Annotated in this window: 75 protein-coding genes and 1 pseudogene (2 of these 76 running past the window's edge); 4 read left to right on the top strand and 72 right to left on the bottom strand. The window is 51.1% G+C overall.

Annotated features, from left to right (window positions below):
- The 4 genes in view from ACNA6I_RS01575 to ACNA6I_RS01560 are tightly spaced (at most 19 nt apart) and all read right to left on the bottom strand, a layout consistent with a single transcriptional unit that may run on beyond the window.
- A protein-coding gene (locus tag ACNA6I_RS01575; RefSeq protein WP_416312870.1) for a hypothetical protein crosses the window boundary here: on the bottom strand, positions 1-235 show its 5' portion. 59 nt of this gene lie to the left of the window's left edge; the window shows 235 of its 294 coding nt (coding positions 1-235); its start codon is at positions 233-235; its stop codon lies off the left edge, out of view.
- Complete coding sequence (locus tag ACNA6I_RS01570; protein WP_416312869.1) at positions 235-696, bottom strand: hypothetical protein; 462 nt, start codon at positions 694-696, stop codon at positions 235-237. Before ACNA6I_RS01570 ends, ACNA6I_RS01575 begins: the two co-directional genes overlap by 1 nt.
- 14 nt (positions 697-710) lie before the next feature.
- Positions 711-1,220 (bottom strand): replication-relaxation family protein, encoded by a 510-nt coding sequence (locus tag ACNA6I_RS01565; RefSeq protein WP_416312868.1) that lies wholly within the window; start codon positions 1,218-1,220, stop codon positions 711-713.
- Between the two features lie 19 nt (positions 1,221-1,239).
- Positions 1,240-2,535 carry an FtsK/SpoIIIE domain-containing protein gene (locus ACNA6I_RS01560; RefSeq protein WP_416312867.1) on the bottom strand — a complete coding sequence of 432 codons (1,296 nt, stop codon included), beginning with the start codon at positions 2,533-2,535 and terminating at the stop codon, positions 1,240-1,242.
- 227 nt (positions 2,536-2,762) lie between these two features.
- Here ACNA6I_RS01560 and ACNA6I_RS01555 point away from each other — a divergent pair, with 227 nt between their 5' ends.
- Positions 2,763-2,960, top strand: a complete 198-nt coding sequence (locus tag ACNA6I_RS01555) for a helix-turn-helix transcriptional regulator (protein ID WP_416312866.1) — start codon at positions 2,763-2,765, stop codon at positions 2,958-2,960.
- A 46-nt stretch (positions 2,961-3,006) separates the two neighbouring features.
- Here the strand turns inward: ACNA6I_RS01555 and ACNA6I_RS01550 are convergent, their stop codons facing one another.
- The 34 genes and pseudogenes from ACNA6I_RS01550 to ACNA6I_RS01385 all read right to left on the bottom strand — a co-directional run bounded on the left by ACNA6I_RS01550 (position 3,007) and on the right by ACNA6I_RS01385 (position 28,745).
- On the bottom strand, positions 3,007-3,372 hold the full coding sequence (locus ACNA6I_RS01550; RefSeq protein WP_416312865.1) for a DUF5362 family protein: 366 nt from the start codon (positions 3,370-3,372) through the stop codon (positions 3,007-3,009).
- A 116-nt stretch (positions 3,373-3,488) separates the two neighbouring features.
- Positions 3,489-4,535: an N-acetylmuramoyl-L-alanine amidase family protein gene (locus ACNA6I_RS01545; protein WP_416312864.1), complete on the bottom strand. Its 1,047-nt coding sequence runs from the start codon at positions 4,533-4,535 to the stop codon at positions 3,489-3,491.
- Positions 4,535-4,798, bottom strand: coding sequence for a hypothetical protein (locus tag ACNA6I_RS01540; RefSeq protein ID WP_416312863.1), 264 nt, complete (start codon positions 4,796-4,798; stop codon positions 4,535-4,537). The genes ACNA6I_RS01545 and ACNA6I_RS01540 overlap by 1 nt, the downstream gene beginning before the upstream one ends.
- A gap of 100 nt (positions 4,799-4,898) precedes the next feature.
- Positions 4,899-5,174, bottom strand: coding sequence for a hypothetical protein (locus tag ACNA6I_RS01535; RefSeq protein WP_416312862.1), 276 nt, complete (start codon positions 5,172-5,174; stop codon positions 4,899-4,901).
- Positions 5,171-5,314, bottom strand: coding sequence for a hypothetical protein (locus ACNA6I_RS01530; protein WP_416312861.1), 144 nt, complete (start codon positions 5,312-5,314; stop codon positions 5,171-5,173). Before ACNA6I_RS01530 ends, ACNA6I_RS01535 begins: the two co-directional genes overlap by 4 nt.
- On the bottom strand, positions 5,311-7,788 hold the full coding sequence (locus tag ACNA6I_RS01525) for a phage tail spike protein (protein WP_416312860.1): 2,478 nt from the start codon (positions 7,786-7,788) through the stop codon (positions 5,311-5,313). Before ACNA6I_RS01525 ends, ACNA6I_RS01530 begins: the two co-directional genes overlap by 4 nt.
- Positions 7,789-7,875: 87 nt before the next feature.
- On the bottom strand, positions 7,876-8,631 hold the full coding sequence (locus ACNA6I_RS01520; RefSeq protein ID WP_416312859.1) for an SGNH/GDSL hydrolase family protein: 756 nt from the start codon (positions 8,629-8,631) through the stop codon (positions 7,876-7,878).
- 83 nt (positions 8,632-8,714) lie between these two features.
- A complete protein-coding gene (locus ACNA6I_RS01515; protein ID WP_416312858.1) occupies positions 8,715-11,018 on the bottom strand; it encodes an SGNH/GDSL hydrolase family protein in 2,304 nt (767 codons plus the stop codon).
- A 43-nt stretch (positions 11,019-11,061) separates the two neighbouring features.
- On the bottom strand, positions 11,062-11,808 hold the full coding sequence (locus ACNA6I_RS01510) for a phage tail domain-containing protein (protein WP_416312857.1): 747 nt from the start codon (positions 11,806-11,808) through the stop codon (positions 11,062-11,064).
- Positions 11,805-13,463 (bottom strand): phage tail tape measure protein, encoded by a 1,659-nt coding sequence (locus ACNA6I_RS01505; RefSeq protein WP_416312856.1) that lies wholly within the window; start codon positions 13,461-13,463, stop codon positions 11,805-11,807. The genes ACNA6I_RS01510 and ACNA6I_RS01505 overlap by 4 nt, the downstream gene beginning before the upstream one ends.
- 178 nt (positions 13,464-13,641) lie before the next feature.
- Positions 13,642-13,941: an HNH endonuclease gene (locus tag ACNA6I_RS01500; RefSeq protein ID WP_416313205.1), complete on the bottom strand. Its 300-nt coding sequence runs from the start codon at positions 13,939-13,941 to the stop codon at positions 13,642-13,644.
- A 523-nt stretch (positions 13,942-14,464) separates the two neighbouring features.
- Complete coding sequence (locus ACNA6I_RS01495; RefSeq protein ID WP_416312855.1) at positions 14,465-15,124, bottom strand: phage tail tape measure protein; 660 nt, start codon at positions 15,122-15,124, stop codon at positions 14,465-14,467.
- A complete protein-coding gene (locus tag ACNA6I_RS01490) occupies positions 15,121-15,345 on the bottom strand; it encodes a hypothetical protein (RefSeq protein ID WP_416313230.1) in 225 nt (74 codons plus the stop codon). The genes ACNA6I_RS01495 and ACNA6I_RS01490 overlap by 4 nt, the downstream gene beginning before the upstream one ends.
- A 3-nt stretch (positions 15,346-15,348) precedes the next feature.
- A pseudogene (locus ACNA6I_RS01485) lies at positions 15,349-15,420 on the bottom strand (phage tail assembly chaperone); the annotation flags it as partial.
- Positions 15,421-15,455: 35 nt separating this feature from the next.
- Positions 15,456-15,743, bottom strand: a complete 288-nt coding sequence (locus ACNA6I_RS01480; RefSeq protein ID WP_416312854.1) for a hypothetical protein — start codon at positions 15,741-15,743, stop codon at positions 15,456-15,458.
- 110 nt (positions 15,744-15,853) lie between these two features.
- Positions 15,854-16,261, bottom strand: a complete 408-nt coding sequence (locus ACNA6I_RS01475; protein WP_416312853.1) for a phage major tail protein, TP901-1 family — start codon at positions 16,259-16,261, stop codon at positions 15,854-15,856.
- 11 nt (positions 16,262-16,272) lie between these two features.
- Positions 16,273-16,731: a hypothetical protein gene (locus ACNA6I_RS01470; protein WP_416312852.1), complete on the bottom strand. Its 459-nt coding sequence runs from the start codon at positions 16,729-16,731 to the stop codon at positions 16,273-16,275.
- Positions 16,732-16,742: 11 nt separating this feature from the next.
- On the bottom strand, positions 16,743-17,114 hold the full coding sequence (locus tag ACNA6I_RS01465; RefSeq protein ID WP_416312851.1) for an HK97 gp10 family phage protein: 372 nt from the start codon (positions 17,112-17,114) through the stop codon (positions 16,743-16,745).
- Positions 17,114-17,497, bottom strand: a complete 384-nt coding sequence (locus ACNA6I_RS01460; protein ID WP_416312850.1) for a hypothetical protein — start codon at positions 17,495-17,497, stop codon at positions 17,114-17,116. Before ACNA6I_RS01460 ends, ACNA6I_RS01465 begins: the two co-directional genes overlap by 1 nt.
- Complete coding sequence (locus ACNA6I_RS01455; protein WP_416312849.1) at positions 17,497-18,306, bottom strand: hypothetical protein; 810 nt, start codon at positions 18,304-18,306, stop codon at positions 17,497-17,499. The genes ACNA6I_RS01460 and ACNA6I_RS01455 overlap by 1 nt, the downstream gene beginning before the upstream one ends.
- Complete coding sequence (locus ACNA6I_RS01450; RefSeq protein ID WP_416312848.1) at positions 18,303-18,677, bottom strand: hypothetical protein; 375 nt, start codon at positions 18,675-18,677, stop codon at positions 18,303-18,305. The genes ACNA6I_RS01455 and ACNA6I_RS01450 overlap by 4 nt, the downstream gene beginning before the upstream one ends.
- A 14-nt stretch (positions 18,678-18,691) precedes the next feature.
- Positions 18,692-18,865 carry a hypothetical protein gene (locus tag ACNA6I_RS01445; RefSeq protein WP_416312847.1) on the bottom strand — a complete coding sequence of 58 codons (174 nt, stop codon included), beginning with the start codon at positions 18,863-18,865 and terminating at the stop codon, positions 18,692-18,694.
- Between the two features lie 52 nt (positions 18,866-18,917).
- Positions 18,918-19,934: a major capsid protein gene (locus ACNA6I_RS01440; protein WP_416312846.1), complete on the bottom strand. Its 1,017-nt coding sequence runs from the start codon at positions 19,932-19,934 to the stop codon at positions 18,918-18,920.
- A gap of 70 nt (positions 19,935-20,004) precedes the next feature.
- Positions 20,005-20,364, bottom strand: coding sequence for a hypothetical protein (locus tag ACNA6I_RS01435; RefSeq protein WP_416312845.1), 360 nt, complete (start codon positions 20,362-20,364; stop codon positions 20,005-20,007).
- A 30-nt stretch (positions 20,365-20,394) separates the two neighbouring features.
- Positions 20,395-20,976 carry a hypothetical protein gene (locus ACNA6I_RS01430; protein WP_416312844.1) on the bottom strand — a complete coding sequence of 194 codons (582 nt, stop codon included), beginning with the start codon at positions 20,974-20,976 and terminating at the stop codon, positions 20,395-20,397.
- Positions 20,977-20,997: 21 nt separating this feature from the next.
- On the bottom strand, positions 20,998-22,569 hold the full coding sequence (locus ACNA6I_RS01425) for a phage portal protein (RefSeq protein ID WP_416312843.1): 1,572 nt from the start codon (positions 22,567-22,569) through the stop codon (positions 20,998-21,000).
- A 24-nt stretch (positions 22,570-22,593) separates the two neighbouring features.
- Complete coding sequence (gene terL / locus ACNA6I_RS01420) at positions 22,594-24,093, bottom strand: phage terminase large subunit (protein WP_416312842.1); 1,500 nt, start codon at positions 24,091-24,093, stop codon at positions 22,594-22,596.
- A gap of 227 nt (positions 24,094-24,320) precedes the next feature.
- Positions 24,321-24,752, bottom strand: a complete 432-nt coding sequence (locus ACNA6I_RS01415) for a phBC6A51 family helix-turn-helix protein (protein WP_416312841.1) — start codon at positions 24,750-24,752, stop codon at positions 24,321-24,323.
- A gap of 1,203 nt (positions 24,753-25,955) precedes the next feature.
- Positions 25,956-26,336, bottom strand: a complete 381-nt coding sequence (locus ACNA6I_RS01410; RefSeq protein ID WP_416312840.1) for a hypothetical protein — start codon at positions 26,334-26,336, stop codon at positions 25,956-25,958.
- Between the two features lie 16 nt (positions 26,337-26,352).
- Positions 26,353-26,547, bottom strand: a complete 195-nt coding sequence (locus ACNA6I_RS01405; RefSeq protein WP_416312839.1) for a hypothetical protein — start codon at positions 26,545-26,547, stop codon at positions 26,353-26,355.
- 31 nt (positions 26,548-26,578) lie between these two features.
- Positions 26,579-27,205 (bottom strand): HNH endonuclease, encoded by a 627-nt coding sequence (locus tag ACNA6I_RS01400; protein ID WP_416312838.1) that lies wholly within the window; start codon positions 27,203-27,205, stop codon positions 26,579-26,581.
- A gap of 97 nt (positions 27,206-27,302) precedes the next feature.
- The gene (locus tag ACNA6I_RS01395; RefSeq protein WP_416312837.1) at positions 27,303-27,782 is read right to left on the bottom strand and encodes a hypothetical protein; all 480 of its coding nucleotides are present in this window, start codon (positions 27,780-27,782) and stop codon (positions 27,303-27,305) included.
- Positions 27,772-28,188, bottom strand: coding sequence for a sigma factor-like helix-turn-helix DNA-binding protein (locus tag ACNA6I_RS01390; RefSeq protein ID WP_416312836.1), 417 nt, complete (start codon positions 28,186-28,188; stop codon positions 27,772-27,774). The genes ACNA6I_RS01395 and ACNA6I_RS01390 overlap by 11 nt, the downstream gene beginning before the upstream one ends.
- A complete protein-coding gene (locus ACNA6I_RS01385; protein ID WP_416312835.1) occupies positions 28,188-28,745 on the bottom strand; it encodes an NUMOD4 domain-containing protein in 558 nt (185 codons plus the stop codon). The genes ACNA6I_RS01390 and ACNA6I_RS01385 overlap by 1 nt, the downstream gene beginning before the upstream one ends.
- 89 nt (positions 28,746-28,834) lie before the next feature.
- Between ACNA6I_RS01385 and ACNA6I_RS01380 the strand changes: the two genes are divergently transcribed.
- Positions 28,835-29,233, top strand: a complete 399-nt coding sequence (locus ACNA6I_RS01380; protein WP_416312834.1) for a hypothetical protein — start codon at positions 28,835-28,837, stop codon at positions 29,231-29,233.
- A 102-nt stretch (positions 29,234-29,335) separates the two neighbouring features.
- Here ACNA6I_RS01380 and ACNA6I_RS01375 read toward each other — a convergent pair whose 3' ends face one another.
- From ACNA6I_RS01375 to ACNA6I_RS01240, 28 genes are all read right to left on the bottom strand, one after another.
- Positions 29,336-29,851, bottom strand: a complete 516-nt coding sequence (locus tag ACNA6I_RS01375; RefSeq protein WP_416312833.1) for a DUF3310 domain-containing protein — start codon at positions 29,849-29,851, stop codon at positions 29,336-29,338.
- Positions 29,851-30,651, bottom strand: coding sequence for a hypothetical protein (locus ACNA6I_RS01370; RefSeq protein WP_416312832.1), 801 nt, complete (start codon positions 30,649-30,651; stop codon positions 29,851-29,853). The genes ACNA6I_RS01375 and ACNA6I_RS01370 overlap by 1 nt, the downstream gene beginning before the upstream one ends.
- Positions 30,648-30,845, bottom strand: a complete 198-nt coding sequence (locus ACNA6I_RS01365) for a hypothetical protein (protein ID WP_416312831.1) — start codon at positions 30,843-30,845, stop codon at positions 30,648-30,650. Before ACNA6I_RS01365 ends, ACNA6I_RS01370 begins: the two co-directional genes overlap by 4 nt.
- A complete protein-coding gene (locus tag ACNA6I_RS01360) occupies positions 30,845-31,669 on the bottom strand; it encodes a thymidylate synthase (RefSeq protein ID WP_416312830.1) in 825 nt (274 codons plus the stop codon). Before ACNA6I_RS01360 ends, ACNA6I_RS01365 begins: the two co-directional genes overlap by 1 nt.
- On the bottom strand, positions 31,669-32,178 hold the full coding sequence (dut, locus tag ACNA6I_RS01355) for a dUTP diphosphatase (protein WP_416312829.1): 510 nt from the start codon (positions 32,176-32,178) through the stop codon (positions 31,669-31,671). The genes ACNA6I_RS01360 and dut overlap by 1 nt, the downstream gene beginning before the upstream one ends.
- Positions 32,175-32,417 carry a hypothetical protein gene (locus ACNA6I_RS01350; RefSeq protein WP_416312828.1) on the bottom strand — a complete coding sequence of 81 codons (243 nt, stop codon included), beginning with the start codon at positions 32,415-32,417 and terminating at the stop codon, positions 32,175-32,177. The genes dut and ACNA6I_RS01350 overlap by 4 nt, the downstream gene beginning before the upstream one ends.
- Positions 32,418-32,444: 27 nt before the next feature.
- Positions 32,445-33,041, bottom strand: coding sequence for a DUF4230 domain-containing protein (locus ACNA6I_RS01345; protein WP_416312827.1), 597 nt, complete (start codon positions 33,039-33,041; stop codon positions 32,445-32,447).
- 198 nt (positions 33,042-33,239) lie between these two features.
- Positions 33,240-33,893, bottom strand: coding sequence for a PhoH family protein (locus ACNA6I_RS01340; RefSeq protein ID WP_416312826.1), 654 nt, complete (start codon positions 33,891-33,893; stop codon positions 33,240-33,242).
- Between the two features lie 150 nt (positions 33,894-34,043).
- A complete protein-coding gene (locus tag ACNA6I_RS01335) occupies positions 34,044-35,087 on the bottom strand; it encodes a ribonucleotide-diphosphate reductase subunit beta (RefSeq protein WP_416313204.1) in 1,044 nt (347 codons plus the stop codon).
- Between the two features lie 12 nt (positions 35,088-35,099).
- Positions 35,100-35,558 carry an HNH endonuclease gene (locus tag ACNA6I_RS01330; protein WP_416312825.1) on the bottom strand — a complete coding sequence of 153 codons (459 nt, stop codon included), beginning with the start codon at positions 35,556-35,558 and terminating at the stop codon, positions 35,100-35,102.
- Positions 35,555-37,816 (bottom strand): ribonucleoside-diphosphate reductase subunit alpha, encoded by a 2,262-nt coding sequence (locus tag ACNA6I_RS01325; protein ID WP_416312824.1) that lies wholly within the window; start codon positions 37,814-37,816, stop codon positions 35,555-35,557. Before ACNA6I_RS01325 ends, ACNA6I_RS01330 begins: the two co-directional genes overlap by 4 nt.
- The gene (locus tag ACNA6I_RS01320; protein ID WP_416312823.1) at positions 37,813-38,154 is read right to left on the bottom strand and encodes a hypothetical protein; all 342 of its coding nucleotides are present in this window, start codon (positions 38,152-38,154) and stop codon (positions 37,813-37,815) included. Before ACNA6I_RS01320 ends, ACNA6I_RS01325 begins: the two co-directional genes overlap by 4 nt.
- Positions 38,151-38,363 (bottom strand): hypothetical protein, encoded by a 213-nt coding sequence (locus ACNA6I_RS01315; protein ID WP_416312822.1) that lies wholly within the window; start codon positions 38,361-38,363, stop codon positions 38,151-38,153. The genes ACNA6I_RS01320 and ACNA6I_RS01315 overlap by 4 nt, the downstream gene beginning before the upstream one ends.
- A complete protein-coding gene (locus ACNA6I_RS01310; RefSeq protein WP_416312821.1) occupies positions 38,350-38,859 on the bottom strand; it encodes a crossover junction endodeoxyribonuclease RuvC in 510 nt (169 codons plus the stop codon). Before ACNA6I_RS01310 ends, ACNA6I_RS01315 begins: the two co-directional genes overlap by 14 nt.
- Positions 38,856-39,881: a hypothetical protein gene (locus ACNA6I_RS01305; protein WP_416312820.1), complete on the bottom strand. Its 1,026-nt coding sequence runs from the start codon at positions 39,879-39,881 to the stop codon at positions 38,856-38,858. Before ACNA6I_RS01305 ends, ACNA6I_RS01310 begins: the two co-directional genes overlap by 4 nt.
- Positions 39,882-40,124 carry a hypothetical protein gene (locus ACNA6I_RS01300; RefSeq protein ID WP_416312819.1) on the bottom strand — a complete coding sequence of 81 codons (243 nt, stop codon included), beginning with the start codon at positions 40,122-40,124 and terminating at the stop codon, positions 39,882-39,884.
- Positions 40,125-40,155: 31 nt separating this feature from the next.
- Positions 40,156-40,314, bottom strand: a complete 159-nt coding sequence (locus tag ACNA6I_RS01295) for a hypothetical protein (protein ID WP_416312818.1) — start codon at positions 40,312-40,314, stop codon at positions 40,156-40,158.
- Positions 40,311-40,589: a thioredoxin domain-containing protein gene (locus ACNA6I_RS01290; RefSeq protein WP_416312817.1), complete on the bottom strand. Its 279-nt coding sequence runs from the start codon at positions 40,587-40,589 to the stop codon at positions 40,311-40,313. Before ACNA6I_RS01290 ends, ACNA6I_RS01295 begins: the two co-directional genes overlap by 4 nt.
- Positions 40,590-40,601: 12 nt before the next feature.
- Positions 40,602-40,763 (bottom strand): hypothetical protein, encoded by a 162-nt coding sequence (locus ACNA6I_RS01285; protein WP_416312816.1) that lies wholly within the window; start codon positions 40,761-40,763, stop codon positions 40,602-40,604.
- Complete coding sequence (locus tag ACNA6I_RS01280) at positions 40,760-42,964, bottom strand: DNA polymerase (RefSeq protein ID WP_416312815.1); 2,205 nt, start codon at positions 42,962-42,964, stop codon at positions 40,760-40,762. The genes ACNA6I_RS01285 and ACNA6I_RS01280 overlap by 4 nt, the downstream gene beginning before the upstream one ends.
- Positions 42,965-43,146: 182 nt before the next feature.
- A complete protein-coding gene (locus tag ACNA6I_RS01275) occupies positions 43,147-44,139 on the bottom strand; it encodes a hypothetical protein (protein WP_416312814.1) in 993 nt (330 codons plus the stop codon).
- 2 nt (positions 44,140-44,141) lie between these two features.
- Positions 44,142-44,570 carry a hypothetical protein gene (locus tag ACNA6I_RS01270; RefSeq protein ID WP_416312813.1) on the bottom strand — a complete coding sequence of 143 codons (429 nt, stop codon included), beginning with the start codon at positions 44,568-44,570 and terminating at the stop codon, positions 44,142-44,144.
- A gap of 63 nt (positions 44,571-44,633) precedes the next feature.
- Positions 44,634-45,302 carry a single-stranded DNA-binding protein gene (locus ACNA6I_RS01265; protein ID WP_416312812.1) on the bottom strand — a complete coding sequence of 223 codons (669 nt, stop codon included), beginning with the start codon at positions 45,300-45,302 and terminating at the stop codon, positions 44,634-44,636.
- Positions 45,303-45,968: 666 nt separating this feature from the next.
- Positions 45,969-46,094: a hypothetical protein gene (locus tag ACNA6I_RS01260; RefSeq protein ID WP_416312811.1), complete on the bottom strand. Its 126-nt coding sequence runs from the start codon at positions 46,092-46,094 to the stop codon at positions 45,969-45,971.
- Complete coding sequence (locus tag ACNA6I_RS01255; RefSeq protein WP_416312810.1) at positions 46,091-46,246, bottom strand: hypothetical protein; 156 nt, start codon at positions 46,244-46,246, stop codon at positions 46,091-46,093. The genes ACNA6I_RS01260 and ACNA6I_RS01255 overlap by 4 nt, the downstream gene beginning before the upstream one ends.
- A gap of 124 nt (positions 46,247-46,370) precedes the next feature.
- On the bottom strand, positions 46,371-46,991 hold the full coding sequence (locus ACNA6I_RS01250) for a hypothetical protein (RefSeq protein WP_416312809.1): 621 nt from the start codon (positions 46,989-46,991) through the stop codon (positions 46,371-46,373).
- 278 nt (positions 46,992-47,269) lie between these two features.
- A complete protein-coding gene (locus ACNA6I_RS01245; protein ID WP_416312808.1) occupies positions 47,270-47,416 on the bottom strand; it encodes a hypothetical protein in 147 nt (48 codons plus the stop codon).
- Positions 47,417-47,429: 13 nt separating this feature from the next.
- Positions 47,430-48,572 carry an AimR family lysis-lysogeny pheromone receptor gene (locus tag ACNA6I_RS01240; protein ID WP_416312807.1) on the bottom strand — a complete coding sequence of 381 codons (1,143 nt, stop codon included), beginning with the start codon at positions 48,570-48,572 and terminating at the stop codon, positions 47,430-47,432.
- A gap of 114 nt (positions 48,573-48,686) precedes the next feature.
- On the opposite strand from ACNA6I_RS01240, the gene ACNA6I_RS01235 reads away from it, so the two are divergent.
- Positions 48,687-48,887, top strand: coding sequence for a helix-turn-helix domain-containing protein (locus ACNA6I_RS01235; RefSeq protein ID WP_135148487.1), 201 nt, complete (start codon positions 48,687-48,689; stop codon positions 48,885-48,887).
- Positions 48,888-48,943: 56 nt separating this feature from the next.
- Positions 48,944-49,183, top strand: a complete 240-nt coding sequence (locus ACNA6I_RS01230) for a helix-turn-helix transcriptional regulator (RefSeq protein ID WP_416312806.1) — start codon at positions 48,944-48,946, stop codon at positions 49,181-49,183.
- Positions 49,184-49,200: 17 nt separating this feature from the next.
- Here ACNA6I_RS01230 and ACNA6I_RS01225 read toward each other — a convergent pair whose 3' ends face one another.
- The 6 genes from ACNA6I_RS01225 to ACNA6I_RS01200 all read right to left on the bottom strand — a co-directional run.
- The gene (locus ACNA6I_RS01225) at positions 49,201-50,187 is read right to left on the bottom strand and encodes a toprim domain-containing protein (protein ID WP_416312805.1); all 987 of its coding nucleotides are present in this window, start codon (positions 50,185-50,187) and stop codon (positions 49,201-49,203) included.
- Positions 50,188-50,347: 160 nt separating this feature from the next.
- The gene (locus ACNA6I_RS01220; protein WP_416312804.1) at positions 50,348-50,533 is read right to left on the bottom strand and encodes a hypothetical protein; all 186 of its coding nucleotides are present in this window, start codon (positions 50,531-50,533) and stop codon (positions 50,348-50,350) included.
- Positions 50,530-50,718: a hypothetical protein gene (locus ACNA6I_RS01215; protein WP_416312803.1), complete on the bottom strand. Its 189-nt coding sequence runs from the start codon at positions 50,716-50,718 to the stop codon at positions 50,530-50,532. Before ACNA6I_RS01215 ends, ACNA6I_RS01220 begins: the two co-directional genes overlap by 4 nt.
- Positions 50,719-50,730: 12 nt before the next feature.
- The gene (locus tag ACNA6I_RS01210) at positions 50,731-52,071 is read right to left on the bottom strand and encodes an AAA family ATPase (protein WP_416312802.1); all 1,341 of its coding nucleotides are present in this window, start codon (positions 52,069-52,071) and stop codon (positions 50,731-50,733) included.
- Positions 52,072-52,084: 13 nt separating this feature from the next.
- Positions 52,085-52,264, bottom strand: coding sequence for a hypothetical protein (locus tag ACNA6I_RS01205; RefSeq protein ID WP_416312801.1), 180 nt, complete (start codon positions 52,262-52,264; stop codon positions 52,085-52,087).
- Positions 52,261-52,300 carry the 3' end of a hypothetical protein gene (locus tag ACNA6I_RS01200; RefSeq protein ID WP_416312800.1) on the bottom strand. Its footprint extends 515 nt past the window's final position, so 40 of the gene's 555 nt are visible here — the last part of the coding sequence; the start codon falls outside the window, past its right edge — the gene reads right to left on this strand; its stop codon occupies positions 52,261-52,263. Before ACNA6I_RS01200 ends, ACNA6I_RS01205 begins: the two co-directional genes overlap by 4 nt.

Genomic DNA, 52,300 nt, shown 5'->3' with positions numbered 1-52,300 from the left:
CGTCGACCAACTCCGTCATCCCTACCTCGCTTTCCCTCACGTCCCATACGCGCTCACAACGCCGATACACAGTGAACACGCCCTCCCAAGCGTATTGCATTACCGTCAGCTCTTCGTCGCCCTGTCGTAACGTCAGCCACCACTTCTGCCCTGCGTCGTCCCACGTGGCATGCTCGTCGAATTGCAGCAGGAACGCCCGCACGTCGGTTTTGCGTCGGATCGTAGCCCCCGCCATTACATCGCGCTCCCAATCGACTTCAGCACGGTGAGGATCAGCGGTGACACCTGTATGAGCACGTAGCCGAGCCCTGCGTTCTGTATCATCGTCCATGCCTTTTCGCTATTGCCGAACATGAAGAAGAATAGCGCCCCTACGATTATCACGCTCGCCACCGGAAAGCTCATCGCTACCAACACGTCGATCACCGGGTCCATCATGTGCGCGAATGCCTCGAGCGTCTTTTCGCCCATCCAGGAGCCTGCCCCGACCGGCACCGCATTGGCCGTCACTGCCGACACACCTGCCGACGCGAACGCTGGTTTTGCGAAAACTAACGGCACGCCTACCGACAGCCCCACACGTTTAGCAATCGCTAGCCCGTTCCGCTTTGGCTTAGTTACCGCCTTGCTTCGTCTTGCCGCCCGATTTTCCCCCGCCATGAAATCGCCAAACTTGATCGTCTCTACTTTACGCATATCCAACACGCTCCTCACTTGATGTCGTCAATCGTGTACACTTTCGCCGTAAGCCCTTCGCATAAGTCCGTCAGTTGCTTGCGTCTGTATTCCGTGGTCGTAAGCCATATCAGTTCCGGAAAGTAGCCGAGTTTGTGGGCGACAATGCCCCGTTCCTGTAGCGCCTTATATCGTTCAATCTTCGCGCGATTCTCTTTCATTCGCTGCGTCGAGTCGACTTCGAGCAAAGCGTGACGTTTGCCGTGCTTAAACATGGCGTCGCAGATTACGGTTGTTTCGCCGTCTTGCACCTTGATTTCATTCCGCCACTCGGCCGGCTGTCCTGCGAAAAGGTAGAAGTCGTTCCGCATAATGACGTGATTCACAAACGAATTCTTCCGCCTTACCTTTGCCGAGTTCACATATTCGCGTCCCTCGGCGTTCAAATAATAAATCGTTGAGTAACTTTCGCGATGACTCGATAGGTACGGAGCCAGGTCGCCCAGCACGCGGTTAGCATTCCGCACCTTGCCGAGCCGGTGCATGCGTTGTAATTGATCGCGATTAAGATAGTCGAGTTTCTTCAAAGACAGTAATATCGCTTCTTGGCGCTGGTTCAGCAATCGAACCGCCTCCCTTGTCGATGATGTGTGGCGCAATGGTCGCCTCTATGATGTCGCTGGTGATTAATGGCGTTTGGATCGTCGTCATGCCGTCGGGCGTCAGGTACATCGCACGGCCCCTCACTTGCGGTAGTTGCTCCGCCCCATCGCGGTCGAGCACGACTCGGCTTGCAATGGCGCTCTGCACACGGAAGCACAACTTCGCGTCGCTGTTCTGTTTGCATTGGCGCGGAATGACGTCGCCTGTCGGGTACTGAGTCGCAAGTATTTGCCGGAACCCTAAGCCGGCGCCGAGGCGGGCGATTTTACTCATAAACGTTTGGCACTCCGCCTTGAGTGCGCGTTCTTCCTTCGTCACGGCTTCGTCTGGATTCAGCTCGCCAACTTCGTCAATAACGATGAAATGTCGCGTCGGAATACCCGCGTCTTGCACCTTCTTCTTGCCGAGTCGCCGTAGCGTAGCCTGCGTTTCTCGCATCACTTCATATGCGCCCCTGAGCGTCTCTAACGCTTCTTCCGGCTCATAGGCGATAGACACTACCTGACTCGTGTTCTCGTAGTCACAGAGCTCGATACCGCCCTTTAAATCGACGAGGTGAAAGCGCACGTTTTCGGGCTGCTGACGGATCAGCGACGACACGATTGCGTTAATGAGATTCGACTTACCGTATCGTGTTGCCCCGCCGAGCGCCAAGTGCGGAATCACCTCGAAGTCGTGCCATGTGTCGCTGTTCTTTTCGCGAGTTTGACCGAAGTATACGCGCCAGTCCTTGCCGGTCTGGAACGTCACGGATGACGGCAGGGGTTCGTCGTAAATCCGCACTACTAGCACGCCGTCGTACGAAAGTTCGACCTCCTTGCGGGCGGTCAGTTTTCGCGAATAAATCGACTTGAGCTCGCGGAGAATGTTGCGGTCGAGTCGCAAGTCACGAAGGTCCTTCAGTGATACCTTGATGCGCCTTGTGTTGATGCCGGCCTCGATCGTGTGCCGTTTCGCCATGTAGTCGTCAAAGCTCCTGCCCAACGGAATGCGATAGCGATACTCCGTGCCCCATTCGTACGTGCGCTTCTTCAGTAGCTGCGTCGTGAGCGTTTGCTTGCCGTCGCGAACGTTGAGCCCACTCAGCGCGAACAATTTGGCGAGTTTCTTCGAGTCGTTGCCAGCGCCTGACTTGGCGAGGTGAGCACGCAAGGCAAGCCCGCCCATCGCAGCCGTAGAGAGTAATTCGAAAATCACTCGGTTGCCTCCTTTCCCAACGCCACCTCTTTATGATTACGGTAGTAATCGTTTCTTGCATCGGGCAGGCAGGAAAACACGCTTCAGCAGGCGAAATATAAGAATCGAGCATATGCCGAAGGAGTCTGCCGCCGTGGTAGCGAATTAGGTAGTTAATAAAGCATACGTAGTTGGGCGAAAAACTTGCACGTCCAGTTGAAATAAAATTAAAGCGAGGTTGATAGTACATGCGGTGTAGGTTGCGAGAGGTACTGAAGGAACAGGGGCGGACGCAGACGTGGCTGGCCGATCAGGTGGGCGTTAGTAAGCAGTCGATGACGCGAATAGTGGATAAAGGAAGCACGCACGTCGAGTATGCGGTGCGAATTGCTAAGGCGCTCGGAGTGCCTGTCGAGGAGATATGGCGAGTGGATGACGAGGGGTAAACGCAAAAAAAGCCCCGCCGGCGATAGGCGAGGCAGGGTCGTGCGATTAATGCCAGTTGACTACGGTGAGTTGCTTGCATTTGGCGCATGTAAAGTTCATAGCCGTCTTGACCACCGGCTGCTTTTTCGCACAATGCGGGCAGGCGAGTTTCTGTTTGCCGAGCGCCATGTAAATGATTCCGACAGATACGATCATCATCGGAAATCCGATCAATGCGCCAATAATCGTGATGCATAATAACGCGCCTAGGAAGATGCCAAGTCCGCCAATGGTAAAGCCGATGACCCGGCCGAACCCGCTCGCAAAGCTACTCTTCTTTCGTTCCACATCGATTGCGACTGTGTCTCCGCTAACAACTTTCGTTTTATATCCGCCAGTCGTTACGTCGAACTCCTGCTTAACTTCCGTCATTATTATCCGCCCCTTTTCGGTGATTTTCCTTAATCTTACTCGTTTGTTAATATGTTCGCAAGGGCAGGCGAAAAGTTTCCACTAATCGCAAATTCCCTCGCTTTATTTTCCGCTAATTACTTCGAAATCAACTTCGCGCCCGTGCTCGCAGCGATGTAAATCTGTACCTCGCCGAATTGTTGCGTTTTCACAACCGCAACGTCCGGCTGGCTGAATCGCAAGACTTCGTATTCCAAACCGCCAAACTTAGCCGGGTTCAAAAACGCTACTTCGTTACCCTTTGTCGGCGCCTTACTTAACGGGTATGCACGCCATGAGCTCTCACTCTTCGGCAACTGGACGTATTGATTGGGCTTCGCCTTTGCCGGGGCTGCACCGCTTACCTTGGCGCCAGTCTCTTTGCCCGCGTAAATATTAACCGTTCCAAAATCGCCCGTCTTGATCGTGTAGATGTCAGGCGCAGGATTATCGAGAATGTCGTACGTCAACCCGCCGAACTTCTTCGGGTTAAGGAAGCCCGACTCGTTGCCTTTAGTTGGCGACTTACTCAACGGGTACACACGCCAGCTCGACTCGCTTGCCGGCAAACTTAGCGTCTTGCCTGTTGGCTTGCTTGGCGCTGGCTTAACTGCCGGTTTTGCCGCGGGCTTGGCAGGCGCCTTGCTCGGCTTGCTGACCACCGCCGACTTGACGTTCGTGTCTGCGATTCGCTTAATCAATTCGTCCCATCGCGTCAGTAGCTTACGAGGGCAATACTTTCCGCTCCATAGTTGATGAGGCACGACGTTCATGATTCCGATGTTGTGCTTCTTCATAAGATATTGCACGAGCTCAATCGCGTTCGCTACGGCGCGCTCAAAGTCTCCGTCCACATTTTCGCAAATCTCAATTCCGATTGACTGCCGGTTGCCCGGCCCGTTCGCTCCGTCGCCTGCGTGCCATCCGTTCACATTCGTCGGCAAATGCTGAATGATTTCGTGATCGTCGACCGTGTAGTGCCACGACACCGTACGCCCACCTGCGCCATTGTTCAAGTAGCGCGCGTGCATTTCAGCGTTTGCACCCTTCGACTCGTTGGCCGTATTGTGAATCGTGATATACTTCGGCGCCATTGGGTAGCCGTCGTAGCCTGCGATAAACATTTCCTTAATTGCAACCGCCATTATTGACCGCCTCCTTGTTGACGTTTTTCAAGCTGATATTTAATCGCCGCGACTGATCCGATGCCGAGCAACGCGTACTGAATGCCTGCGATAAGCACGCCGTAGTCGAAGCCGCCTTGCTCGAACGCTGCAAAGCCGACGCCAAGCGCGATGGCGATAACGGGAATGTAACGGTTGCTTACTTGCGTCGCCTCCCTAATCGCGTAGAGTAAGACTGCAATCGCCAGGTATGCCGTAAAGTCGACGTTTAACAATTCTTCCATATTCTCGCTTCCCTTCCGTTTGATTTCGTGATATAATTCGTTTAAGGTCGGCGCCGTTCTTGATTCATCCGTTTGACTCAACCCAACGGCTGCCGACTGGCTAATTAAAAAACGCGATGCCAATCGTCACGAGAAAACCGACGAGTGTAAGCAACGCCCCAACTACGATATTGAAGCGAAACTGATTGTTCGCCTTCATTTCGTTTATATCCCGCGCATTTTCCTCGGCCAACGCCAGCGCCCTTTCCGCCTTGTCATCCGCATTTTGTGCGGTTGTTTTTATTTCCGCTAAAAATTTAACCTCCGTCTTGATGACGCCAATATCTACTTTCAGTTCCGTGAGGATGTCGTAGATTTCTTTGTTGTGCTCCGTCATTTCGACTCGACCTCCCCTTGCGTTTGTTGCTGCTCTATCTGCGCCAGTTGTGCCGTCTTGACCGCCAACTCGATTTCGAGCTTAGCGATACGTTGCGACAAGATATGAATCACGTCGTTTCCGTCCACGTTTGTATTCATTGCGCCTCACCTCCCTCGATTAGTAACCTCAAGTCCGCTATCTCCGCCGCCTGTGCCTTATTTTCCTCGCTCAACTCCTGCACACTCAGCGCCAGGTAATTCACGTATTTATAAACGTTTATCGCCGACAAGTCCTGCGTAGCGATCTCCGGGCTAAGCTCGCTCAACACGCCGATTTGCCAGTTCGAGTAGTTTCCGACGTTGACGTCCTCATTCAGAATGTAGCGCTTGATTTCGAGCTTATTGATGACGTCCAGCCCGCGCTCCGTGACTGGCTCGATGTTTTGCTTCGTCAGAACGCTCGACCCGTTCCGATACTCGCTCGCCTTGATTGGGCGATAACTGATGCCAGCCCCGTCGTTGTAGCCAAGGTTATTTGTAACGCGAACCTCTCCGTCGCTCGAGCCGCTGCATCCGAGGTAAAGGTCGTTGCCGTTGGTTTTAATTCCGCCCGCTGAAAGCACGTACTGATTCGCGCCATTGCCGCCGAGTGTTCCGCTTCCTCGTCCGTTCCAATACACTTCGTACGTACCTCCGCGAGTCGTGACGCTGTTTGCCTTCATCACATTCGCGTCGAGTTTACCGGTGCCAAAGTCGCCGTTTCCGTTCGTGATGTAAACATGCGGGTCAGCTGACGACTTGGAGAAGCGAATGCCCGAGCCGTAATTCGTGTTTGGTGTTCCGTACTGAATGAAGCCGTCCGTTTCCGCCGGGTTCGAGTTATCCTTGACGTTAAAGACGAAGTGGTTGTTTCCGTTTCGGTTATTGTCGCGTGGTTGGATACGAACGACCCCGTTTGACGCCCAAATGTTGACGTCGCTTTTTGAGTCGAGGTAAATGCTGCGCGAGTCCGTCTTGAGCCCGACCGAGCCAAGGTTCGAGTAAGCCGTCAGCCCCCGCCTGTCTACGTCATACATATGCGACCAAAACTCCAGCACCCCCGAGCCGTATCCTTCGTCCGTGTTCGCACCGTTCAGATACGTTGAGAGCCCGTTGTTGGACAGGTAAAGGTTGCGCCGCCCTTCCGGATCATTCAGTTTCGACAGCCGCACATAGCCGTCCCCTGCGGTGATTTGACTGTCAACAAACTCAGCGTTACCGAACCAAGCACGCTCGTATGTGCCGTGAATGTCCATCGTGCGTCCGTTGATGTGAATGTACGTGTCTTGATTTCCGCCGAATATGCGAATACGGTTCGTGTTGATTTGCCCGGCGGTGAGGAGTTCCGTGTTGATGCCGTCGGCTGTTATCGCGTTGGGGAACGTTCGCCCGCCGTCGGTCGTGACGCCTAGCCCTGCCGACCTAAACGCAACGAACCGCAACGGGTCCTCGGGGTCGCGCGCCACAATACCCATGCCTGGCGGATACTCAAGCTCCGTCAGCGAGTTGTTAAGCGCCTCGGTTGCCCGTCGGGTGGCTTCGTCCAGCACGTCGTATTTGATTCGCCCCGTTTCTCGATCGAAAAACTCGTCGAACAATCCTTTCGTGAAGTCCGTCAGCGCCGAGCCGTAGGTTTTTCGCAAAGTGGATAGCGTCACCTTTGGCGCCTGATTCGTGCCGGGATAGTCCTCGATTTCCATAACGCGTAGGTCGAGGTCGATGCCCAACGGCTCGTATATCGTCGGCACCGTGTCGCCTAACCGTGGCTTCTCCTGCAAGTAGCCGGCGTCTTTCAGAACGCTGAATTCGAGCTCAATCGTTACCTCGGGCGCGTCGATAATTTGGCGCTTGAGTGCTGCGATTAACGTACCTTCGTGAATGATCGTTTCGTTCGTATAGGGCTTGGCGTGCCGAATGCCGAAGATGGTTGCGTTTGGCGACGTGTATTCCGCCGTGACGACCGGCACTTCCTCGACGATTTTACCTTCGCCGCGAATGTACGTTGACAAGTTGCTCGTGTCGACCGTGTGCTTGAACGTTTTGACGTTGTGGTTAAACCGGAATTGCAGGTCGGCTTCCATTCCGATCTTTTTGCGAAAAGTGACATGCTTGTCGTCGCGCAGTTCAAACTCGCAGGCAAATCGCTGAATCGCCTTGTTGACCAGCGCGATACAGTTGTCGTCGCCGAAGTTTTCGAATTCGAGATTGTCGAACGCCTCGACTACGTTATACGTCCAGCCCGTGCCGGCGAAGATGAAGTCCATAATCGCGGATATCGAATGCGTGCCGTTGGTCATCGTGTCGTAGCGATAGTCGTCGATGAGGTCGAAGAATTCGTGCATGGCGAAAACCGACTTGACCGGCGTTTGGCCTGCGACCCGCTGCTCGACTTGCTTGATGCGATAACGGTGCTTAGTCGTTTGGTCCGTGATGAAGCATTCCTCTTCGACGAGGTTGAATACGTGTGAGTTGGCGTCGGTTTTCGGCAATAAAAAAGACAGCGAACGATTTCCGTTCACTGCCTGTTTGCGTGAAAAGCCGACTTGGTTGGCGAGAAAGTGTGATTCGCCGGATAGCGTTGTGAGTTCGAGCAAAGTTTCGTCCTCCTTTCGAGGGTGTTAGCGCAAAAGAAAAAGCCGCCGGTGAGGGCGACTTGGTTATTGCGTAGCTTGATCCTACTTTTACTCATCAATTTTATTAATATACTCTGCGGAAACATTATAGATTTCCTGAGCGATCATTTCCATTCCTTTATCGTTTGGATGCCAATCATCACTAGGTCCGAAAGGGGTATCCAATCCTGCGGGTCCTTTGGTATCTTTCATACGCCAAATATGGTCGATATCAACAACTGGGTAACCTCTTTCTTCTGCCACCTTCTTGATTGCTTCATCAAATGGAATAGCCTTTTCCCACTGATTCCACGTTGTTACCAAAATAATTAAAGGAGGTTTTTCTTTCCCCTCTGTAAGTTCATCTATTAAATCATTGAGATCTGATTCAAACTGAATTACATCAACTTCACCATTTTTAGGTGAAGAATCATTAGTCCCGTATTCTATAGTTACAATGTCTGGGTTTTTTTCAGACACTTTACTTACCATTTCTAAGCCTTTAGAAACCTTACCTCCATAATTACCTATGCCATCTTCTTTGACCTCAAATCCCATCTTTTCCTCGATTAGACTTGATAGGACTGAAGAGAATTTCTTGCTGTCTTCAGTAGCGTAATATCCCTCAGTTAAGCTGTCTCCAAGGGGTGAATAAACAATTTTACCCCTGTTTTCTTTGAAATAACTGTCTTCTTTATTTAATGTGTTAGTTGATTGATAGTTAGTTGCATCAATCTTTGACGCTCTTACACTCCATGAATAGACTCCTACAGCAAGAGTGAAAAGAGTCACTAAGGACAGTAACGCGATTAAAACCCTGTTCAATTAAATATCCCCTCTCTAATATGCGTAGGATTATATTAACATATTTTTTGCTACTTTTTACATAAAAGAGAGGGAATTATTATTTATACCAGATAATACATGATGTTTATCCCAATCCACGTATTTGTCCAAGCCCCAGCGCCTACTTTAACGTCCCCAGCAGGTGATAACTCAACTGATCCTCCTCCGGAAGTTGTTGATACCGGGTAAAAGTTCCGTACATTTAGTGCAGACTCAGATGGGATCGTGAATAACACTGTACCAGCAGTTATCGTTCCGGACTTAATAAACCCATTAATGTTTACCACGTTACCACTTTTGGTAACAGTTAGTGGCATTCCTGCGCTTACCGGTTCCCACCCGTTTTTCAATTCGGGAGTAGCGACTGAAGTTAATGGGGTAATTTTCAATTCTTCGATTATACCATTAAGAGTAGGGGCGTAGAATAATGCGTGACCTTGGCCGGTAGGGTGGTTTAAACCATTTCCGGATTGACTTCCACCGACAACACCTAACATTTCTGCTTCCGTGTATAACGGGTCACCCTTAACTGAATCCTTGTACTGTATTGAAAGATTAGCTAATCCCGGCACGGTTTGGTCCGATCCTATGCGGATAGAACCCTCATGAAGTTTTTGGTACGACTTAACCGCAAACAATAGCACACCGTTTAAATAGACAGAGTGATTGTTGTCTTCAGCTTCAATACGAATCTTGTGAACGATATCCTTTGGGATAGTTAAGTTCTTCTTGTTCGCGATAAGAGTGCTACTTGTTGATGTCTTAAACAAAGTTATTTCTCCATTCGCCTGCCCCGGTACTACAATTAAGGTCATTCTTCCGTATGCAGAGTCCCTTCTATACTCGATTCGAAGGTTCCCTTCTGCCCCCTCAACTTTACTTAAGAAGCTCAATTCAATGCTACCACTATAAAACGCACGCGTATTCTCAATGAACTTGTTCGTTGCCCCAACAATAGGAGTTAAGTTCGCTCCATTTAAAGTAAAGGAGGACTTATCCCCTGCCCATTGCGTTGTATTGAATTTTTCAAAGTTTACCTCTTTTGTTGTTTCACGTGTGTCATCGTCTATTCCGTCACGAATAATACGGTATACTCGATTAACATCCGCCAATGTATGACCGTTTTCTTTAGCGAAGTATTTAATGGCTCTCGCTACTGATAGTGTAGCTTTTTGAGATTGCGAATGATTGTACGAAGGCATGAATGGCGTAACAAATGCCATACTAGGTTTAGATGCTATCCCCTCGACAAACCCTTTTAATGCGCTCAATTGATTGAACTCTGCTTCGTCAGGCGTGGTTCCGCCTGTATCGTTCATACCGAAAGCGACTATTAGAAGATCAGGAGCGAAATCTTTAATATGATCTCTCCATGATTTACCCAGCACTGACCAAGTTCTCCAAAAGCCGGCGTGTCTGTCGGTGGGATCAGTCTCCATACCCTTAAATTCTGGATTAGTGAAATCACTTATCCTTCTTGAGCTAAGTGCGAAATTAAAGAAATCTACGTTTACGCCAGGAAGCTCTTTCTTTAATTTTTCTGCAAAACGGTTCGCATAGGCATCTTCTCTTGAAACAAGGTCAGCTCCCTCGGTAATGGAGTCACCTACAATGGCTACCTTGAGATTCTTTTTACTAACCGCCCTTTTTGCTGAGTCAAGAGAGCCCACCGGTGTAGCTTTCATTTCAAGTAAAGCTCTTGAATACAAAAGAGCAGAGTTAGGTTTTGTTAATGACGATTTTCCCGCCAACTGTGCATTAACATTCGCCAATGCCGTCGCCCCATACTCCTGCGTCTTTACCCACTTCGTCCCGTCATATCGATAAACAAACCCGTTATCATTCGTCTGCACTGTATCGCCAAGCTTCGGCCCTGCAATCGCGTCCACCGCCGCTTTATTCGCCACCGGACTCAGCCAGTTGGTCAACGCCGTCTTTGCCGCTGCCTCCGCCTGTTTCGCCTGCTCCTCGGCATAATCGCCTTTTACGAGTAGGTCTTGCAGTAGCGTGTTCCCAAGCTCATCCGACAGTTCTGCCGCCTCGCCCACCGACTGCGCCACGTTGATCCGCACGGCGAACGTCGACACGCGCTTCGAATAATCTGCGTTGAAGAACTGCACCTCTACCTCGCCAAGCCCCGCAACTTCCATTTCCTCCTGACCCATGCGATAGCTTACGATATTGCCAGCGTAGGTTGCCTCGCGAGTGACGACGTGCTTGTCGGGGCGCTTGTAGTTCGCCACAACCTTACCCACCGTCGACAGGTCGGCCGCCACGCCATTGTCGAGAATTTCGAACTCCACGACGTTAGTGTCGCCTTGCACGAACGACGGAATAGCGACCTTGTTATTTTTGCGAATGTCCACCGTGATTCTGCGTTTAGATGTTACCTCCACTTCTTTCGCCTCCTTAGATATATAAACTCCGGTATTTAAACTCGATCGTGAATGCGCCGCTCGTGCCTCCGATAATGAAATCGTTGAACCCTGGCGCCAGTGTAATCAGCTTTCGATTTGTGTCGCGGAAAATGTTCGTGGTGTTTCGCATCGCCCGAACTCCGTCGAGGTAAATTACCCGCCCAATGTCCGAGTTGCCTGCGAACGTCCACACGTCGCTAGTCGTGACGTTTTGAATCCGTAGGTCGGTCGAGCTGCCGCGAAACGTTATCTTGAGCCGATGCTGGCGGGGGTCAATCGCAACGTCGCCGTCGTTCCAGAGGCGAAAAGTTTTAGTCGTAAAGGTGTCGGTTGTTTCGCTAACTGATTCGGCGTAAGACGACTGTGATACGAAGTCCACCGCAAACATGCCGTAGTGGCGTATCTGCTCGAGCGAGAATCGGCTGCTGACACGTACTAGCCAGCGTCGGTTAGGCTCGCGTTCGTCCATCAGGTAAAACCGTTCGCGCGACATGAGCAAGCGAAAAACTGCGTTCCGTGCCGTGGCGAACTCGTCGGTAGTGCCTGCGTTTAGTACAAATTCGCCGGCCATTGTTCGGGGGCCAAACGTAGCCCCCAAGTCGATGTAGCCGTCGAGCCCTTCGCCTTCCTCCGTTGAGATTCGAGGCTCAGGCGAATCTATCACGAAGTCGAGCGTTTTAATGCCGTAGTCGGCGAACGAGTATTGCGTGCCGTTCAACCGTTCGATAATCAAATTCATCCTTTCACCCCGTTCACTCGTAATTCTTGCGAAAAGCTGTTCGCGAATAATCGTTGCATGTCGTCGTGGGACGCTTCCGCCAAAACTCGTCCGTCTGGTAGCACGAGCTGAATGATCGCCGGTTGCTTCGAGCCTGAGCCTGCGCTTGATGTCATCGAGTTGCCTGCGCCTACTGAAGCGCCATATGAGCCTGCGCCGATGTTCGGTATAGCTGCGCGTGCCATGTTCGCCGATGCTCGCTCAACGTCGCTGATTCCGTCGCCTAGACCAATCGCAAGACCTTCCGCCGTGTAACCGCCTAGCTCACGCATGACTCGCGAAGGTGAGTGAATGTTGAGTAGCGACTTGACTCCGTCTGGAATCTTGCCGGCGATTTCCTTGACCTTCGACTTAACCGACCCAATCATGCCGCCCATTCCGTTGATTAGGCCTTGAATGATGTCCTTACCGATTTGAGCCAGGTCGATACCCTTGAAGAATGACTCGATGTTGTGCCAAATATCTTCGGCTATTCCTTTTATTGCGCTCCACGCGCCCTTCCAATCGCCTTGTAAAATCGACATGGCTGCGTCGATTAGTCCGACTACAACGTCTATGGCCGAGCCTACAATCGTTTTTATTAGACCCCAGGCAATTTTTACAATATTTGACAAAATTGGCCAAACTGTTTGAAATATGCCCTTTATTACGGCCATCACAATTTGAATGTAGTCCTTCACCAGCGAAAAGTAAGTCCGAACTGTCGACATAATAAACGCTCCGTGTTTATCCCAAAGCGCACCAAATTTCGCAAGTTGTTCGCCTGCAAACGCAACGATTGCCGATACGATTTGCATTACGATTTGTTTGACAAAATTGAACGCCACCATTGTCGCGTTTTTTATCCATTCCCAGGCCGCGTTCACCATATTACGGAACCATTCGATCTTGTTATAGGCGAGTACGAGTCCTGCGATAAGAAGTGCGACGCCTGCGACAACCGCAACCACTACGCCAATGATACTGAGAAGGGCTGACGCGGTAAGACCGACTACTCCTGCGATTGCTGTAAACCCTGCGACTATCGACGGAATTACTGCGAGTAGTATTAACAGTGGGCCAACGAACAGTAAGAACCCTGCCGTCAGTGCCGCGAGGATAGCTAAAGCCGTCTGCATTCCGCTTGGCATTTCGTTAAACACGTTTATCATGTTGCGGATCAAGTTGACCACCCATTGAATCGCAGGTGTTAGCGCCGTACCAATCGTAATCATGAACGTTTCAAACGCGCCCTCTAGTTCGAGCAATGCTCCGCCGAGGTTGTCTTTCATTTTCGCTGCAGCCTTGGCTGACGCATCTTTGCTATTTTCAAGCGACTTGGTCATTTCGTTGATCGTCTCGGGGCCTGCTTTCATAAGCGTAAGCATTCCGGAAACAGCTTCCCGCCCAACTAGGGCTGACAGGTTAGCTGCTTTTTGTGTGTCCGTCATACCCGCCATCGAGTCGTCAAGATTCTTAACTAGGTTTGAGAGTCCGACGAAGTTGCCTTCGTTATCCGTGATTGCAATCCCCATTTTCTCCATCAATTTCGAATTTTCTTCGGAAGGGTCGAGGAGTCCTAGTAGCGCGCCACGGAGCGTCGTACCAGCCTGTTCCCCCTTCATGCCTGCATTCATTTGTTCCGTTACGGCTCTTTATCCGTAACTCTCCGCGTTTCCACGGAGTATCGGACTATATCTTCACCCTCGGCTCTACGTTAGGGTGTCGGGTTCTCGTGTTCGCCACATCACTGATCTAGTGGTACGCGATTAGTCTCTACACCTTCCACACATCCCTGCGTGGCTCGGCTCGGTATTAGCTTGACTTGCGAATGAATTCATTTAATTGATCCTTGTTGTTGTTTCGTCGCCCGTACTTCGAGTGGAAAGACTGATGGCAGGTCTTACATAAAGTAATACCGTTATCTAAATCTGTCCTAAGTTCCGGGAAGCTAGAGTAGTTTAGGATATGATGGGCGTTTAACACGCCGCCCTGTTTCTTGCAGCATACGCATGTGAATTTATCTCTCTTATACACTGCGTTACGCCAATCGTAGTAATCGGAGTAATTTCGGCCTATCTCCCGCTCCGATGCGCTTAGCTCTTCGTTATACATGCCGTTATTAATTCCTCTCCTACTACCCGTTTCTTTAGCGTGCTGGTGAAAACAATCCGCGCTACAAAAATTAACGTCCTTGATAGCATTAGGTTGGCGTAAAAACACCGTCCCGCAGTTATCGCAGTTTAATTCAACAGACGAAAATCTAGTCGGTTTGTTGTCTCCGTGCATACACTCAACGCTACAGAACGAAGAATCAGAACGGACTTTACTTTTTATTCTTGTAAATTCCTTTCCGCATTCGGTGCAAGAAAGTTTAACGTGGTTATCAGCATAACGGCTTAAGCTTCCGCATCTATTCGAGCAGAATTTAGCTTCTTTATTCTTGCTCAAGAAACTATCCCCACAGTAACTACATATCCTAACTTTTTTCTTTGCTTGATTTCTGCATTTTGACGAACAATACAAAGAGTGTTTCGTTTTTGAAGTGAAATTCATTTCGCATTGTTTACAACTTTTCTCCAAGCAACCACCTCCGGTCACTCGCAAGTTTTAGCCTTCACCGAATTCTCCCGATTGTTTATGCCGCGGATTTCTCCGCAACCGACCAATGTTGTTTAGTCATTAAACCAATTGCTGCCGTTGTTTCTTCCATACTGACTCCTAGCGCTGCTGCCGGAGGGCCTGCGTACTTTAACGCGAATTGCAGGTCAGTGATGTCGGCCGCCGTGTTATTCGCACTTTGCGCTAGAATGTCGGCAACCCTGCTCGACTCACTCGCTTCAAGTCCGAAGATGTTCAAGGACGACGCCATTACTTCCGCTGTCTGTGCCATATCCGACCCTGACGCTTCCGCCGCCGAGATAACGCCCGGCATAGCACTGATTATTTCTTGCGTGCTCATTCCGAGTTTGGCGAGCTCTTCCTGACCTTTCGCTACCTCTGACGCCGACTTAGACGATGCCGCCCCTAGTTCCATCGCCGACTGGCGGAGTTGGTCTAGTTCGCTTGCTGATGCGCCCGAAATGGCTGCTACCCGTGAAATTTGTGATTCGAAGTCAGTTGCCGTCTTAACCGCCAAACCAAGCCCGGCAGCCATTCCGATTCCTGCCGCCGTCATTCCTTTTCCGATAGTTCCGGCGGTGTCGAGCGCTTTACTGGTTTGCGAGCTGAGGTTTTTCATTGTGTCGCTGAAGTCGTCAATCGCGCTGATCTTAAAGCTGATATTTAAACCGCTCATTCGTTCACCGCCTTCCCTAACGTTTGTTCGAGCTCATCAAGCGTGGCTCGTTTTTCCTCTATCGAAACGACTTTGCGTTGTCGTTGCTTTCCTTTTCCTTTGCCGAGCAACTTGTCGGCTGTCGGCGTTTTCTTGCCGGAGTGTGGCGACATGACCCACGATGCGAGCTGAGCCGTGCGTTGCCATTCGAGCTCCTGGCGCAAATTAAAGCCGGTCATCATGTTCCAATACTCTCGCGGTGTGATGTGCCAAAACTCGTCGGGCCGGAGGTTGAGATATCCGAAAGCCCTCGCCATGAGTTCGTCATAGTCGGGCGATTCCCAACCTCCGTCTAGTTTTTTGCTTCGTCGTCGCCTTGTTCATCCGCCTTGATCCCTTTGACTACCTTTGAATTCTCGATCGCCACCTTGAGTTTGTCGCCAATATCTTTCATCGTGATTTCTTCGGTTTCGATTGAGTCCTCGATTAGCTGGTCGATTTTCGCGACGGTTAGCTTCTCTTTTCGCAGGCACGCCCACAAAAGCATCGTTACACTGTCCAGTCCGCCGTCCTTAAAGTCCTCGTCAAATACTCGCTGAATTGACTTTCCGTAGTGTGCTTCGAGCGACTTCATCGACATGTACGTGAATCGCAACTCGCGCTCTTTGCCGCCTAGTTGAATAGTTGTAGCCATTCCGTTTGCCTCCTTCGGCTGTTAAGTAAAAAGCGAGCCCTGAGGCCCGCCGTTTGTTAAAGTGATTTTTCGTATTTTCCTTTTCCGTTCAGTGTGACGGAGTATGTCGCTTGGTCATCGTAAGGAGCCTCGGAACTGAAGTCGGTGATAATTGCGTCACCTTCGTACTTCGTGCCTGCGGCCGTTTGCCAGCGCACTAGCACGATTTCCTTGTTTTCAAACGCATCTTCTAGCGCCTGATAGCCGAGATCGTCCTCGACCAAAAGACCGTCAGCCTCGATTGACCACGAAGCGATTCCGTAGTCCTCGTCCTGCCAGCCGTAATTGTCCTTCGATGTTAGGTCGATGGTGTCAGTGGACCGGTTGAACGTTCCGCCTTTTTGTCCGGCGACCTTTGTATATATTGGCGCCTCGGCTGTTCCGGTGTTGACGAAGAGTAAAAAGTTGACTCCGCGTGCTGCCATGTAAATTCCCCCTATTGTTTGAATTCTTTTTCGCCGTTCTTAAATAGCGCGTACACTTCGACGTCAAAGTAAACGCGATGCTTGTTCGTTTCGTCGGTGACTGTTTCGACCGGCATTGGCGTGATAGCTAAAACGTCGCAATAAAAAGAGCCAGCGTCCGTTGCCGGAAACTGACTCGTATCTAGTAGCTTGATGTTTGGGCGAAGAAGCGCCTCGTTTATGATGTCGCTCAGTTGCGATCGTTGCGTTATAGACTCCGCCATGAGCCCGAGCTGAAAGTGGTAAACACGCTCGAAGTACTCGCGTTCCTTAGTCGTGACGTTTTGGTCACTTTGCATTTGCTCGACCGTCATGAACGGCTTAGCCCGTCCTGTCAGCGATATGCCGTCGTACAGCCAAACCACGTCCTTGAGCGCTGGTACGGCGGTCTTTAAATGCGTGACGATTGAGTATGTGATTGCGTGTAACAATTCCGCACCTCCTAGCGTCCCAGCTTCTTGATTTCGTTCTGAATGGCGCTGCGAAACGGCTCACGGCCGCTCCACAACGCTTTCCGGAAGTAACCGCGCTTGGACTTGTGCTCGTATTCCTGGCGCTGAGCATACGGCATATTGGAGCCGATTGTGCGTTCGAGTCGTACCGGTTTGCCGTACAGCTTAATCGACCGTTTCAGAAACCTGTCGCGCTCCGGTGCGTTCTCTTTCGCCTCATTCGCGATTTTTACCGCGTTAGCTTCGACGATAAGGTCGAGCCGGTCTTCGAGCGCCTTGGCACCTTCAGCACCCAGCGCCTTCATTACCTCGGCCGCCCCTTTTGCTGTAATCGTATACTTAACTGATCCGCCTTTTGCCATTACGTCATCCTCCTCGCAATAGCCTCGTAGCGATTCAGTCCGCCGAGCCCTTTTTCGTCGACCGTGACGAGCGTGTACGGCTCGCCTTTTCGCATGATCTTCGACACATCGCTCAGCACAATCGTCGGCTCAAACGATACTTTCACGTCGTTCTCCTTTAGCTCGATTCCGCCAATGACCGACCGCTCGCCCACCGCCACGCTTGAGTATTCCTTCCATACCACGTCGACTACTTCGGCAACTTCTTCGTCGCCAGTAGGTTCGCCCGTCCACGGGTCAGTGGCGCCAGGCACGACGTGAATCAGCGTCACGGGCTCGGTTCGATTATGCGTTATTTCCGCCCGTGTGCTTCGGATCATTTCGATATCTTCTCGCGATAACATTAGCGCCACCTCTCCTTCAGAACGTAAGTGTAGTAAGACGTGCAATTGACGTGTGGGTTAAAGATTTCGGAATCCGTCGGCAAATAGACGCCAGCTCCGAGGCCATATCGATCTTCGAGTTCGAGCTGCGTACATCGGTGATTCGGCCGGTTTGCTCGCCCGCGATGAATCTTGAGCGCCTGCACGACCGGACTTTCTTGCGCGAAATACGATTCGCTCACACGCTGGGCCGTAGCCCCTTCCGTAACCACTAACCGCCGAATCTTCCACGTCTCGTTGTCGTACACACGCCTCACCGCCGCAATCATTTCCGTCACCGAATCGCCTCGCACAATGGCCGTTCGTAGCGCCTTGCTCAGGGCGTCTCGCTGGTCGCCTGCAAGGTTCCAGACGCGGTCGCTTAGCACTAGCCCATCGTCGCCAAAACGCCTTGTAACGTACTTCAACACGCGCTCATCGAGCCGGTTAAACGCGATGCCTGCGATTGCTGCGTCACCCACCGCTTTGACTATGCCGGAGCTGAGCGCGCCTGTCGTAAAGTCCGACGTTTCGCCGATGATTTGTTCAAGCGTCGCGATGCCCGTCTTTCGCACGTTCCTCTCCACCGTTTCCAAGTCTCGCAATAACGTATTGAGCCGCTGCCGTTTAATTAATCCGTCGGCTGTTGCGTAGTCTGCGAGCATGTCGTTGATTTCGAGGCGTATTCGGCCAATTTCGCGAATCATGAACGCTTGCTGCTTGGCATTGAGTTTCCGGTAGTCGGTCGCCAGGTTGCGAAGAATACGGTCGAGTTCGGCTTGGTTGCTCATCGGTCAAGTCTCCGCATCGCTTTAAACTTACTGCCTCCGCCGGCACCTTCCGCCCTAAGCCTGTCGTATTGGTTGCGTAGGTCCTCTGCAAGATTGCGGTAGTTCTCGGAAATCATCGACTTGTCGACTTGCTCCTCGCCGTCGGTGTACGTGAAGTAGTGAGCCGTGGAGATTGCGATTTGGTGAGCGCCCTGAGCTTGAGCGTAAAGTAGGATCAATCGTTCTTTATCGGCCGGAACGTTGCTGACGACAGTGAAGCCGTGTTCTTGCATCGCGTCCTCGGTCCAGTCCGTTGCATCTTCGAGCGTTATGTTGGGCACGCCCTTAAACCGCTTGAACAAGCGCTCGGACATTTCGGCTAGTGTCGCCATTCACAACGCCCTCCTTATTTGTCTTTTTTCTTTGCTGGCGGTTTCTTAGGCGCCGGCTTTTCCTCGACTTCCTTCGCATAGCCAATCGCGATAAGATGTTTCGCCGACTTTGCATCGACGTCGAGTTGTTCGCCCTGTTTGTGTCCATCAATGACCGCGTTTAAGACTTCGATTTTCGTTTTCGCCAAGTTTGAACACCTCCGTTTAAGTAAATAAGGCGCCCCGAAGGACGCCCGTTAATTATGCAGTGTATACGTCAGCGTGGAAGATTAGCGCAGGGTTTTCAAGCGCAGGGAATCCGGCAGCTACCGCACGTAGAATAGACTCGATTGGCTCCTTCTTGTCGTAAGCGTCGAGGTGAATACCCGGCTGGAAGTTGTTTTCAACCGTTGGGCCGAGTAGGAAGTTTCCGACTCCTTCAGCGAGCATAACAACGCGATTAGCCGGGAAGAATTCGATTACTTCGTCTTGGCCAGTGTAAACGTCTTTGACCGTTACTTTGCGGTCAGTGACGATTTGAATTGGCGGTAGACCGAATCCGCTTAGGACTTCGTTGAGCTCGGCTTGGCTGACGCGGGAAGAACCTTCCGGACGGCCCGCTTCAGTAACGATGACCTTGTTGCGAAGTAGTTTCGCATTAGCTTCGCGGCTCATTAGGATGACGGACGGGGCACGACCGTTAGTAGCTTCGTAAGTTTCAACGAATCCAAGAAGGTCGCCGATTACGTCGCGGTCAGCTTCGTTCCAGTCGTCGCCAGCAGTAAGAGCTTCTTTGTGCTCGGCTGGAATACCGAAGTCGACGGAAACTTTTACGCCGTTTTTGTTATAAGCGAAGTTACCTTTCGTTAGGGCTTCCATTTTGATGACGTTGATTCTGCGTTGAATCGCTTGAACAAGGTCGACACCTTTAAGCGTCAATTTCTCGATCATTTGAGACTTTTCGCCTTCGTTACGCGCTTGGTGAAGCCTAAGTAGCTCTTCTTCTGTCGCGATGTATTTAAGACCCATCTTCGCGATTTCGCCCATTTTGCTTGCTACTGCGTCACGGTCAACAACCGGTGGCTCGGAACCGTAGCCGATCATTGCACCGATGTATTTGTTCGCCTTGATGATGTCGTACGCGAACGTATTGGAATACACGTTCATGTTCGGCAAGAAACGGTCAGCCAACGTAGGCACCGAATCCTGTACTGTTTCGTCTACTAGTCCGCGAAGTGTTGCGGATTGGAATTCTTGCAAATGTAATAGTCCTGCCATTTTTATATTCCTCCTAAGTTATCGATTAAATTTGGGTACAAAAAAGACGCCTCACTCGGAAGCGCCTCGATTAGATGTGCTTTACGAAACGGATGTTTGGAACCTTCGCCTTGAACTCGGCTGCTGCACCGATTAGCTTGGCGTCATACACTGATCCGCGAACAATGACCTCGCCAACGATAGCGTCGTGAACTGAAGCGTCAGCATCGACGTTCAGAATTCCGAAGTCGTCGTAGTTAGCAACGTTTGCAGCCACGAATTTCACCCATTTGCCGTCAGCCGTAGCCCTTGCGATTGCTTGACCGCATTGGAGCACACCTTGACCGCCTTTAAGTGTCGCACCTGCTTCGACGAATTGTACGTGTTCAGACGCGAGAATGTTTTTTCCGCCTTTGAAAGACGTTTGGGAAGTTTGAAGATTGTATGCCATTCGATATTCCTCCTATTTGTTTTGCGCCAATTAGCGCTTGATTTTTCCTGCTTCTTTCAATCGCTGATAAAGGCTGCGGCCAGTGTCCGCCGGGTCTTTTTGCTTCGGTGGATGATTTGGCGTGTTACCTGCGCTTGGATCAACTCCGACTGACTTCGGCGGGATGTCGGCCTTCACTTCGTCAAGTGACGCCTTCAGCGATGCTTCATCGGTACCTTGCAAATATTTGCGTACGCGATCCAACTGCTCGCCCGTATAGCCGGCTTGAACGAGCAGGTCGGTTTTTGCCTTTTCGAGTGTTGCCGCCTCGGCTTGCGCCTTTAGCTTTTCGGTATCAGCGAGAAGGGTATCGTAAAGTTGCTTGTAGTTGTTTTGCGACTCAAGCTCTTCGCGTTCTTTCTTCGCCCGTTCCTCCTCTATTTCCGCCAGTTTTCGCTTCAGTTCGTTCGCCTCGTCGACTTTCTCCTTGAACCTGTCGTATGGAATCTTGTTTTCTACTTTCGGTTCTTGCGGTTCTGACGGCTCCGCTGCCGGTGGATTGTCGTAGCCTTGGGCGGGTTCTTCTGCGAAAAACTGCAAGTTAAGTGGTAAAAGATTCGGATATTTTTTCATGCGATTAACTCCTTTTTAACGTCACTCGGACGAGATTTGTTCGACGGCAAGTTCACCGCCCGTTTGCGATGCTTCGTTGTAAGGGTCGGCCGCGATTCGTTGCTGATTCGCTTCGTACTCGATTTCCTTACGTTTTGCCTGAGCGTTCTCAACGCCTAGTCGCGTCATTGCTCCGGTTTGTGACTCGAGCCCTGCGCCCATTTCAAGCGTGAGGAGGTCGACTAGTTCCTTGCGATTGTCCGGCAGTGGTAGCACGAATCTGACTTCGTTTTTGTAATCGTCGCCTATGCTTTTAACGACTTCTCGGTCGTACGCGAATACATTACGGTCGGTTCGGGCTTGCAAGTACCGTATGGACTTCTCGTGCAGTTCCGCCAAACGCGGTCCCCACGATAGCCAGTGTTCTTCCGTCTCCTGGATGATGTCGTGAAACAGGATGTGCAGCGCCTCGCCGTTTAGTCCGCCAAAGTTGAGTTCTTGCGGAACGATTTGAGGCAGCGATGTGATTTCGTGCAGGGCGCCTTTAACGCGAGCGTATTGATCTTTAAACGCCTCTTTCCAGCGAAAACCACCTTCGATTTTCTTAGCGTCCGGATTCTGCCCGTCTTGCGTGCCTCGCATTTCCAGCACGGCTCCTGGCGCAATGTTTACCTTGTCGGCCGTTCCCTCAGGCGCATTGATTAGCGCTGTCATCGAGAACATTTCGAACTTCAGCGAGTCGATGGCGTCTTCGTTCATCGTGTTGAGGATACGCGTTTGTTCCTTCATGTCCTCGATTTCCGAGTTCGTGATGTCCTCACCGCTTAGCTCGTTTATCGGGAACAACACGACCGGAATAAAGTCGAGGTCCATCGACTGCTTGGCGACAATGACCCGCTTGACCGACAGGTCGTAGTCGTAAATCGCTTCTTCGAGGTAGCAGACGCCAGCCTCTAGCGAAAATGTCTGCTTGTGCAGTAACTCCTCGCCTTCCTCCGTCACCTGCTTGACGAAATGCACCGCCTCTAGCTCCTCGAAATCATCGTCGGAATAAACTGGCACAATTTCCGAGTCGGGGCGAAACACCCATCGCAATTTACCGCTGTTCGGGTTAAACACGATCTTGGCGCCAACCCTGCCGGCGATTAACCGGTCGCGTGACGCTTGCAGGAGCTTTTCGCGCATCTTGTTTTCGTCCCACAGGCGGTAAAGCAGGCGCTCGTAGTTCTCGGCGCGCTTGTTCTCGGCGTCCTGTGCTGGCGACGGCTCATAGTCGGGCTTAGCCGCTTCTAGCACGTCGTCCAGTTGCTTAGGCGCCACGCTTAGGCCGTGCTGACCGCCCATTTGCCATCGTGCCTTGCGCTTGATGACCGCCTTGAAATAGTTCGTGGCGTAGCGCGTCGGGTCGTAGTCGAGCTCGTGTGGCCTCGGCAGCTCATGCGCTTTGACGAGCTGGCCCGTGTCGGGGTGAACGTGCTGATTGCCGTGATAGTAGGCGTAGTTTTCAAGCTGTTGCTGAATTCGCGCGTGTGTTTCGTAGCCTAGCGCCTGACGATACGGCGAAAAAAGCAAGTCGTCCATGTCGGGCGGTGAAAGTATGTTGAAATCGACCATGCAATCGCCTCCTTTCCGTTTTGGTTATCGCGTTCGTTTAGCGATTGATCGTACGACGGCATTGCTATCTTTTGCTGCGTTAAAGGCCATCGATACAGCGTCGGGGCCGTCGTCGTGCCTGTGCATCGGGTACATTTCGAATTGCTCGAGTAACGCCCGATGGTGGCGCTGAAACCGAATTCGTCCGCTTTGGATGTCCGGCAGTAACGCCTCAATCCGCAATGACTTCCGCGTACGCTGCTTGATTTGCTTCAGTCGCGTGTATGCCGGATAGCCGTGCTTCGTCAGTTCGTCGCGTAGCTTGTCGGCAAACCACTCCTGAGCCATTTGCGCCTCAACCGCCAGGGCGTGGTACTGATACTTCAGCGTGTGCTTGACGGCTTCTTTCATAAGAACGTCCGGATGAACGCGCTCCATAAAAATATCGACCAGGTAGCAGATACCGGTCGACTTGTTTCGTGCGAGTGTCGCTATGACGGAGTAATCCCCTTTTTCTTTTCCCATCGCGAAGTCTATTGCGCCAATGAAGTCGAAGTCCTTGCCGTCGAGATCGCTTTCCACGAAATACTCGAACTCCTTGAATATTTGGCGCTCTTCGTCCGTTGGGTTTCCGAGGTACTCCTGGTTAAACGCCTTCACGCCGTTTTCCTCGCGTAGTTTCATCAGATCGAGGTAGCTGAACATTTCGGGCCATAGCGTTCGGGTGCCGTCGAGCATTTCCGCTTCGTTATCGCGATAAAATTCCTCGGCTTTAGCGCCGGCATCCTCCTCGTCGCTGCGGTAAATCTCGCGCCACTTCGTCCATAAGTCCTCGCGCTTGCTCCATTCGAGAATTGCCGGGAACTTCTTCGACACAAAGTCACGTCGCGATTTGATGACGTAATCGAGCAAGGAATCGAAGCACACGATCGTCCCCATGTAGACCGCGATGCCCTGACGACTGAGCGCCGGCAACATTTCCTCGCGAAACCACTGCTTTGACTTTTCGAGCAGCTCGGGCGTGTTGGTGTTCGACTTCGATTCGAGGTCATCGAGCAAGAATAAATCGGGCCGCGTGTTACCGTGGCGCAAGCCCCTCATTTGCGTTCCAATACCTTTCGCCTCGACCTTCGTGTGTCCGTCTACCGTGATAAACTCGACGTTGTTGTCGACGATGTTCTTCGACTTATGAACGTGTAGTAGTTCGCCAAAGTCATCGCGTAGTTTTTCGTTGAACTTCAATTGATTCCGCGTCCAGCTAATGAAATCGCCTGCCACGTCGGTCGTTTCCGACACTTCGACTATGTAGCGACGTAAGCGATAAACGACCTGGTGGCACAAGTAGCCGTTCGACAGGTAGGCGGTCTTTGCATGCCCTCGCCCCACCGACCATGCTACGTTTGTACGCTGTTCGCCCGTGGTGATTTCGTCTAGCAGCGAGCAAAGCGTGCGGTGAAAGTCGGCAGACTTGTCGATTGTGACGCCTGCCGGAATCAAGTTGTCGGGATTGCCTGGGTTGCCTTCTTCGCTGAAATATTCGTGCATGAAGTAAAGCAGATCGTGCTCGGCGCGATGAATCCGTTTGAGGCGCTTCAGTTCGGCTGCATCTGCGAGTAGTGTTTCGATGTGTGCGTCTGTTGCTTTGCCGGCCTGGTAGAGCGCCTGAAGCTTTCGCGCCCTGTTTGCGACCAGCTCAATACGTTCAGCCCGCGCCGGACGGGCGAGCCATTTGTCGTTTAACCATGCGATAAGACATCGCCCTCCTTTGCGTGTTAGTCGTCGAGTAGTTTGTCGAGGTTTTCAAGGTCGCGCTGAATGTCGTCGGCAGTTCGTCGTTGCGAGTTGTCGACGTTTTCGACCACGGACTTTTCCGTCAGTAGGCCGAACCGGCGGAAGAAAATGTCAATTGCTTTCACACTCGGAGTTGGGCCTTCGATTAGCTTCATAAGCTGGCCGTAAACTGCCGACCGCTTGTCGCTGAGAAAATCGTCACTTATTTCGTTTTTATATGCGATAAAGTTCCGATTCTTCGTGCGCCACGACCACAGCGTCTTATAGGTGACGCCAATTTCTGTCGCGATTTCTTCGTAGGTCAGCTTCGACTCATCCTTGTTCGGCTTGAGATCGTTCTCGACGAGCATGTAGGCGGCTTTGCGTTGTTGTTCCGTGAGTGCCGCTTCGAGTTGCTTCAGTTTGTCGCTCATGTTTCCGTCCTCCTTTCCGTGTGATATAGTGGGTATAGCGCTAAGGGCTGCCGGCATGAAACCGTTAGGCATGCGATTCCATTGCCGCCACTCCTTGACGCTACTTGGCGCCAACTTTTCGCAGGTGCTCCTCTATAGTAGGGCGATTAATAGCCCGATAAAGCGACCATCGTCGAAAAGGCTTTTCGCGCTCGGCAGGTGCTGCGTTTTTAACCTCGTAGTACAGACGCTGGACAGTTCGATTGTAATTTCGCAAACAATTGCAAGACATACGCTATCAACTCCTTTCATGCGATTAGTCTCCGGTATATTTCCGTCTAACCTCCCGAGTTTGAAAAAGTTGCGAGAAAATTTCGCTCACCAGGTGACGGCGAACGGGCGTTCCCCTCCCCCGGGGCAAATTGTCGTTAATTGTGCGAATATTTTATACAATTACGAATATTCATCGTAGGTGCTTTCGTCTCCCTTTTTCGCTTTCATAAACGTTGATTTAACGCCAATGTATAAACGAGTGCATACGAACAACAAGGTGGTTATGCACAACGCAGTCATACCAACGGTTGAGAGGGCGTCTAGTTTACGTAATGTTGATTGTCGGAAGTTACATACGTATATTCATGCGAGTATATGCAATGGCGATCGTCAGCACCCTGTGAGTTTGGCGAGGTGTTGTCCGTCGGGAGCCGTGCGCTGATTACAGACGCCACGCCTCTCGTATTCCCCTGCGATAAATCCCTCGCTGCTTACGCCCTATTACCGTACCCCTACCGCCACACACTGCGTCTCTTCTTATATGTATATCTGCGTATGAGGTGGGCGTAATGTCATGCGGTGAACACACGCCTGTGCAACGTATGTAATGTACCTTACGTAACCTTACCGTCTTAATTATAAAAGCGTTAATCTGCGATAAAGTTCGTACAATAGACGCCTGCCCACTGGTTATCTATTTATCGCATATCCTTATTCGCATAGTCTTTTATATTCACAATATCTCCGTCATGAGCGAATGCGAATGCGGAATCTTTATTATTATTAATTCGTTATTATTAATTTGTTCTTATTATAGTATCACTCGTAGTACTTGGCTCAGTATCACTGGTAGTACTTAATGCAGTATCACTCGTAGTACTCGGTCAAATGTCAAGCCTTTTCGGCCAATTAACGAAAGAAAAACGCCCGATTTCTCGGACGCCCTTACGCTTATTTACCGCGATCATACAACGGCTTATACAATTTCTTCGTATGACCATACCACGGAATCTTCTTCGTAACCATCACGCCCTCACTCTCGAGTATGTCGCTCAGCTTCTTCACACGATTGCGATGGATGCCCGTCTCGCCTACGATTTGATCCAGCGTAGGAAACGCCCACAGATAAGCATCTCCTCCGCTCTGACCGTTAACATAGGCGTGCATGTATCCGTATAATATGACGCAATCTCGAGCCGTCTGGCCGTCGTATTTATCCTTCAGTTCCGGCAGCAAGTCGCGATACACCCAATGTGGCGTGACTGCGTAGCCGGTGCCGCTTTCCAAGAATTTCGCCTTGCCTCCGTCGCCACTATCGTTCACTAACGTCATACTAACTACCTCCCTCTTACAACCGCCGCGCGTGCGCCGACTCTTTGCGTTCGTCATACTCGTCAAGCAATCGGTTGAGTTCCGGCGTCTTTTCGAACAGCCAGAACTTATTATGCGTACGCTCATGCAATCCGGCTACAATATATCGTTGCTGGTTCGCCTTGAGAAAATGATATAACGTTGTTGAGTAACAGAAGAAATAACCTCCCATGTTTGTCGCCTCCTCTAAAAATAAAAGCCCGCTAGACTGCGAGCGAAGATTTGAAGAATTCGTTCAATTGTTGGCGGTTGTTTCCGCCCTTACCGTATATTGAGTGAAATTCGTTATGACAGTCGGAGCATAACGTTACTCCGTTTGACTCTTCCGTTCTGATCGCCGGATTGTCTACGTAAGAATCGACGTGATGGGCGTGCATTATTCCGACTCTCGACTCACATTTCGGATTTTGACACATGTAACCGTCCCTATCTTTAACCTTTTTCGCCCACTCTGCGTCCTTTTCCGTCCTTCCGCCGAATTTAAGCGAATTATTTTCATAGTAAACAACCTCATTCGTAATTTTAGGCTTTACTTTACGGAACTTCTTACCTGGCTGACGGTACACCAAGAATACGTCCAGCAAGGTATTGGCGTGGTGGTTAACTTCAGCTTCGATAAACTCGACTTCGGTCTTTGCGAATAAACTGCGCGTATGCCTTCCGATCGTTCTTCTGGCGAGCTGTTTATCGCTTAATATTGGGTACTCTGTTTTCGTAACTTTATCCATACTGTTATCGCGTAAGTCATCGTCAAGTATAAAATCCGCTAACTTTTCAAGCATCTTATCCGAAGGAAATTCGCCTGTTTTGGCGAAATATTCCTCCGTCATCTCTTCTACGATCTTGTTGCGTTCATCCTTACAATAACTTCGTTTAAATAACGCATTAACCGCTTTATTAAATGAAACGTCAAAGTCATGCCGTAATTTACCCCTCACTAATAACACCGCCGTTCGTAAAGGTGACTACCGGCTGCGCCTTCGTAAACTCTCTGTACGCCTTTCTACGCTCGTCATTCCGTATCTTAGCCTTACGATCAACGTAGTTATTTTCGTATGGAGTGCGTTGCTTACGCGTTGGTTTAAGGTGCTTACGACCGTCTGCTGCGCTATTGTCAATCGCTTCCCCGACTGCCGACTCACGACTATCACGTCGGTCAAACTGGTACTCGCTTAGGAACGGGTAATCGTTATGTGCAACTTTATGAATGTCGGTGTCCGTCAACTCTTCGTGCAGGATCAAATCCGCCAGGCGTTCGAGTTGCTTTGCGTCGGGCATTTTGCCAGTTCGTGCAAACCACTCCTCCGTCGCCCTGTCAATTTCGGCGATACGAGCCTCGCGTGGAAGCTCGCCTGCCTTAGTCTTGCGTCTGATACCGTCGATTACGTCGTTAAAATCATTCGTCATTGTCGTCCGTCCCTTCGCTTCTAATTTCGCTTGTCACGCTGTACCCCTCGCCATGACTCGCCCAATAATAATAAACGTCTGCAATCGCCTCGCACGCCCGATCCACGAGCTCGCTAACGGTGTTCTTCGCTAGTCCGCCCAACCGCCTGCCTGCCTCCACCTGCGTCAAATCCTCGTAGTATACTAGCGCCAACGCCTGCTGCTGTCGCTCGGTCAACCCCGCCAACCTGATCGCCTCGGCCAAGTCGGCCAGCACGACCACCGCGTCATAGTCGCCGAGGAATTGGCGTGCCTGGAACGCATGGTAGTCGGCGAGCAATAACTTGACGCCTGCTGCGGTTGATAGGGCGTAAGCTCCGTCGAATTGGCGTTCGATTTTCGCTGTGTCGCGTTTTGATGCGCCCATTATTTCGCCTCCTTTTCAGCGTACCTAAAGTAAAAATCGTTCAATCGTGACTTATATTCAAATCTAAACTGCCTAGAAACAGCGTGCCTGGTTACTCCGTTTTTTCTAGCTGCATCAGCGGTACTTTCGTAAGTACATGACAAACTACCCTCCTCAGATATTTTAACCACGGGTTTAGCATGCAAACGAACCATCAAGGCAGCATGTTCCTCTTTACTAATCCTTAACCCTAATTCCGTCGCATGTTTCGCGTTTTCCAAAGGGGTTACCCACTCTAAGTTTTTCATGCAATTATTCGACTTATTACCGTCTTTATGGTTAACCTGCAAAGTACCGCTTGTAGGTAGAAAAGCTAAGGCTACAAGTCGGTGCACAAGATAATCATAAGATCCCCCTTTGTTATACAATCTTACATGCAAGTAACCGTTCTTCTTCTGGCTAGGTTTTAATACTTTCTGTGTTTTTAAATTCCTAACATTCCCACAGTCGGATACTTCGTAAAACTCTCCACATTTCACAATATTATTGAGCGGTCTCCAATTCAATAAAATCGCCATCCTTTTCGCTTTTTAAGTTTACATTTCGTCCCACTTGCGTATAATAAAGCTATAACTAATTCGATTTATGAAACGGAGGTTGTCGCAAAATGTCGCAAGAATCTAACCCCGGCAAAATCACGCTCACCCCGCTTACCGTCGACGATCTTGGCGCACGTCGTGGCGTTCGGTCCGTCACGCTCGACAAGCAAGGCCGCCTTTGCCTGTCGCGAACCCTGCGTCGTGACCTCGGCATTGTCGATCGGTCCGAGCACATTTACGTCAGCGTAGACTTAGCTCAGCGCGTCATTGGTATCGTGAAGTCCGACGTAGTGAATAACGTCGTGGGCGCCGGCCAGCTCAAGGTGAGCAAACGTGGCTATGCGACGGGCCGTGCGTTGCTGCGTAAGTTTGGGCTGACGGAAGCAGGCGGGCCGTACCGGTTTGATTACGTTGGCAAGCTCGACTCAGGGGGCGCGGATTGGTTCGCCTTCAGACTCGCGGAGTGAGTGCGTTTCGCTTGAGTAACGCGGGTGAATAAAAGTTTTGGCGAAGGAGTACCGGGAGTTGACACTTGTGTGCCGCCCGATAGCTCTTTCGCCTTTTTTGTGTCAACGATTGCCTATTTCGCTGATTCGCTTAATCGCAAACTCCAGATATTTCGCCGCTTTTTTGCAATCTTCCAACCCGCCGTCATCGTGCTTATACGGAGCTCTTGCGAGATACTTCAACGCATTGCCGACGTTATAAGCAACGAAGCCGTCCGAATAGCCTGCCGTGATTTCTTCGATGACTTCGATCGTTTCGAAGCGAGCGTTCTGGTAGTGCGGAGGGCTGTCGACCATGTTCGGCGTGGAGTCTTCCGCGATGTGATCCGCATATTCCGGAAAGTCCTCTTCGAAGGGGGCCGTGGTCGCTCCGTGTGGGATGTCGGTCGGTTCCGCGACTACCTCGCAACAACAGTCCCGCACAAACCGCACGCCTTCTTGGCAACCAGGAGGATCAACTAAATAATGAATTTCATCGCCCCATTTTTCGTCGCCGTACGTCATTAAAACGAGTCCCTCCATACCTTCCGACCAATACTCGCCCTTCGTAATCCGTATCTTCTTCGCTTCTTTCGCCATCACAATTCCCTCCGTTCTTCTGCGGTAAGTGCGCGTCCAGCATCGCCCATTCGCGCCTTAATCGTCTCAATTTCCTGCGCCCATGTCTCGACGTTACGTGACACGATGTCGTACGCTTGCTGGTTGGCGGTGCCTAGGCGCTCAACTTTCGATTCTAGCTTCGATAACCGGCCCGCGAGGTTTGCGATTAGGTCGATGACTTGGCGCGGGTTGTTGCGGACGTCGGCTTCGGTTAGAGATAAATCGGCAGATTGCGTGAGTTCGTCGGCCGGCGGATTACCTGCGATAATTGCCTTCGACGTATCATACGTGCATGTAAAAAGTTCCTTCGGCTCAAGTACGTGATACTTATCCGTAGTCATGTCGATATAGTCCCAATCATCAATCGGCTTATCTAGGTAAAAGACGCCGAAGTAATCGCTATCTAATTCAACAACATTTCGTATCTCACTGACCTCGCAGTGGTCAATTTCCGTAACCAACACCTTCTCCCCTACGGCAGCCTTGCGCTCCACCATGCGGTAAACTGTGCCGTCGATGCGGACATTGCCGGTTGGGTCGAGCGTGGCGTACTTATTTGCGTACAAATAGTGACTAGTCCAGTCGTTGTCATTTAACGCGTTCGATCCGTTCAAGTTACCGGAATCTTGTACGTAGCCTACCTCAAGGATGTATGCGTGGCAGTGTTCGTCGCATTTATTAACAACGTAATCCCCTACGCTCGCCTTGCGCTCAACCTCCGCATACTCTCGTTCAACTCCGCCTAATTGTTCGTCTGCAATATAGTGTAAATTCGTCATTGTGACGCCTCCCTTTTCGCTTTTTCAAATACGGTTGATACCGGAAATATCTTGCGTCCCTCATCGTTAATAATGTGGAAGAACGTTCGATCCGTGTGCTCGTCGACTGCCACCACTTCGTACTCCTTGCCGGCTGTCGTACCGTCAGGGAATCCGCAGAAACCTTTTGCGATTAGCTTGTCGCCCACTTTCATCACACCGCCACCTTTCCTTTAATCGTCGGATGCGGGTCGTAGCCGATAATCTCGAAGTCGTCGAAGGTAAAGTCGTCTATGTCCGTCACCTGGCGCTTGATGTTCAGCGTCGGCAAGGCGCGAGGCTCACGTTGTAGCTGAACGTACATCTGCGGAATATGATTCGTGTAAATGTGTGCGTCGCCAATCGTGTGAATGAATTCGCCAACTTCTAAGCCGGTTACATGTGCGATCATGTGCGTCAGGAGCGAGTAGCTGGCGATGTTAAATGGTACTCCGAGGAATACGTCGCCGCTTCTTTGGTAAAGCTGACAACTAAGCCGCCCATCGGCAACGTAGAATTGAAACGCAAAGTGACAGGGCGGTAAAGCCATTTCGTGGAGCTCTCCGACATTCCATGCGTTTACTAAGAGGCGTCGGCTGTCGGGATACTTCTTTATTTCGTCGATCACCTTCCGTAATTGGTCGCGATGCACAATGCCGTACTTACTACCTTCGATGGTTTTTAACGTATTCCACGACCGCCATTGCTTCCCGTAAACCGGACCCAAATCGCCATTCTCATCCGCCCACTCGTTCCATATTCGCACGCCATTGTCCGTCAGGTATTTCGTATTTGTATCGCCGCTCAGGAACCACAACAGCTCATGCGCCACGCTCGGCCAGTGAATTTTTTTCGTAGTGAGCAACGGAAACCCTTTCGCCAGGTCGTAACGCGATTGCCAGCCGAATGTGCTCAGCGTGCCTGTTCCGGTGCGGTCGCCCTTCTCGACGCCATTTGCGAGTATGTGCCGTACAAGTGCCGCGTATTGTTGGTCAGCCATTATTCGTCCTCCCATTTACGTGCTGCTTCCGGCCCTTTCTTTTCCATGTTCTGACGGAATCTCTCGTTAAATCCCACGCCCGTGCTACCGTATGCCCCTTCGCCTCGGCTTGTTTCGTCCAGCGTGTCGACTTCCGTGAATGTTGCGTGTGCGACCGGTGCGATTACTAACTGAGCAATCCTATCACCTTTCGGTATAAAGTACGGAAGCGCATCGCTCTGCTCTATGTTGTCCGTTATGATTCCGATTTCGCCCGTGTATCCGCGGTCGATGGTGCCGAGCTGAACTCGCAGTGTGGACTTGGCCGTTACGCCCGATCGAGGACGTACCTGAGCCTCAAATCCCGGCGGTAACTCTATCGCCAATCCCGTCGGAACGATGGCTGTGGTGCCTGATTCTATAAATACGTCTTCAACCGTTGTTAAATCAAACCCACTGTCGCCGTCGTGGGCGTATTGTGGCGTGGCTGCGTCGGGATGCAGGCGTTTAAATTTTACGGGAATGTTCATTCGGAATCCTCCTCGTTATTCTTCATCGCGATTATTGCGTAATAATCGAATTCCTCGGCGAGATTCTCGTATTCCTCTACTTTTTCTTGAAGGCGCTCAATCTCGTGGTACATCGCTAGTATTAGTCCGTCTCCAGATAAGTTGCGCCACTCCTCGCCGTACCTTAGCGCTCTAAGACCTCCGCCGTTGCTCAGTTCATTTACAACCGAGTACTTGCCTTCCTCCAAATCGATTCTCATTCCGTTTCCTCCTTTTCGCCTAACGGCTTAGTTTTCGAACTCCACCGACTCGACCGCCGGCAGCCTTCCGATCAATTCTTCCAGCGCATTCTCAACGGCCTCCTCCGCTTCCTCCCGCGCCTTAGCGTTCACCTTCACGTCGGCAACCGCCTGCTCACGCGCCACCTTGTAGAGCGCCTGCAATTCCGACTCACTCAAGTCCTGGCGCAACAGCCCGACGTCCTTACTGATGGCCGCCTTGTCAAACGGAAGGTCGACGGCGATGATACGCGGCTGAGGCAGGCGAACAATGACCGTATTGCCTTGCGTTGTAATGCTCACGTCGTCGGTCGCGACGCCTAGCTTGAACGTGCCCTCGAGCGTCAACTCGTACGTCTTGTCGCCGAACCACTTGTCGTCGGTCAGGCGAACGGTCTTGCTGATGTCGCCAGTTAGGCCGACCAGTTCCGGCGTTTCCGTGAGTGCGTCGATGATCGCGTCCTTGTCGACGAGTTGTTTCGCTTGCACGGGCGCCAGTTTAGTCGTGCTGTCGGCGTTGCTGGGCGTGTAAAGGGCGACGGTGGTTGCCGTGATGCCGACGCCTAGTGCGAACGTGAGGATGTGGCGTTTGGTGCGCTTGAGCATGGCGGTGGGCCTCCTTTCGGTGTTGCGTGGTGGTTTCGAATAGTGCATTAGTCTATTCGTTTTTTCTTTAGGTTTTTACGCATGGATTTTAACTTTGCTTTGAACTTTTTCAAACCTTTACGTTTTTGATTAAACTTAAATTCTCTCTTTTTCATCCGCCCACCCTCCTTCGCTATATGTGTCTACTATCCGCAACCCTCACCACGACAACTCATCGGCATGCCTCGCAAGCTTACCTCGAAAGTTGACGCTCAGCTCGATCACATTGGCGTATTCCTCACCGCGAAAGTGCTCGATGTAAGGCGCAAACCCGCTTTTCTTTGCGTCAGGTAAATCGCATTGGCCGGTATGCCCTTCGATGATGACGGTGCATGAGTCGTGGATTCGCGTAAGGATTTTCTTAAGGTCGCCGCGACTGAAGTTTTGGCTTTCCGAGATAATTACCGTTTTGTCCTTAAGGTTAATACCGCGGGCGAAAATGTGGCTCATCGGATAAATCCAGACGTGACCGTTCTTCATCGCTTCGAGGTTTTCTTCGTTGTAGACCGACTTTTCCGGCTGTTCGTTGATTTCAAGCAGCGCGTCTTTTAACGGTTGCAAGTATTCCGCCTCTTTCGCTTGTTGCGTGCCCGGCCGGAAGCCCATCTTCTTTTCCTCGACTGGCGAGAAGATGTAAACGAGTGGCTTGCCGATCAACTTGGCGCATGCGACGGCGAGGGTTGTTTTACCGGTGCCTGACCTTGCGTTCACAATCGTTAGCTGGTTGTCGAAGATGGAGTCGACATAGGCGCGTTGCTCGTCGGTCAGCTTCGGCTCGAATCCGAACAACATCGAATCTTTCGGAAGTGGCATTGCGTTCAGCTCCTTTATACAGGTTTGCGGAAGCCCGTCGGGGGCCTCCGCTGTGTTCCTACTGGATAATATGTTCACCGGAACCTTTTCGCACAAACTGTTCCGCTAATTTATAATAGTCGGCCGGTGGGGCGTTCGCACAAATTCGCCTCACAAATCGTCAAAACCGTTATCGTCCGACACCTTTACATATTGGCGACTCTTCTGCTCGAAGAAGTCCGTCTTGCCGTTGTCGACCTCCTCGTACGCCTTGATCCATTTCATCGGATTCTTACGCGGTACCTCCGGAAACGCTTCGTGTCCATAGCCGAGCTGATTGCAACGCACATTCGCGTAGAATTTGATGTACTGCTCGAGCTCCGTCATGGAGATACCGTCGAACTCATTGCCGATAACCGACCGGCCCCATTCGATTTCCAGCTCGGCTGCCTTGCGGAAAGTCTCAACGGCGAACTTGCGAAGCTCAGGCGTGTCATGCTCAGGATTTTCCGCTAAGACTTCCTTGAAGATTTTAACGAATAAGTCGACGTGGATTTGCTCGTCGCGATTAATATAATTGATCATCGTACTCGTCGCGACCATCTTCTGATTACGCGCCAGGTTGTAGAAGAACGCAAAGCCGGAGTAGAAGAATAAGCCTTCGAGAATCACGTCGTACACGATCGACTTGAGAAAGTTTGGAACGCTTGGGTCGTCGGCAAACTCAGCGTACCCGTTCGTCACAAAGTCGTTGCGGTCACGTAGGGCTTTGTCCGTGCGCCAGTATTCGAATACTTCGTCTTGCTTCGATTTCGTGACTAGCGAAGATAGGACGTAACTGTACGAGTGATTGTGGACGACCTCCTGTTGCGCCAAGATAATCATGAGGGCATTGACGCTAGAGTCCGTAATGTAGTCGGCTGCCTTACCGGCATAGTCGGATTGAATCGAGTCTAGCAACGCAAGCAAGCCGATGATCTTGAGGAACGTTTCCTGCTCCTGGTCGCTAAGCTTCGGCCATTGCTTGATGTCGGCCGCCATGTTTACTTCGCTAGGTACCCAAAAATTCGCAAGCATTCGTTTGTATTTGGGATACGCCCATGTGTACCTGACATCTTCCCAGTTCAACACATTTGACGTTGACCCGTTTATAATTCCTGTTGACCTGTTCGGTGCATCTACATCCATTATCTTCCTCTTCTTGATTTCAGCCATCAAGTTTCCTCCTTAAACTACTTTTCTCCTAGTGCCGTTTACAATAGCCGAAGCATGGGACTGAGATATACCATACCTACTCATAACTTCTCGGTAGTTTAAATGGTTAGACCTTATATAAGTAACCTCTCTGTCGCTTATAGAAAGTAGATGGTTCCGCATCCCTAATCTGTACGCGTGCAATGCATTTTCAGAGTTATCACACCATTCCAGGTTATCAACCCTGTTATCGCGTGGATTACCGTTAATATGATTTACTTGGAATTTACTTTCTTCTGAAGGAGGGGGCAGGAAGTGCTTAGCTACTAGTCTATGAGTCCTGTAATCCTTGCCTTGCAAATTAGCACGACTATAACCTTTAGCGTCATAACGGGGCTTCAAAATCCGCCCCGTCTTATTGTTTCTGACTCTTCCGAGATCACTTACGCTGTAATTGCGATTTTCCTCAATTAATATCCATCGCTCACTCATGACGCGCACCATTCGCATTCTACGATTTCCTTAGACGTCGATCGAGTATAGTACGTAGTCTTGAGTCCCGAATCCCATGCCGCCATGTGTAGGTCGAGCAATTCCTTCGCCTTAATGTTGTTCTTCACGTACAAGTTGAACGAAATCGCCTGGTCAACGTGCTTCTGACGCTCGGCATTTTGGCGAATACTCCAATGCTGGTCGATATTGTACGCCGACTTATAGTAGAGGAACGTGTGCTGATTGATGTCGGGCGCTGTTACCGGAATCTTGTAGTCGCTCTTCTCCTCGCTGTACTCGATGTTGAAAATCGGATCAATCGACGCCGACGAGCCTGCGATAATAGACGTGGAGGCGTTAGGTGCAACCGCCATGAGGTAGCCGTTACGAATGCCCGTCGCGATTACTTCGTTTCTTAGTGCGTCCCACTTTCCGCCTGCATAATCGTGCTTGTCGAAGTATGCGCCCGTCGACCAGTCGGACTCTCCGAACGCTGGGTACGCTCCCTTTTCTTTCGCTAGGTCGGTGCTTGCTTTAATCGTCAAGTAGGCGATTTGCTCATATAATTCGCCGGCGTATCTGACGGCTGCTTTCGTTTCCCATACGATGCCTTTGAGAGCCAACAAGTGATGCCAGCCGAACGTGCCGAGGCCGACTGCGCGGTACTTCTGATTCGTGAGCGTCGCCTGCAATACCTCGATCGTGTTGAGGTCGATTACGTTGTCGAGCATGCGGACTTGAATCGGTACCAGGCGCTCGAGTACGTCGTCCATGACGGCTCTTGCGAGGTTGATTGACGACAGATTACATACTACGAAGTCGCCAGGCGTGTACGTTTTAATAATCTTGCCGTCGTGGGTGTGCTGCTCTTCCTGCGTGGTTGGCGATTGGTTCTGCGCGATTTCCGTACATAGGTTCGAGCAGTAAATCATTCCTTTGTGCGAGTTGGCGTTTTGGCGGTTGACTGAGTCGCGATAGAACATATACGGAGTGCCGGTTTCGAGCTGAGATTTCATAATGCCCTTGAAGATGTCGATGGCGGCGACCTTCTCCTTCGATAAGTCGTTGTTACGTACGCACTCGTCGTACTTGTCGCGGAATGATCCTTCGCCTTTCTTTTCGTCGAAGAAGTCCTCGAGCGAATAGCCCATCACGTCGCGCACCTCATGCGGATCAAACAGGAACCAGTCTCCGCGCTTCTGCACCGTTTCCATGAACAAGTCCGGCAAGCATACGCCAGTGAAAAGATCGTGCGTTCTCAAGCGCTCGTCACCGTTGTTCAGTTTCGCGTCAAGGAACGAAAAGATATCCTTATGCCACACGTCAAGGTAGACGGCAATGGCGCCTTTACGTTGTCCGAGTTGGTCGACGCTAACCGCTGTGTTGTTCAACTGCTTCATCCACGGAATGACTCCGCTTGATGCGCCTTTGTGCCCCCGAATGTTGGAGCCTCGCGACCGTACTTTGCCGAGGTAAACGCCGATGCCTCCGCCGCCTTTCGATAACTGGGCCACGTCCGAGTTGCTGTCGTAGATGCCTTGCAACGAATCGTCCACGGTGTCGATAAAGCAGCTCGACAATTGACCGTAAGCCTTGCCGGCATTTGTTAGAGTCGGAGTTGCCACCGTCATATACAGATTACTCAGCGCCCAATACGACTCAGCTACGAGCTCAAGGCGTTGGTCAGCCGGCTCCTTCGACATTAGGTGCATCGCGATTACTAGCCAGCGTTCCTGCGGTAGCTCGAACACTCGGCCGTCTTTGTCGCGGGCAAGGTATCGGTCGCTCAAGGTACGCAAGCCGATGTACGTAAACTTGTCGTCGCGTGCCGGGTCGATCAGTTCAGCCAGTTGCTGAATTTCTTCCTTCGAATATTGCTCGAGCAAGTACGGCGAATATACTCCGCGATTAGTAAGTGTGGTCAGCAGCGCGTAGAAGTCGCCGTACTTCTTGCTTGCGTCATAAACGCGATTCGTTGCCGCTTGCTTGTAGAGGTCGCGAATGTGAGTGCGTGCTGCTACGTACGTCCAGTCGGGCGTATCCATGCCGATGTTTTCTAGCGCCGTCATAATCAGCAGGTTCGTGATCTGTGCCGCCTTGTACGTGTCGCTCGACTCAATGCTGCGACTTACCTTTTCGCTAAAAGAATCGACGTCCAGCTTCGGAAAGCCGGCCGTCACATTGGCGATAAATCTATTTAAACGTGGCTCGTCGAACGGTAGTGCTCGCTTGCCTTGGTTCTTCGTAATTGTCGTCATTCAATCGTCCCCTTTTCGAATTTTTCTAGCGCTTCAATTAACTCGTCAGTGCCGACGCCATGTTCCCGCATGATCTCGCTGATTAGTTGCCCGAGCGTGTCGGCGGCCGGCGCCTCCTTCGTCCTCAACTCGCGCCTGACTTCCTCGCCCCATTCCGCCTGCTCGAACTTCATCATTTCGATTTGGTGTTCGTAAGTTTCGACGGCTTCCCGCGCCTCGGCTACGTGTTTTTCGTGATATTCGAGGTTGTTGCGTGCGTCGGCGAGCTGTTCCTCGACCATTCGCTGATACTGCTCGGACTTGGCGATACGTTGGCGGAGTTCGTCGGCTTTGTTCATTCCTCGTTACCCTCGTTGATTACTTCCGTTTCCGATTCGTACCTGATTCCGAGGTAATCTAACGCAGCGAAGAATCCTTCAATCTGCGAATCTATTTTGTCGTGGTAGTAGTCGCCTGTTAACACCGTTTCTCCTACGACATTAACAAGCGTTTTAACTTCCCCGTCTTCTCCCCACTCTAAATCGCGAATGATTTTAAACTTTTTCATCGATTAATCCCTCCTCGATTAAATACGCTAGGCCAATCGCCACCGCGTCACTTTCATCGTCCTTGGCGAACTCTCCCGTATACCCCGTCCACTTCCGCACGGCTTCTTCGACTTCCCACTTTTCCGCCTTTCCTTTTCCGACGACCAGCTTCTTGACTTTCGACTGGCTTATCGCAGGCTCCGTAAAGTTTAAGCCGAACCGGTTAAGCGCCTGATCCACCGCGCCCCATGCGGAGTAAACCGGATGCCCCTGCCGGCTCGTTCTTGCGACAAAGTCCTCGCGAATGATGACGTCGAACCCTTTAGGCGCATGCTTGGCGATGAACAATGTCGCCCATGATTTAACGATGTCGGCACGTAAACCGTGATGCTGCTTGGCGTTTGTGATGACGTGTGAGACGTCGATAATGCGAGCCTTTCGATTCTTTACCTCGATGACGCCGACGCCTGGTGCGCTCATTGACGTGTCGAACGGGAGGACTCGAAGGGCGCTCATTGCGCCGCCTCTTCCCGCGTCTCCTTGATGAATTCGAACGCTTCGTAATACTGCTGCTTTTTCCAGTTAGGCAGCCCGGACTTTTGCGCCCGCCTTACCTGATCCTTGACCGCTTCGAACTCCTCGTCAGTCACACTTTTCGCAGTCGCGCCCTTGTAGTCGTTATATTTCCAGCCGTCGAAGTCGATTGCAGGCGGATTCTTCTCACGCCAGGCTTTCGTAACTCGCGCAAACTTGTCGAGCACTTCTTGGCGAACCTCTTTCGGAAAGTATCGCCCGTATGCTTTGTTACGGCTGAAGTCGCGATTCCAGTCGGCGCCGTACGTCAGGTGGTACAGAATGACAGTGTAGTCGAGGTCGTACATTTCGTTATAGATATGCGTTTGAAGTTCGTGGTCAGGCTTCGGCTCCGATTGCTTTTTGAACTCCGTATAGCTTTTCTGGAACGACTTCACCTCGAGGCCCACACGCAGCACTTCGCCATCGTCGGTCACATAGTGGAGGATTCCGTCAGGCAGTCCGTTCAACCCGAACCGCTCGCCGTTATGCTCGATTTCGTGCACCTTTTTAACGAAGTGCTCAAACGCTGGCTCTCCTCGATCTGTTCGCTCGAACTTGAATCGCGGTTCCTTTCCGGTCAGGCGCTTGAAGTGACGCTCAGCCAGCATGATTTCACGCTGAATGTAACCGCCCACCTGCGAACCTAGTGCCGCCCATTCTCGCTGATTGCGATTCGGTATTCGAACGTCTCTCCCTTTGCTTCCGTTGACCACCTTTTCATACAACTGACGCTCATCCTTGCTCGCCGAACTAGGCGCGAATGTCGGTCGCCGCTTGCCGTCGGGGCCGTAGAGGTACTTTTTCCAGCCGTCCTTTTCGCCTAGTTGTTCGCGAAGAACCCTTGCGTACTGTTCGTAAAACTCTGCGTCCATTTCATCGTCATACGGCTGCTCGTGGCGGTGAAATTCGTCTAAAAAATCTACCAAGTCTTGCGCGATTTGATTTGCGATAGTTTGAGTCAATTATTCGTCCTCCCCTTTTGGTTTCCAGTTGTTCCAACCCGCGTAACGAATATGTTCTTCGCTCAGGCTTTCGGTATCGTTGTAATAATCCTCCGGAGTTATATCAAACTTTTCGCAAACTCCTTCGTAGCACCACAGTTCATGGATCGGCAGGCAATGATAGTTTGCGGTAATACAAAGAGCTCTCAATGCGTCGGCCTTATTCGTAACTTCTTCGCCACGAACCGTATAGACATCGCTCATCCGTCGCCACCACCCTTTTATCGTTTTATAGTTATCCGCGAACCAGCCCGACCAACAACACGGCGAAAGGTATCGCCAGCATCACGAACATGGCGAGCTTGCCTGCGATTGCCCCTTCCTTGCCTTCCGTCTCGACCATCAAATTCGCGATTAAAATTACCGCCAAGCAAAGTAGCGCTACGACTGTCATCGCCCATCCCTCGCAATCTGCACGGCGTCGAGGATCGTTTCCTGGTCGGTCATTCCGGTGATGCGTGTTATTTCGAGTCCGTTGCGCTTGAAGATTAACGTCGGAACCGAGCTTACGCTGACTTTCTCGCGTTCCTCTTCGCTGAGATTGACCGCGTTAAAATGCGTGATGTGGACGCCTTCGAGGGCGCCTTGGTCGCGCAGCTCGTCGACGTAGTGTGAGACGGCCGGGCAATACCGGCATTGTGGTGACGTGTACTTTTGAATTTCGATCATTAGTTTTCCTCCTTAAACGTACGTTTTCACGCCGTAAGTTTCTTTTAAATGCTTGCGAATCTCCCTGTACTCTTCTTCGCTAATTTCCCACGTTTCCAAAAAGTCTACGAAACTCATTCGCGCAGCTTCCTTTGTCAGGGCGTACATCAATTGGCTAAACTTTTCGTTGTTCACACGTTTTCCTCCTTTTGTTTGAACCATTCGTCTAACGGAACGCCCTCGCCCCACCTTCGCATGACCTCGATATCCGTACCGTTCGGCAGTACGTCTCCCCAGCGATAAGAATCGACCATGATTCGGCGAATGTCGTCCGCTTCTTGCTTCGTAAAATCTTCCGGTACCTCGAAGATTAATTCGTCGTGAACCGAACTCCATAGCGACCAGCCCGGCTTGTTGACGCAGTACTCATGCGCCCTGAGCATCGTGACTTTCGTTTGAATGGATGATGATCCTTGCACGCGGGCATTTGTCGCCTGCCGCATCGCCCTGTTCTTCTTGCCGAAGTTAGGGTCGCCCCAACCTTTCAGTTTTAACTTTGCGTCGGGTAGTCGTCGCTTACGCGCCTGCTTATCCGTCCAAACAAAGCCGTTCTTCTCGACAAACTTGCGATTACCCTCAATCCATGCGTTAAGCTGCGGCATACTCTCGAATAGTTCCGTTTGGAATTTAACCGCTGCATTGACGTCGGTGCCTAGCATTTCCGCCAGCGAGTATTTGCTCATTCCGTAAAGAGTCGCAAGCCATACGACTTTCATCTGCTTACGTTCCTTCGTGTCGCTTCCGTCGGCGTTCTTGTAAACCTCTTCGTACGGTCGCTTGTAGAAGTTGCTCGCCATCATCGCGTATGGATCGCGGTTCTCAAGGAAAGCGTTTATCAGGACTTCCTCGCCCGACATGTACGCGACGCATCGGATTTCCTGTGCCTTGAAGTCAGCGCCAACCAATACTTTGCCAGGCGGAGCGACGAACATCGGCCGTGCTTCAGCCGGTTGGTTCTGGGCGTTGAATCCCTGTTCGCTTTTGTCCTCTTCGTCCTTGCCGGAACTGAATCGACCTGTCACGGTTCCCATCGGATTGAAGCGCGAGTGCCACCGTTTAGTGCCTGCGTTCTGTTTAGTCGGCAATGTGTCGATGTACGTGCCGGACAGTTTCGTGATGCGCTTGTATTCAAGCAGGCGGTCAATTAGTTCGAATTCTTTTCGCAAAGGCTTGAGCGTCTTTTTGGCGTCGAGATTGTCGAGTTTCTTGCCGATTGCTTTCGATAGTGCTGGCTTCATTTGGTGCGGTGAGTTTAAGTTGATCTGCTCGTCGCCGTCATGAAACGGAGTTAATTTTGCGACCAGGTACTTGTGCAGCTCTTCCGCCTCTTTTCGCAGTCTTTCTCCGTACTCCTTCGCAAACTCAATGTCGAGCACGTAGCCATTCGCCTCTAAGTCTGCGATAACTTCGAGTAAAGGCGCTTCAACCTCGTTATAGTACGAGTAGATTGTCGGCATTTTCTTCATATGAGCGCTCTGGAATCGGTACAAATCCCACGTAAGATGCGTATCTTTAGCTGCGTACACTAGCGCAATATCTAAGGGAACGTCGGCAAACTGAGCGTTCTTTCCGAATAGCTCCGAAAAAGTGTCGGACTCGCAACCGAGATACCTTGGCGCCAAGTCCTTCAGCTTATAAGACGGCTCGTTTTCGTTAAGCAAGTGCATCGCCGTCATCGTGTCCCACACAACTCCGGTCAGTTTAACGTCATGCCTGCGAAACATGTTGATGTCGAATATAGCGTTGTGGAGAACCTTTCCGACTGACTTATCGCCAAGCATCGGCCGTAAGCCGTCGAGCACGTACTGGCGGTGGAGCTGTTCCTCAACATCGCAATGATCCACCGGAATATATACGTGATAATCTCGCTTTGGTAGCGTGATGGATATGCCGACAATTACATCGACATACACATCTACGCCAGTTGTTTCCGTATCTATCGCGACAATGTCCTCGCCTTTCAACTCGTCGACCAATCGCTCGAATTGCCGTTCGGTTACGATTAGTCGGTAGTTTTCCGGCGTGCTCTCAACCAAGTCTGCCAACTTCTGCTCGCGCTGCTGTTCCGCCAGCACTTTGTACATGCGTAGCGCCTCCGCCTTGCTGAAACGCTTGCCCTCGGAATCTCGTCCTACCAGTCCCGATTGCATGTCGTCACGTACCTCGAGCAGTTTCGCTTGATCCGGCGCGCTGTTGTTCTTCATCGCCAGTATTCGCGCCCACGCCTCGTCGAGCGTTTCCGTCGCCGCCTTCTTCTTGGCGCCTGCCTGGCGGACTTTATCGGTTACGTCCTTCGTGTCGTCCGACTTGGCGCCGAGGTTTAGTCGCAAATTCAATCCGCATCACTCCCTGCCTATTCGCTGAACGTTCATGCGATTGTAGAACGCCAGCACCTTTTCGAAATTGTCGTCAGCCCAATCGCGCTGGCAACCGCCCGAGCAAAACGTCAGGTCGGCATGATCGTCGTACAGGACGGTCGGCTGAGCGAGAGGGGCCGAGCAGTTGGCGCAGGTTTGGGTCATTCGCTGTCACCAGCCGGCTTGTCGAAACGATGCTCGACCGGAGTGATTAGTTCGATGTCCCTCGGAAATTCAGACGAACGACTTTTGCCCCACGAAATAGTCGTCCTGCCATTAACGCCTGTATCTTTGACGACTTCTACGTAACTTCCTTTCGTCGTAGCTGAGCCGGTGTAACGAACGATATCGCCTTCCTTAAACTCGTTCGGCTTCCGACCAATCTCCGCCCACTTATCAGCGACTGCCTTCTCGGCTTGCTGGCGCTTGGCTTCCGCGACTTCTTCGTCGGTGGCTCGGATAAGTTGAGAAGCGTGCATGAATTCCTCTTTTTTGCCTTCTGATTTAACGAAGATGTAACCGTCGTCTCTAAATCTCGTTACTTCAGCGATGTCACCGACTTCGTAATCCCACAGAAAATATATCGAACTTCCGACCACCTTCGCATAATCTCCGACTTGCAAGGGCGCAGGCTTGTCGACGATTGGTTCGTAGACTTTGACGTTAGCTGGCGTGCGGTCTGCTCTGTCGTTATACACCGGCCACCCACTCGTTACTCTCAGACCGCTGCCTACTACGTACGGAGTTTTGTTAGCCACGAATGCGCTAGTAGTTTCCGTAAACACGACCACGTCACCCTCACGCGCCTCACGATCAACTCGGCGATACTCGACGCCCTCATGCGTGATTGTTTCTGGTTGTGCTCGCTTCTTGGCTTTGGCAACCTCTTCGTCAGTTGCGCGGATTAGGTTGACTTTGTCAGAGAACCCATGGAGGTCTTTTCCGATAGCTACGATCATGAAGTCGGAGCTCCCGACATGATTCTCGAAAAGTTCAACGACGTCCCCCTCCGAAAACCCGTGAGCTGCCAAAGGTCGGTGTATGATTTTAGCGTAATCCCCGACTTTAAGAGGCGCCCCTATCTTCGCCTTCAACTCGACCAACTCATCAACGCTACCCTCAAACGTTTGTCCATTAATCGTCATTTTCGCCATCTTCAAACCGCCTCCGTTTCGATTACTTCGTCAAATAAATCACGATTAAGCGTTAGCCCCAACTCAACCCACCGCTTGGCTGCCGTTTGCTCGCTCGCCCAATACTCCTGTTGCCCCGTATTCTCGAACATCCACACGCGCGGTATTTCGCCGTCGGCGCCCAGCACCCCGATAATATAGTCGACCTCGGCCGGCGAGTAGCCTTTGCCTTTGCCGTTACGCGTCTGAACGACGAGCTCGCCTTTACGGTCGCCGCGAATCTTCATCGTCTTGACCTGGAAAGTAGCGAAGTTGCCACGCGGGTCCTTGGCGACGATATCGTGCGATTCTTCCGTTTCGGGCTTGCCGACGCTCGACCAGCCGTTTGCCATGAGCGATGCCATTGCGATCAGTTCCGAAAACTTGCCTATTGTTTCCGTTTTGTACGCCATCAAAAATTCCTCCGTTTCATTTTTCTCAAATTTTAAACCGATGGGCCAGCGTTCAGCCGGCCGTTAGAATGGCAGTTCCTCGTCGGCTAGTCCGTCGTTGTCGCCTTCAGCCGGCTTGCTTGCGCCGAATGCCGTGAGTGCCGACTTATTCAGCTTCTCGTCGTCGCCTTCGTTTAGAATCGCGAGCACGTCGTCAAGTTCACGGAAGTTTGCGAGCTCTTTGAAGTCGATGTCCATACCGATGAATTTCTGCGCCTCTTCAAGTGCAGCATCGTCCGCGTCTCCAGATTCCAGCGAGTAGGTCTTGTCGACCTGACGGATGTGAACCGCTTCGCCTACGATTGAATAGTCCGGATTCTTCGTCGCCTTCTTCATCGTTTTCTCGATTTTGTCGTAATCAGCGATGAGGTTATTGACGTGGAATTCGGCCGTGTCAATTACGCGGTAGGTTTTGTACTCGATGTCGTATACCGGTATAATCGCGAACATTTTACGACGAGCACCTGCGGCACATGACGGGCAAACTTGCTTGTTCGGCTTCATGTAGTCGAGGATATCGTCACCTACGACGCCTTCCGGACTATGCAAGCACGTATGTTTACGGAATGCGTGGTTGTAACCCTTTCCGTTGTACTCCTTATCTTCGTGGACGAAATAGAAGTACCATTGATCCGGGTCTGCGATTAATACGAATGTGCGACCGTCGGAGTTGACCTCGCCGTGTTTACCCATGCGAACATAACGTGTGACGCCTTCCGGAAATTCGTTACCTCCGCCGTTCTGTGCTGCTTCGCGAAGTTCCTCGCGTTTTTTAAGTGTATCTCTGATACCCATCAAATCTTCTCCCTTCGCCTTATTGGCGTGAATTTTCGAGCTTGCGCCCGCTAGCGATTACTAATGCGATAGAAGTCTAAGAGCTTACAACGGTTGCCCGCTTGGGTTTTGCCTACAGGCTCAGGGTCGCTCGTTTACTTCCGCTACTACCGACTTTCCTTTTTCGCATATTCACATTAGTAATCGCTAGCCGACGCAGAAACCGGAGTTTCCACGCCCGACTAATCCGTGGTGCACTTCGTCCCCACGATCGACCTTCGGAAGTAGCGACCAATTACGCGATTGGTGGACGCATCCACTTTTCGCAACCGGCGGGATAGCCCCGCTCGCAAAATACCGACTAGTAGCCGAAACTGCATCAGCGCTTGGCGGCCTGGACGGCTGTTTAACGCAGCGACAATTTTACTTAACGACTACCTCGATATTCTCCGAGCATGGCCCCGGAGGTTTTATTCTCCGAGCAGGGCGCCGGCTATTTACGCCAGCAGTCCTCGATCCATGCGACAAATACTCCGTAAAATGCGACGAGTGTGACAAGCGCCAGGATTAAGCCGAAGATGTCGCTCATTTGCTCGCCCTCCTGTCGGATTTAATCGCGATTGTATTGCCGTACCATGCGACGCAAGCTGCTTCGTACTCTTTCCGTCGCTTCCGGCGTTTCACTTCCGCCAAGCTCACTACGGCGCTCATCCGAGTCGCACCGCCTTGATCGGCTGAAACTCGGCTGGGCGAGCGTCGTAGATGCGGTTGGGGTCGTGGAGCTCGCGTAAAAGTTGGCGCTCCCATGCTGACGGTTTGTAATCGGATTTTGCGGGAATGCTATTATTAGAACGACGTTTCATCGTTAATTCCTCCTTGTGTGTCGAACGATTTTTCGATATAATTGCTTTCGCGGGGTGACAAGACATGTTATCTCCGCTTATAATCAAATTAGGCGTTAGTACCTTATGCCTATTGGTATTAGCGTTAAAGCGCAACTAAGTAGTCGCGGTAGTCGCCGTGTTGCTTAGAATCAAACTTGCCCGCCAGGCGTTTGAGTGTGCGAATAATTTGTTGGTGGTGCATTCCTAACTCCTTCGCGATTGCCGTCACGTTGGGTTTGGAGTGTGCGAGGAAAGCTTCAACGATTGCCGTCGTTGTTGCGTCCGCACCTTCGAGAAGGAAGTCGATCAGTTGCCGCTGGTCGGCTTCTTTCGTTTTGAACGGGTGTTGCTCGGTCGTGCCGTACAGCGCTTCGAGCTGGTTCGGATTGCCGTCGTCCCCTTCGTCGAGCCCCGTGATTTGTTGCGAGAAGATTTCGTGCTTATGTTTCGTGCGGCACTTTCGGTAGAGGTTCGCCCGCTCGAGTGTGACCGCTTTTTTATAGTAGTTCATGAAATCGCCGGTGCCGTCGTATCGCTCGACCGCCTTGACTAGCGTGTCGGTGTACAGCGCCTCGACGTCGTGTTCGTTGGATCGCAGCGACTGAGCTATCGTCCGCTTGTTCGTCCACCACCCGCTCACCGCCGTGAAGATTTCCGTGAATGTTGCGTCGGATTTCGTTGCTTGATACGAGATTACCAAGCTATTAAGTTTGTCGTTTTTCATTTCGTTTACCGCCTCCTGTTTTATAATAGTCAGCCGCCGGATGTTTCGCACAAAACTTTTTGTATTTTTTGAAAGAACGTGAATTCACGTTATTCTTTCGCTGGAAAAGCTTGTATCGGTTGGCTTGTTCTTATAGTAACACGTAAAATTCGCCAATTAAGGAAATCACCGTATGTGGATCGGCGTTCCACTTACCGACTAAGTTTTGTCAGATATGTATTAATTTGGACGCAAAAAAAGGAAGCCGTTAAGGCCTCCCAATTCGATGCGGTATTCGATTACTTTCCGCCTCCGCCAGTTCCTGGGTCAATTTTAGCTGCTTGGATTTGGTCGAAGTCGCTGTTTTCTTTTGCTGCCGCTCCTCCTGCAATTACTACTGCTAGTACTGCTGCTACGATTAGTGATTTGATTGTTAGTTTTTTCAATGTGATCTCTCCCTTAGATTAGTAGATTCACCAACCCGCTTGCCTCAGGAAAGCTTTCCAACGCTTCCAACGGTAACTTCGCATAAAATCTGTTCCCTTTGTTCAAAAGGAGTTTTAGCGACTCCAATAGAAGGAAAGGATTCTCGTCAGCCATTCCAGCATAGTACTTCGTGAAAGGCGAATTTTGTTTTAGCTTAGTTATGACGTTTTTGGCTTGTTCAGTTTTCCCGTTTGCGATAAGGTAGTGAGCCTCTGAAGGAGTGCCCGTGATTTCGCTGACATCCGTTATCATGTTCGCCCTTACTTTTACGATGCTCATTTCGCTTCTTTCAAGAGCCACCGCATTCTCTTCGTCCCCCGCCGCTCTGTATGTTTGTACGGCTTTCTCGAGATATTCAAGGCACATTTCCGGTTGTTGGAAAAAGTAGGACATCCCTATTCTATAATAGTGCCTTGCCTCATAGCTCGCACCGAAAAAGTAAAAGTTTTTTACGATTTCTTCAGAGTGGGATCTCGCGGACTCCCAATCGCAGTGATTAAATAGTGAGGAAGTTGATAACATCTCGTTGATCCTCACTTGATAAATTTCAATAAGTTTCCCTTTTTTTACTTCTTTTAGTAGGATGCTTGCCCTTTCTAAGTGCATGGACATTGTGCCGACTTCGTTGATATCATTGTAATAGTAGACTTTTAACATTTCTTTGAGGAACTTAGCCTCTGGAACCGTTTCGTGTAAATCTTCAACTTTAGACAAAAAGCTTTCCTCGACCTTAAGCGTAGACTGGAATTCATGAAGGAGATCGTACGCGTCCAGAATACAAAGATTCTTCTTGCTGCAATCGCTACGCATTTCATTCACGTACATTTTCAGCGTATCAAGTTTTCGGTTGGCTGAGAGGAATTCCAGGATTAATTTCATGTTTTCCGGACGACGGTGATTTACTGACCAGGATGTAGCCACTTCTATGTAGTTATCTGGATTGATGAATTTTGCGAAGAGGACTGAGGCCGTGAAGTTTGTTTCTGTTCCTTTCAATAGTACGTCTGAGACTGCGTTGCTTGAAAGACCTACTTTCTTTCCGAGCTCCTTGAGGGTATACTTGGCCGGTAGAGTATCTAATCCGTTATTGATTTCCTTAACCACTGCTTCAAACATAATTACGATCAACCCCTTGATTTATTTTCATCCGTTGAGTATATTATAAAACAAGACGTGTACTTTTGTAAACATTAAATTGGAAAATTAGGACTATTGGAGGTAAAAAATAACATGGCTATTTCATTCGAACCACTCCACCGCACGCTACACGATAAGGGGATCACGCTAAACTCAATGCGCGACACGGTTTTAAACTCTCGCACTATTGCGAAAATTTATCGGAACGAGTCGGTACGTCTGCAAACAATCGATGACATTTGCGTTCACCTAAACGTTCCGATCGAGAAAGTGGTTGCGATATTAACAAAATAAACACATAAACTCTTGCGTTCACACTACGTTATTAGGTAACATGTACTAGCGAGGAGGTGGTCGGCCTGTTTACGGTCGGACGCTGCCGAATCCCGCTTCTGCTCAAAAAGCGCCGCATGTTACAACGCGAACTCGCGGAACTAACCGGATTAACATCACAGTACATAAGCGACAAGTGTAATAACCGAGGCACCATGCGCATCGATCACGCCATGACCATCGCGCATGTGCTCGGCTGTACTATTGAGGAGCTTTACGAGTGGAAGAGATCGAGCACGCACAAAAACGGAAGGTAAAAGCGCCCCCAAGCGCCTTACTTTCCTAGTCGCAAGAACGTGAATTCACGTACCTTTGTCGACAACTCGACCGCCTTCCTCAGCGTCTCCGCCCCGTGCTTCACTAGCGCCTCGTTGGCGTCCTTGACTTCCCCGTCCAGTCGGACGTGTTCTATCGCCACTCTGCCTATTAGCGACGATTCAATCGCTTGCCGTAACTTTTCGCCTGCCTTGTCGTTGTCCGTTGCGATCAGCAGCCGTTCGAGTCCCGACCGCAGCACCACGTCACGCTTGGCGTCACTCCACTCGGCCCCTCCGCTTGCCATTGCGTCAAAGCCTGCCTCGCGCCAACTCATGGCGTCGATTTCCGCCTCGGCCAACACCGCTTGCCTTACCCGCCTACTTACGATTATATCCGATCCCCATAGCAAATTTCTGATAGGGTCGCCGCCCTTGACGTACCAAAACGACTTGCCTCGCTTGCTGCGATACTTGACGTTTGCCAGCGTCCCGTTCGCCCGTCGCCACGGCAGTTCGACCGCGTTAGGCAGCTCACGCACGCCATAGTACGCTTGAGTCTCGGCGCTAATGCCACGCCCTAGCAAGTAGTCGCTCGCCTGTGCGGCGCCTTGTAGGGTCGTCTCGGGCAACGGCAGCCTTAAGCGCTTAGCCGGAAGTCGCAACGGGTTTAACCGCAGGCCGTCGCCCGTATCAGGCACGCCGTACAAGTCGAGCAAGTGATCCTCCGTTTCCTCCGTCGTTTCATTGCGAAGGAATGCGAGTAGCTTAACGAGCCCTCCCGACGCCCACTCCGCGTCATATGCGCCTGAGTCAGCCCACGTGCCTGCCGGATAATCGCCGTAGGGCTCAAGCCGAACGAAGAAGCTTGGGCTGCGATCGTAGCGAAAAGGCGATGCGGCGAGAAGTTTGTCGGCTTGCCAACGCGCTTGCCCCCACTCGAATTCGCGCAGTTCCGCCTCGACGTCAATTTCCACGTTTTGGTTTCTTATCTGAATAGTCGGCATTATTTCGCCTCCTTTACGGAATTATTACACGTTTGTTACGCTAATGTTGTCGTTTGCTGTCGAACCATTAATTTCCACTATCGCGAACAGTTGCCGATTTGGCGACGAAATTGCCGTTTCTCGCCCGATTTCTCGCGTTTTCAGCCGTTCGATTAGGATATTAATACGTGGCGGGGTACGGTCGCCAGCCGCCCCTGCGTAAGTGCTCGACCGACCAGGCGCGCACCTGCCAGTTGTTGTCGTCGATTGAATGCACCGAACACTCGGGCGTACCTTCCTGCGTTTTGAGCCGGCCGATTAAGCCGTTGGGTGCGATGAGTAGGTCGCCATGTTGGAATTTCTTCATCCGTTGCCACCTTCGATAAATCTTCGCAAATCATTAAACGCCTCTCTGTCTCGCTTGTTCAACGGCTCATCGTTGCGCAGTTTCCGAGAGGCCACGTCGATGTTCCGTCGTTTCTTCTTCGGCTGCGATTTCTTGAAGTCCGCCATTAGCTTGAGCGCGAGTTTCATGTCGCCCCGAATTTCCACGTTACCGCCTCCTTAAAAGTCGAATTGACTCGCCGCAACCTCTCCGGTCGGCGCTTCGTTTACAATTCCGTAGTTTGGAAGGTAGATCACTTCCACCTGCGTACCCTCACCGCCGTTCCGTCCCTTGCCCAGTTCAATCATTCCGCGCCCATCCAGTGAATCAATGCCGAATACGTTGGCGCTATCCTCGAGGATCGCCTTCGTCTTTTTGATTTCCGCCCGCTTAGGCGCCCTCAACTCGCGGTTACCATCCTCGTCCGTGTCGTCCCGAACCTCTTCCGCTTGGGTGATGACGTGAATCGTGGCGCCTGTGTAGCCGGCAATACGGCGAATCTTCTTGCTCGTATTCGCTACGTCGCCGCCCGCCACCTTTGACGTGTTCGCTTCGTAGTCCATCAGGTAAATGGGATCGATAACCACGACGTCAGCCTTTGTCGCAATAATGTCCGCCTCAAGCTGGGCGATATCGCGGCGCATGAAGTCATCGTCGTCGGCCGCCCTGAGCGTGATGTTGCCTGCGAGTAGTTCCGGCAGTAGAGTTACGAATTGCTCCAACCCTCGCTCAAAGCCTTCGTCAAGCGTTCCCATAAGAAGCGCCCTATTTTCGAAACCAACTTCGTAATCGACGTTCTCTATCCGCTTAACCTCGGCACTAAACCTAGCTGAAATGCTAGAATAAGCACGCGCCATCCATTCGAACCGCGACATTTCCATCGACCACACCAGCACGTTCGCGCCTTGGGCTGCCGCCTCAATCGCCTCCTCCATAGTGAAAACGGACTTACCTCGGCCGGATCGTCCGTACCATGCGTACATGTTGCCGCTCATGTAGCCGCCGATTTCCTTCGTGACGGTGGGAAATTTCGACGCCCATAGCTTGAACGATTCGCCGGATTTGCGTTTGCGATATTCGTCCAGGAACGATGTGGCGTCGACTTTAATGTCCGTGCCAATCTTACTACGAACGCTTGTTCTCATTTTAATGGATTGCGCCTCGGAAATCAAGTCGTCGATCAATTTATTTCCGTCTTTTTCCTCCGAGAACATGTTCCCGAACTTTCCGTTGATGAACGACATCAAATGTTGCTTCGCTGCATGCGCCTTTAGTTGTTTCGCCGAATACTCGAAGCTCGCCTCGGCATTTGCGATATATTCAAAGTCCGGCACCTCGACGAGCACCGTATCGTAGCTTGGCGCCTCACCCCGGTTGGCTTCCGCATAGTCGCGGATAAACCGGAGGGCTTGGCGTTCGGCGTCCGTCGGCATGTCGGCTTGCGTGATGTTGTGCGCCTTGATGGCCGTGACGTTGCCCGTGTCGATGACTTTCGAAAGAAATAGTTGGCCGTAGATCATTCGCGTTCCTCCTTCATACGTTATCTTTTTCGATATAAATCCCTTCGTCATAACCGTAGTCTTCGCTACTGGCTCGAACGACAATTTCCTGCGAATTGTTAAATACGATACGCAAACGCTTCTTATCGAGCACTTCGATAAATTCAACGTTTCTCATTTTGCGATTACTTACCCCGTCAATTCTTCGCATCATCGCAAATCCTCCCCGCTCAGCTCCGCCAACTCCCGA

Origin of the sequence: Rossellomorea sp. FS2, assembly GCF_047915635.1 — a bacterium.
Lineage (GTDB): Bacteria > Bacillota > Bacilli > Bacillales > Bacillaceae_B > Rossellomorea > Rossellomorea marisflavi_A.
Note: the sequence above shows the minus strand (reverse complement) of the source record. Positions and strands in the feature narration are given on the sequence as shown.

Excerpts from the sequence above, each read along its gene's own strand:
- ACNA6I_RS01490 (WP_416313230.1), bottom strand. The coding sequence starts at position 15,345 with ATGATGACCGGCTTTAATTTGCGCCAGGAGCTCGAATGGCAACGCACG.
- ACNA6I_RS01530 (WP_416312861.1), bottom strand. The coding sequence starts at position 5,314 with ATGAATACAAACGTGGACGGAAACGACGTGATTCATATCTTGTCGCAA.
- ACNA6I_RS01360 (WP_416312830.1), bottom strand. The coding sequence starts at position 31,669 with ATGGCTGACCAACAATACGCGGCACTTGTACGGCACATACTCGCAAAT.
- ACNA6I_RS01370 (WP_416312832.1), bottom strand. The coding sequence starts at position 30,651 with ATGACGAATTTACACTATATTGCAGACGAACAATTAGGCGGAGTTGAA.
- ACNA6I_RS01505 (WP_416312856.1), bottom strand. The coding sequence starts at position 13,463 with ATGAATGCAGGCATGAAGGGGGAACAGGCTGGTACGACGCTCCGTGGC.
- ACNA6I_RS01290 (WP_416312817.1), bottom strand. The coding sequence starts at position 40,589 with ATGATCGAAATTCAAAAGTACACGTCACCACAATGCCGGTATTGCCCG.
- ACNA6I_RS01535 (WP_416312862.1), bottom strand. The coding sequence starts at position 5,174 with ATGACGGAGCACAACAAAGAAATCTACGACATCCTCACGGAACTGAAA.
- ACNA6I_RS01235 (WP_135148487.1), top strand. The coding sequence starts at position 48,687 with ATGGCTATTTCATTCGAACCACTCCACCGCACGCTACACGATAAGGGG.
- ACNA6I_RS01260 (WP_416312811.1), bottom strand. The coding sequence starts at position 46,094 with ATGAGCGCCGTAGTGAGCTTGGCGGAAGTGAAACGCCGGAAGCGACGG.
- ACNA6I_RS01325 (WP_416312824.1), bottom strand. The coding sequence starts at position 37,816 with ATGACGACAATTACGAAGAACCAAGGCAAGCGAGCACTACCGTTCGAC.
- ACNA6I_RS01225 (WP_416312805.1), bottom strand. The coding sequence starts at position 50,187 with ATGCCGACTATTCAGATAAGAAACCAAAACGTGGAAATTGACGTCGAG.
- ACNA6I_RS01495 (WP_416312855.1), bottom strand. The coding sequence starts at position 15,124 with ATGAGCGGTTTAAATATCAGCTTTAAGATCAGCGCGATTGACGACTTC.
- ACNA6I_RS01365 (WP_416312831.1), bottom strand. The coding sequence starts at position 30,845 with ATGAAAGTGGGCGACAAGCTAATCGCAAAAGGTTTCTGCGGATTCCCT.
- ACNA6I_RS01320 (WP_416312823.1), bottom strand. The coding sequence starts at position 38,154 with ATGAACAAAGCCGACGAACTCCGCCAACGTATCGCCAAGTCCGAGCAG.
- ACNA6I_RS01570 (WP_416312869.1), bottom strand. The coding sequence starts at position 696 with ATGCGTAAAGTAGAGACGATCAAGTTTGGCGATTTCATGGCGGGGGAA.
- ACNA6I_RS01500 (WP_416313205.1), bottom strand. The coding sequence starts at position 13,941 with ATGTATAACGAAGAGCTAAGCGCATCGGAGCGGGAGATAGGCCGAAAT.
- ACNA6I_RS01275 (WP_416312814.1), bottom strand. The coding sequence starts at position 44,139 with ATGGCGAAAATGACGATTAATGGACAAACGTTTGAGGGTAGCGTTGAT.
- ACNA6I_RS01210 (WP_416312802.1), bottom strand. The coding sequence starts at position 52,071 with ATGATCTACGGCCAACTATTTCTTTCGAAAGTCATCGACACGGGCAAC.
- ACNA6I_RS01460 (WP_416312850.1), bottom strand. The coding sequence starts at position 17,497 with ATGTTATCGCGAGAAGATATCGAAATGATCCGAAGCACACGGGCGGAA.
- ACNA6I_RS01440 (WP_416312846.1), bottom strand. The coding sequence starts at position 19,934 with ATGGCAGGACTATTACATTTGCAAGAATTCCAATCCGCAACACTTCGC.
- ACNA6I_RS01315 (WP_416312822.1), bottom strand. The coding sequence starts at position 38,363 with ATGAAAAAGTTTAAAATCATTCGCGATTTAGAGTGGGGAGAAGACGGG.
- ACNA6I_RS01415 (WP_416312841.1), bottom strand. The coding sequence starts at position 24,752 with ATGAGCGACAAACTGAAGCAACTCGAAGCGGCACTCACGGAACAACAA.
- ACNA6I_RS01270 (WP_416312813.1), bottom strand. The coding sequence starts at position 44,570 with ATGGCGTACAAAACGGAAACAATAGGCAAGTTTTCGGAACTGATCGCA.
- ACNA6I_RS01350 (WP_416312828.1), bottom strand. The coding sequence starts at position 32,417 with ATGAGAATCGATTTGGAGGAAGGCAAGTACTCGGTTGTAAATGAACTG.
- ACNA6I_RS01340 (WP_416312826.1), bottom strand. The coding sequence starts at position 33,893 with ATGCCACTTCCGAAAGATTCGATGTTGTTCGGATTCGAGCCGAAGCTG.
- ACNA6I_RS01550 (WP_416312865.1), bottom strand. The coding sequence starts at position 3,372 with ATGACGGAAGTTAAGCAGGAGTTCGACGTAACGACTGGCGGATATAAA.
- ACNA6I_RS01310 (WP_416312821.1), bottom strand. The coding sequence starts at position 38,859 with ATGAGCGCCCTTCGAGTCCTCCCGTTCGACACGTCAATGAGCGCACCA.
- ACNA6I_RS01410 (WP_416312840.1), bottom strand. The coding sequence starts at position 26,336 with ATGACGTTAGTGAACGATAGTGGCGACGGAGGCAAGGCGAAATTCTTG.
- ACNA6I_RS01240 (WP_416312807.1), bottom strand. The coding sequence starts at position 48,572 with ATGTTTGAAGCAGTGGTTAAGGAAATCAATAACGGATTAGATACTCTA.
- ACNA6I_RS01205 (WP_416312801.1), bottom strand. The coding sequence starts at position 52,264 with ATGATGCGAAGAATTGACGGGGTAAGTAATCGCAAAATGAGAAACGTT.
- ACNA6I_RS01265 (WP_416312812.1), bottom strand. The coding sequence starts at position 45,302 with ATGGGTAAACACGGCGAGGTCAACTCCGACGGTCGCACATTCGTATTA.
- ACNA6I_RS01220 (WP_416312804.1), bottom strand. The coding sequence starts at position 50,533 with ATGAAGAAATTCCAACATGGCGACCTACTCATCGCACCCAACGGCTTA.
- ACNA6I_RS01390 (WP_416312836.1), bottom strand. The coding sequence starts at position 28,188 with ATGGGCGCATCAAAACGCGACACAGCGAAAATCGAACGCCAATTCGAC.
- ACNA6I_RS01475 (WP_416312853.1), bottom strand. The coding sequence starts at position 16,261 with ATGGCAGCACGCGGAGTCAACTTTTTACTCTTCGTCAACACCGGAACA.
- ACNA6I_RS01545 (WP_416312864.1), bottom strand. The coding sequence starts at position 4,535 with ATGGCGGTTGCAATTAAGGAAATGTTTATCGCAGGCTACGACGGCTAC.
- ACNA6I_RS01425 (WP_416312843.1), bottom strand. The coding sequence starts at position 22,569 with ATGGTCGATTTCAACATACTTTCACCGCCCGACATGGACGACTTGCTT.
- dut (WP_416312829.1), bottom strand. The coding sequence starts at position 32,178 with ATGAACATTCCCGTAAAATTTAAACGCCTGCATCCCGACGCAGCCACG.
- ACNA6I_RS01255 (WP_416312810.1), bottom strand. The coding sequence starts at position 46,246 with ATGAAACGTCGTTCTAATAATAGCATTCCCGCAAAATCCGATTACAAA.
- ACNA6I_RS01375 (WP_416312833.1), bottom strand. The coding sequence starts at position 29,851 with ATGGCGAAAGAAGCGAAGAAGATACGGATTACGAAGGGCGAGTATTGG.
- ACNA6I_RS01480 (WP_416312854.1), bottom strand. The coding sequence starts at position 15,743 with ATGTCGATGAAGTCGCTCGAAGCACACTACGGAAAGTCAATTCAGCGA.
- ACNA6I_RS01455 (WP_416312849.1), bottom strand. The coding sequence starts at position 18,306 with ATGAGCAACCAAGCCGAACTCGACCGTATTCTTCGCAACCTGGCGACC.
- ACNA6I_RS01465 (WP_416312851.1), bottom strand. The coding sequence starts at position 17,114 with ATGGCAAAAGGCGGATCAGTTAAGTATACGATTACAGCAAAAGGGGCG.
- ACNA6I_RS01555 (WP_416312866.1), top strand. The coding sequence starts at position 2,763 with ATGCGGTGTAGGTTGCGAGAGGTACTGAAGGAACAGGGGCGGACGCAG.
- ACNA6I_RS01395 (WP_416312837.1), bottom strand. The coding sequence starts at position 27,782 with ATGACGAATGATTTTAACGACGTAATCGACGGTATCAGACGCAAGACT.
- ACNA6I_RS01565 (WP_416312868.1), bottom strand. The coding sequence starts at position 1,220 with ATGCACCGGCTCGGCAAGGTGCGGAATGCTAACCGCGTGCTGGGCGAC.
- ACNA6I_RS01435 (WP_416312845.1), bottom strand. The coding sequence starts at position 20,364 with ATGGCATACAATCTTCAAACTTCCCAAACGTCTTTCAAAGGCGGAAAA.
- ACNA6I_RS01380 (WP_416312834.1), top strand. The coding sequence starts at position 28,835 with ATGTCGCAAGAATCTAACCCCGGCAAAATCACGCTCACCCCGCTTACC.
- ACNA6I_RS01385 (WP_416312835.1), bottom strand. The coding sequence starts at position 28,745 with ATGGCGATTTTATTGAATTGGAGACCGCTCAATAATATTGTGAAATGT.
- ACNA6I_RS01400 (WP_416312838.1), bottom strand. The coding sequence starts at position 27,205 with ATGACGGAGGAATATTTCGCCAAAACAGGCGAATTTCCTTCGGATAAG.
- ACNA6I_RS01300 (WP_416312819.1), bottom strand. The coding sequence starts at position 40,124 with ATGAGCGATGTCTATACGGTTCGTGGCGAAGAAGTTACGAATAAGGCC.
- ACNA6I_RS01250 (WP_416312809.1), bottom strand. The coding sequence starts at position 46,991 with ATGAAAAACGACAAACTTAATAGCTTGGTAATCTCGTATCAAGCAACG.
- ACNA6I_RS01330 (WP_416312825.1), bottom strand. The coding sequence starts at position 35,558 with ATGAGTGAGCGATGGATATTAATTGAGGAAAATCGCAATTACAGCGTA.
- ACNA6I_RS01345 (WP_416312827.1), bottom strand. The coding sequence starts at position 33,041 with ATGCTCAAGCGCACCAAACGCCACATCCTCACGTTCGCACTAGGCGTC.
- terL (WP_416312842.1), bottom strand. The coding sequence starts at position 24,093 with ATGCACGAATATTTCAGCGAAGAAGGCAACCCAGGCAATCCCGACAAC.
- ACNA6I_RS01540 (WP_416312863.1), bottom strand. The coding sequence starts at position 4,798 with ATGGAAGAATTGTTAAACGTCGACTTTACGGCATACCTGGCGATTGCA.
- ACNA6I_RS01450 (WP_416312848.1), bottom strand. The coding sequence starts at position 18,677 with ATGGCGACACTAGCCGAAATGTCCGAGCGCTTGTTCAAGCGGTTTAAG.
- ACNA6I_RS01405 (WP_416312839.1), bottom strand. The coding sequence starts at position 26,547 with ATGGGAGGTTATTTCTTCTGTTACTCAACAACGTTATATCATTTTCTC.
- ACNA6I_RS01510 (WP_416312857.1), bottom strand. The coding sequence starts at position 11,808 with ATGAATTTGATTATCGAACGGTTGAACGGCACGCAATACTCGTTCGCC.
- ACNA6I_RS01430 (WP_416312844.1), bottom strand. The coding sequence starts at position 20,976 with ATGAAAAAATATCCGAATCTTTTACCACTTAACTTGCAGTTTTTCGCA.
- ACNA6I_RS01295 (WP_416312818.1), bottom strand. The coding sequence starts at position 40,314 with ATGACAGTCGTAGCGCTACTTTGCTTGGCGGTAATTTTAATCGCGAAT.
- ACNA6I_RS01335 (WP_416313204.1), bottom strand. The coding sequence starts at position 35,087 with ATGGCTGAAATCAAGAAGAGGAAGATAATGGATGTAGATGCACCGAAC.